The sequence below is a fragment of the Pelomicrobium sp. P1 genome, assembly GCF_052805615.1.
The window spans coordinates 111,847-166,884 of record NZ_JBRBEM010000001.1; the positions used below are offsets into that span (position 1 = coordinate 111,847).

Annotated in this window: 54 protein-coding genes and 1 CRISPR repeat array (2 of these 55 cut by a window edge); of the genes, 27 read left to right on the forward strand and 27 right to left on the reverse strand. The window is 66.6% G+C overall.

The features are described 5' to 3' along the window. The 6 genes from ispH to cobA form a co-directional block, all read right to left on the reverse strand. Window positions 1-778: the 5' portion of a 4-hydroxy-3-methylbut-2-enyl diphosphate reductase gene (ispH, locus tag ACUVYZ_RS00570; protein ID WP_439932510.1), read on the reverse strand. The gene continues 161 nt to the left of window position 1, outside the view; only the first 778 of its 939 coding nucleotides appear in the window; it begins with the start codon at window positions 776-778; its stop codon lies off the left edge, out of view. Window positions 779-853: 75 nt separating this feature from the next. Beyond that, window positions 854-1,294 carry an FKBP-type peptidyl-prolyl cis-trans isomerase gene (locus ACUVYZ_RS00575; protein ID WP_439932777.1) on the reverse strand — a complete coding sequence of 147 codons (441 nt, stop codon included), beginning with the start codon at window positions 1,292-1,294 and terminating at the stop codon, window positions 854-856. 2 nt (window positions 1,295-1,296) lie between these two features. Beyond that, window positions 1,297-1,806, reverse strand: coding sequence for a signal peptidase II (lspA, locus tag ACUVYZ_RS00580; protein ID WP_439932511.1), 510 nt, complete (start codon window positions 1,804-1,806; stop codon window positions 1,297-1,299). Continuing rightward, the gene (ileS, locus tag ACUVYZ_RS00585) at window positions 1,799-4,603 is read right to left on the reverse strand and encodes an isoleucine--tRNA ligase (RefSeq protein ID WP_439932512.1); all 2,805 of its coding nucleotides are present in this window, start codon (window positions 4,601-4,603) and stop codon (window positions 1,799-1,801) included. The genes lspA and ileS overlap by 8 nt, the downstream gene beginning before the upstream one ends. A gap of 42 nt (window positions 4,604-4,645) precedes the next feature. Further along, entirely contained in the window at window positions 4,646-5,596 is a 951-nt protein-coding gene (locus ACUVYZ_RS00590) for a bifunctional riboflavin kinase/FAD synthetase (protein ID WP_439932513.1), read from the reverse strand. A gap of 157 nt (window positions 5,597-5,753) precedes the next feature. Continuing rightward, the gene (cobA, locus tag ACUVYZ_RS00595) at window positions 5,754-6,518 is read right to left on the reverse strand and encodes a uroporphyrinogen-III C-methyltransferase (protein WP_439932514.1); all 765 of its coding nucleotides are present in this window, start codon (window positions 6,516-6,518) and stop codon (window positions 5,754-5,756) included. Between the two features lie 237 nt (window positions 6,519-6,755). Here cobA and cysB point away from each other — a divergent pair, with 237 nt between their 5' ends. Next, complete coding sequence (cysB, locus tag ACUVYZ_RS00600) at window positions 6,756-7,697, forward strand: HTH-type transcriptional regulator CysB (RefSeq protein ID WP_439932515.1); 942 nt, start codon at window positions 6,756-6,758, stop codon at window positions 7,695-7,697. A 162-nt stretch (window positions 7,698-7,859) separates the two neighbouring features. Beyond that, window positions 7,860-9,284 carry a malonyl-CoA decarboxylase gene (locus ACUVYZ_RS00605; RefSeq protein ID WP_439932516.1) on the forward strand — a complete coding sequence of 475 codons (1,425 nt, stop codon included), beginning with the start codon at window positions 7,860-7,862 and terminating at the stop codon, window positions 9,282-9,284. Between the two features lie 32 nt (window positions 9,285-9,316). On the opposite strand, the gene murJ is transcribed toward ACUVYZ_RS00605, so the two are convergent. After that, a complete protein-coding gene (gene murJ, locus ACUVYZ_RS00610; protein ID WP_439932517.1) occupies window positions 9,317-10,855 on the reverse strand; it encodes a murein biosynthesis integral membrane protein MurJ in 1,539 nt (512 codons plus the stop codon). 189 nt (window positions 10,856-11,044) lie between these two features. Between murJ and rpsT the strand changes: the two genes are divergently transcribed. After that, the gene (rpsT, locus tag ACUVYZ_RS00615) at window positions 11,045-11,308 is read left to right on the forward strand and encodes a 30S ribosomal protein S20 (protein WP_439932518.1); all 264 of its coding nucleotides are present in this window, start codon (window positions 11,045-11,047) and stop codon (window positions 11,306-11,308) included. A gap of 72 nt (window positions 11,309-11,380) precedes the next feature. Here the strand turns inward: rpsT and ACUVYZ_RS00620 are convergent, their stop codons facing one another. Together ACUVYZ_RS00620 and ACUVYZ_RS00625 are read right to left on the reverse strand one after the other, a co-directional pair. Further along, window positions 11,381-12,166 (reverse strand): slipin family protein, encoded by a 786-nt coding sequence (locus tag ACUVYZ_RS00620; protein ID WP_439932519.1) that lies wholly within the window; start codon window positions 12,164-12,166, stop codon window positions 11,381-11,383. A gap of 19 nt (window positions 12,167-12,185) precedes the next feature. Beyond that, window positions 12,186-13,628, reverse strand: coding sequence for an NfeD family protein (locus ACUVYZ_RS00625; protein ID WP_439932520.1), 1,443 nt, complete (start codon window positions 13,626-13,628; stop codon window positions 12,186-12,188). Between the two features lie 202 nt (window positions 13,629-13,830). Here ACUVYZ_RS00625 and ACUVYZ_RS00630 point away from each other — a divergent pair, with 202 nt between their 5' ends. From ACUVYZ_RS00630 to ACUVYZ_RS00650, 5 genes are all read left to right on the forward strand, one after another. After that, a complete protein-coding gene (locus tag ACUVYZ_RS00630; RefSeq protein ID WP_439932521.1) occupies window positions 13,831-15,810 on the forward strand; it encodes an aminotransferase class I/II-fold pyridoxal phosphate-dependent enzyme in 1,980 nt (659 codons plus the stop codon). 177 nt (window positions 15,811-15,987) lie between these two features. Beyond that, entirely contained in the window at window positions 15,988-17,184 is a 1,197-nt protein-coding gene (locus tag ACUVYZ_RS00635; protein WP_439932522.1) for an aspartate aminotransferase family protein, read from the forward strand. A gap of 1 nt (window position 17,185) precedes the next feature. Then, window positions 17,186-18,109, forward strand: coding sequence for an ornithine carbamoyltransferase (gene argF, locus ACUVYZ_RS00640; protein WP_439932523.1), 924 nt, complete (start codon window positions 17,186-17,188; stop codon window positions 18,107-18,109). Between the two features lie 41 nt (window positions 18,110-18,150). After that, window positions 18,151-19,374 carry an argininosuccinate synthase gene (locus ACUVYZ_RS00645; RefSeq protein ID WP_439932524.1) on the forward strand — a complete coding sequence of 408 codons (1,224 nt, stop codon included), beginning with the start codon at window positions 18,151-18,153 and terminating at the stop codon, window positions 19,372-19,374. 42 nt (window positions 19,375-19,416) lie between these two features. Then, window positions 19,417-19,902, forward strand: a complete 486-nt coding sequence (locus ACUVYZ_RS00650; protein ID WP_439932525.1) for a YajQ family cyclic di-GMP-binding protein — start codon at window positions 19,417-19,419, stop codon at window positions 19,900-19,902. Here the strand turns inward: ACUVYZ_RS00650 and ACUVYZ_RS00655 are convergent. After that, window positions 19,883-20,767 (reverse strand): ion transporter, encoded by an 885-nt coding sequence (locus ACUVYZ_RS00655; protein WP_439932526.1) that lies wholly within the window; start codon window positions 20,765-20,767, stop codon window positions 19,883-19,885. The two genes, ACUVYZ_RS00650 and ACUVYZ_RS00655, sit on opposite strands and share 20 nt — an antisense overlap. Before the next feature lie 6 nt (window positions 20,768-20,773). Continuing rightward, on the reverse strand, window positions 20,774-21,484 hold the full coding sequence (locus tag ACUVYZ_RS00660) for a type 1 glutamine amidotransferase (protein ID WP_439932527.1): 711 nt from the start codon (window positions 21,482-21,484) through the stop codon (window positions 20,774-20,776). A gap of 51 nt (window positions 21,485-21,535) precedes the next feature. Here ACUVYZ_RS00660 and ACUVYZ_RS00665 point away from each other — a divergent pair, with 51 nt between their 5' ends. Then, on the forward strand, window positions 21,536-22,153 hold the full coding sequence (locus ACUVYZ_RS00665) for a retropepsin-like aspartic protease family protein (protein ID WP_439932528.1): 618 nt from the start codon (window positions 21,536-21,538) through the stop codon (window positions 22,151-22,153). A 26-nt stretch (window positions 22,154-22,179) separates the two neighbouring features. Here the strand turns inward: ACUVYZ_RS00665 and ACUVYZ_RS00670 are convergent, their stop codons facing one another. The 5 genes from ACUVYZ_RS00670 to ACUVYZ_RS00690 form a co-directional block, all read right to left on the reverse strand. Then, window positions 22,180-22,908, reverse strand: a complete 729-nt coding sequence (locus ACUVYZ_RS00670) for a haloacid dehalogenase type II (protein ID WP_439932529.1) — start codon at window positions 22,906-22,908, stop codon at window positions 22,180-22,182. 19 nt (window positions 22,909-22,927) lie between these two features. Then, window positions 22,928-23,746, reverse strand: a complete 819-nt coding sequence (gene folE2, locus ACUVYZ_RS00675) for a GTP cyclohydrolase FolE2 (RefSeq protein ID WP_439932530.1) — start codon at window positions 23,744-23,746, stop codon at window positions 22,928-22,930. A 61-nt stretch (window positions 23,747-23,807) separates the two neighbouring features. Continuing rightward, the gene (gene dxs / locus ACUVYZ_RS00680; protein ID WP_439932531.1) at window positions 23,808-25,655 is read right to left on the reverse strand and encodes a 1-deoxy-D-xylulose-5-phosphate synthase; all 1,848 of its coding nucleotides are present in this window, start codon (window positions 25,653-25,655) and stop codon (window positions 23,808-23,810) included. A gap of 10 nt (window positions 25,656-25,665) precedes the next feature. Then, window positions 25,666-26,568: a polyprenyl synthetase family protein gene (locus tag ACUVYZ_RS00685; RefSeq protein ID WP_439932532.1), complete on the reverse strand. Its 903-nt coding sequence runs from the start codon at window positions 26,566-26,568 to the stop codon at window positions 25,666-25,668. Window positions 26,569-26,614: 46 nt separating this feature from the next. Continuing rightward, complete coding sequence (locus ACUVYZ_RS00690; RefSeq protein WP_439932533.1) at window positions 26,615-26,884, reverse strand: exodeoxyribonuclease VII small subunit; 270 nt, start codon at window positions 26,882-26,884, stop codon at window positions 26,615-26,617. Window positions 26,885-27,048: 164 nt separating this feature from the next. On the opposite strand from ACUVYZ_RS00690, the gene ACUVYZ_RS00695 reads away from it, so the two are divergent. The 6 genes from ACUVYZ_RS00695 to ACUVYZ_RS00720 all read left to right on the forward strand — a co-directional run bounded on the left by ACUVYZ_RS00695 (window position 27,049) and on the right by ACUVYZ_RS00720 (window position 32,910). Further along, entirely contained in the window at window positions 27,049-28,158 is a 1,110-nt protein-coding gene (locus ACUVYZ_RS00695; RefSeq protein WP_439932534.1) for an aromatic ring-hydroxylating oxygenase subunit alpha, read from the forward strand. Window positions 28,159-28,229: 71 nt separating this feature from the next. Further along, a complete protein-coding gene (locus tag ACUVYZ_RS00700; RefSeq protein ID WP_439932535.1) occupies window positions 28,230-28,625 on the forward strand; it encodes an STAS/SEC14 domain-containing protein in 396 nt (131 codons plus the stop codon). Window positions 28,626-28,656: 31 nt separating this feature from the next. Further along, on the forward strand, window positions 28,657-29,502 hold the full coding sequence (locus tag ACUVYZ_RS00705) for a sulfurtransferase (protein WP_439932536.1): 846 nt from the start codon (window positions 28,657-28,659) through the stop codon (window positions 29,500-29,502). 18 nt (window positions 29,503-29,520) lie between these two features. Further along, a complete protein-coding gene (locus tag ACUVYZ_RS00710; protein WP_439932537.1) occupies window positions 29,521-29,913 on the forward strand; it encodes a DUF2784 domain-containing protein in 393 nt (130 codons plus the stop codon). 23 nt (window positions 29,914-29,936) lie between these two features. Beyond that, a complete protein-coding gene (locus ACUVYZ_RS00715; RefSeq protein ID WP_439932538.1) occupies window positions 29,937-31,259 on the forward strand; it encodes an MFS transporter in 1,323 nt (440 codons plus the stop codon). A 130-nt stretch (window positions 31,260-31,389) separates the two neighbouring features. Beyond that, on the forward strand, window positions 31,390-32,910 hold the full coding sequence (locus ACUVYZ_RS00720; protein WP_439932539.1) for a hypothetical protein: 1,521 nt from the start codon (window positions 31,390-31,392) through the stop codon (window positions 32,908-32,910). A gap of 17 nt (window positions 32,911-32,927) precedes the next feature. On the opposite strand, the gene ACUVYZ_RS00725 is transcribed toward ACUVYZ_RS00720, so the two are convergent. Next, complete coding sequence (locus ACUVYZ_RS00725; protein ID WP_439932540.1) at window positions 32,928-33,617, reverse strand: alpha/beta hydrolase; 690 nt, start codon at window positions 33,615-33,617, stop codon at window positions 32,928-32,930. A gap of 88 nt (window positions 33,618-33,705) precedes the next feature. On the opposite strand from ACUVYZ_RS00725, the gene ACUVYZ_RS00730 reads away from it, so the two are divergent. Further along, window positions 33,706-34,821, forward strand: coding sequence for a transglutaminase-like domain-containing protein (locus tag ACUVYZ_RS00730; protein ID WP_439932541.1), 1,116 nt, complete (start codon window positions 33,706-33,708; stop codon window positions 34,819-34,821). A gap of 7 nt (window positions 34,822-34,828) precedes the next feature. Here ACUVYZ_RS00730 and mog read toward each other — a convergent pair whose 3' ends face one another. Then, window positions 34,829-35,422 (reverse strand): molybdopterin adenylyltransferase, encoded by a 594-nt coding sequence (mog, locus tag ACUVYZ_RS00735; RefSeq protein WP_439932542.1) that lies wholly within the window; start codon window positions 35,420-35,422, stop codon window positions 34,829-34,831. A gap of 22 nt (window positions 35,423-35,444) precedes the next feature. Beyond that, entirely contained in the window at window positions 35,445-35,975 is a 531-nt protein-coding gene (gene yjgA / locus ACUVYZ_RS00740; RefSeq protein ID WP_439932543.1) for a ribosome biogenesis factor YjgA, read from the reverse strand. Between the two features lie 62 nt (window positions 35,976-36,037). Between yjgA and pmbA the strand changes: the two genes are divergently transcribed. The 3 genes from pmbA to ACUVYZ_RS00755 all read left to right on the forward strand — a co-directional run bounded on the left by pmbA (window position 36,038) and on the right by ACUVYZ_RS00755 (window position 39,206). Beyond that, window positions 36,038-37,378, forward strand: a complete 1,341-nt coding sequence (pmbA, locus tag ACUVYZ_RS00745; protein WP_439932544.1) for a metalloprotease PmbA — start codon at window positions 36,038-36,040, stop codon at window positions 37,376-37,378. Window positions 37,379-37,383: 5 nt separating this feature from the next. After that, window positions 37,384-38,007: an arylesterase gene (locus ACUVYZ_RS00750; RefSeq protein WP_439932545.1), complete on the forward strand. Its 624-nt coding sequence runs from the start codon at window positions 37,384-37,386 to the stop codon at window positions 38,005-38,007. A gap of 62 nt (window positions 38,008-38,069) precedes the next feature. After that, window positions 38,070-39,206 carry a TRAP transporter substrate-binding protein gene (locus ACUVYZ_RS00755; protein WP_439932546.1) on the forward strand — a complete coding sequence of 379 codons (1,137 nt, stop codon included), beginning with the start codon at window positions 38,070-38,072 and terminating at the stop codon, window positions 39,204-39,206. Here ACUVYZ_RS00755 and ACUVYZ_RS00760 read toward each other — a convergent pair. Together ACUVYZ_RS00760 and ACUVYZ_RS00765 are read right to left on the reverse strand one after the other, a co-directional pair. Further along, a complete protein-coding gene (locus ACUVYZ_RS00760) occupies window positions 39,148-40,473 on the reverse strand; it encodes a TRAP transporter large permease (RefSeq protein ID WP_439932547.1) in 1,326 nt (441 codons plus the stop codon). The two genes, ACUVYZ_RS00755 and ACUVYZ_RS00760, sit on opposite strands and share 59 nt — an antisense overlap. Next, complete coding sequence (locus ACUVYZ_RS00765) at window positions 40,473-41,042, reverse strand: TRAP transporter small permease subunit (protein WP_439932548.1); 570 nt, start codon at window positions 41,040-41,042, stop codon at window positions 40,473-40,475. Before ACUVYZ_RS00765 ends, ACUVYZ_RS00760 begins: the two co-directional genes overlap by 1 nt. Window positions 41,043-41,143: 101 nt before the next feature. Between ACUVYZ_RS00765 and glyA the strand changes: the two genes are divergently transcribed. The 7 genes from glyA (at window position 41,144) to nusB (ending at window position 46,715) form a co-directional block, all read left to right on the forward strand. Continuing rightward, window positions 41,144-42,406, forward strand: a complete 1,263-nt coding sequence (gene glyA, locus ACUVYZ_RS00770) for a serine hydroxymethyltransferase (RefSeq protein WP_439932549.1) — start codon at window positions 41,144-41,146, stop codon at window positions 42,404-42,406. 61 nt (window positions 42,407-42,467) lie between these two features. Beyond that, on the forward strand, window positions 42,468-42,938 hold the full coding sequence (nrdR, locus tag ACUVYZ_RS00775; protein WP_439932550.1) for a transcriptional regulator NrdR: 471 nt from the start codon (window positions 42,468-42,470) through the stop codon (window positions 42,936-42,938). A gap of 4 nt (window positions 42,939-42,942) precedes the next feature. Beyond that, window positions 42,943-44,061, forward strand: a complete 1,119-nt coding sequence (gene ribD / locus ACUVYZ_RS00780; RefSeq protein WP_439932551.1) for a bifunctional diaminohydroxyphosphoribosylaminopyrimidine deaminase/5-amino-6-(5-phosphoribosylamino)uracil reductase RibD — start codon at window positions 42,943-42,945, stop codon at window positions 44,059-44,061. Window positions 44,062-44,097: 36 nt separating this feature from the next. Further along, window positions 44,098-44,688, forward strand: coding sequence for a riboflavin synthase (locus ACUVYZ_RS00785; protein WP_439932552.1), 591 nt, complete (start codon window positions 44,098-44,100; stop codon window positions 44,686-44,688). Continuing rightward, window positions 44,685-45,803, forward strand: coding sequence for a bifunctional 3,4-dihydroxy-2-butanone-4-phosphate synthase/GTP cyclohydrolase II (gene ribBA / locus ACUVYZ_RS00790; protein ID WP_439932553.1), 1,119 nt, complete (start codon window positions 44,685-44,687; stop codon window positions 45,801-45,803). The genes ACUVYZ_RS00785 and ribBA overlap by 4 nt, the downstream gene beginning before the upstream one ends. Before the next feature lie 13 nt (window positions 45,804-45,816). Then, window positions 45,817-46,287 (forward strand): 6,7-dimethyl-8-ribityllumazine synthase, encoded by a 471-nt coding sequence (gene ribH, locus ACUVYZ_RS00795; RefSeq protein ID WP_439932554.1) that lies wholly within the window; start codon window positions 45,817-45,819, stop codon window positions 46,285-46,287. After that, on the forward strand, window positions 46,284-46,715 hold the full coding sequence (nusB, locus tag ACUVYZ_RS00800; protein ID WP_439932555.1) for a transcription antitermination factor NusB: 432 nt from the start codon (window positions 46,284-46,286) through the stop codon (window positions 46,713-46,715). The genes ribH and nusB overlap by 4 nt, the downstream gene beginning before the upstream one ends. Before the next feature lie 154 nt (window positions 46,716-46,869). Here nusB and ACUVYZ_RS00805 read toward each other — a convergent pair whose 3' ends face one another. Next, complete coding sequence (locus ACUVYZ_RS00805) at window positions 46,870-47,748, reverse strand: tape measure protein (RefSeq protein WP_439932556.1); 879 nt, start codon at window positions 47,746-47,748, stop codon at window positions 46,870-46,872. On the opposite strand from ACUVYZ_RS00805, the gene ACUVYZ_RS00810 reads away from it, so the two are divergent. Then, window positions 47,747-47,944 carry a hypothetical protein gene (locus ACUVYZ_RS00810; RefSeq protein ID WP_439932557.1) on the forward strand — a complete coding sequence of 66 codons (198 nt, stop codon included), beginning with the start codon at window positions 47,747-47,749 and terminating at the stop codon, window positions 47,942-47,944. The genes ACUVYZ_RS00805 and ACUVYZ_RS00810 overlap by 2 nt on opposite strands. Before the next feature lie 138 nt (window positions 47,945-48,082). Here ACUVYZ_RS00810 and ACUVYZ_RS00815 read toward each other — a convergent pair whose 3' ends face one another. The 5 genes from ACUVYZ_RS00815 to cas4g/cas1g all read right to left on the reverse strand — a co-directional run. Next, entirely contained in the window at window positions 48,083-48,439 is a 357-nt protein-coding gene (locus ACUVYZ_RS00815; protein WP_439932558.1) for a DUF2513 domain-containing protein, read from the reverse strand. Further along, complete coding sequence (locus ACUVYZ_RS00820) at window positions 48,429-48,578, reverse strand: hypothetical protein (RefSeq protein WP_439932559.1); 150 nt, start codon at window positions 48,576-48,578, stop codon at window positions 48,429-48,431. The genes ACUVYZ_RS00815 and ACUVYZ_RS00820 overlap by 11 nt, the downstream gene beginning before the upstream one ends. 5 nt (window positions 48,579-48,583) lie before the next feature. Then, window positions 48,584-48,820: a hypothetical protein gene (locus ACUVYZ_RS00825; RefSeq protein ID WP_439932560.1), complete on the reverse strand. Its 237-nt coding sequence runs from the start codon at window positions 48,818-48,820 to the stop codon at window positions 48,584-48,586. Window positions 48,821-48,946: 126 nt separating this feature from the next. After that, a CRISPR array of direct repeats spans window positions 48,947-53,746; the repeat unit is 36 nt; unit sequence GCTTCAATGAGGCCGCGGCGATTCGCCGCGGATAAC. A 205-nt stretch (window positions 53,747-53,951) separates the two neighbouring features. Next, a complete protein-coding gene (gene cas2, locus ACUVYZ_RS00830) occupies window positions 53,952-54,245 on the reverse strand; it encodes a CRISPR-associated endonuclease Cas2 (protein ID WP_439932561.1) in 294 nt (97 codons plus the stop codon). A 2-nt stretch (window positions 54,246-54,247) separates the two neighbouring features. After that, on the reverse strand, window positions 54,248-55,038 hold the 3' end of the coding sequence (gene cas4g/cas1g, locus ACUVYZ_RS00835) for a CRISPR-associated endonuclease Cas4g/Cas1g (protein ID WP_439932562.1). 919 nt of this gene lie beyond the right edge of the window; the window shows 791 of its 1,710 coding nt (coding positions 920-1,710); its start codon lies off the right edge, out of view — the gene reads right to left on this strand; it ends in the stop codon at window positions 54,248-54,250.

Genomic DNA, 55,038 nt, shown 5'->3' on the forward strand with positions numbered 1-55,038 from the left:
CGATCCGGGGTTGCCCCTGCACCCAGGCCGGTTGGATTTCCTGGGCGGAGTCCACCAGGTGGGCCCGGGCGCCGGCGCTTTGCGCCACCTCCCGCAGGCGGTTGGAGTTGGAGCTGTTGGGCGAGCCCACCACGATGATCACCGGGCACTGGCTGGCCAGGAGCTTCACCGCGTCCTGGCGGTTCTGGGTGGCGTAGCAGATGTCGTCTTTGCGGGGGCCCACGATGCGTGGGAAGCGCTTTTTCAGCGCCGCCACGATCTTCAGGGTGTCGTCCACCGAGAGAGTGGTCTGGGTGACGAAGGCCAGGTTGTTTTCGTCCGCCACTCGAAGCCGCTCCACGTTCTCGACGGATTCGACCAGATAGATGCCGCCTTCGCACTGCCCCATGGTGCCCTCGACCTCGGGATGGCCGCGGTGGCCGATCATGACGATTTCCCGCCCCTGGGCCCGCATGCGGGCCACTTCCACGTGGACCTTGGTCACCAGCGGGCAGGTGGCGTCCAGCACTCGCAGATCCCGGGCCTGCGCTTCACGACGCACCGCCTGGGACACGCCATGGGCGCTGAAGATGACCACGCTGCCCGGAGGCACTTCTTCCAGGGTTTCCACGAAGATCGCCCCCTTGCGACGCAGGTCGTCCACCACGTAGCGGTTGTGGACCACTTCGTGGCGCACGTAAACCGGCGCGCCATAGAGAGCGAGCGCCCGCTCGACGATTTCGATCGCCCGGTCGACGCCGGCGCAGAAACCGCGGGGATTGGCGAGAAGAACGTCCATAAAAGTGATCCGAAAGGTTGCAAAAGTCGATGCTAGCCTATGCCGGCGCCGGAGGATACCCCGGTCGCGGCGCGGCTATTCCAGGATTTCCACCAGCTCCACCTCGAAAATCACGTCGCAGTCGCTCAAAGGGTGGTTGAAATCCACGGTGACCGTGTCTTTTTCCACCCGACACACGACGCCGGACAAGGTATCCCCGCTCGGGAGGGTGAACTCCAGGAGCCGGCCCGGCTCCGGCGCCACCTCGGCGGGAAAGACTTCCCGGGGAAGGGTCTGCTCCAGCTCGGGCCGGCTCAAGCCGAAGGCTTCCGCCGCCGCGAGAAAGACCGTCCGCCGCTCGCCCGGGGCGAGGCCGAGCACGATCCGCTCCAGGCTCGAGTGAAGCTCGCCCGTGCCCAAGGTGAGGAGGACGGGGGTCTCCCCGAAAGTGGTCGAGATCTCGGTCCCGTCGGCGGCCGCGAGCCGATAGTGCAGGCTTACCCGGTCGCCGCTGCAGGCCACCCGCCGGCCGGACATGCTCACCGGCGCCTCCGGCTTCCGCGGAAGGCGTCCCACAGCAGCGTCATCGCCCCGCATGTGATCGCCGCATCCGCCACGTTGAAGGCGGGCCAGTGGTAGCCGGCCAGGTGGAAGTCGAGGAAATCCACCACGTGACCCAGGGTGATCCGGTCCCACAGGTTTCCCAGCGCCCCGCCCAAGATCAGTCCCAGGGCCAGGCAGAAGAGAAACTCTCCCCGGTGGCGACGGAGCAGGTAAAGGATCGAGGCCGACGCGGCCACGGCGATGCCGATGAAAAATTCCCGCTGCCAGCCGGACGCGTCGGCGAATAGGCTGAAGGCGGCGCCCCGGTTGAAGGTCAGTACCAGGTTGAAGAAGGGGGTCACCGGGACCACGGCGCCAGGGGCGAAGCTCGCCTCGATCCAGCGCTTGGTCAGGAAGTCCACGACCAGGACGATCCCCGCCACCAGCAGCGCCGCCGTGCGGTAGGACCGGCCGCCCCCTTGCCGGTAGATTTGTCGCTCACGCATAAACCCGGGGCTCGCCGGCGCCGAAAAGGTTCGCGATACAGCGCCCGCAAAGGGTGGGGTGGTCGGGGTGGCAGCCCACGTCGGCGCGATAATGCCAGCAACGCTCGCACTTGGGATGGGGGATCGGCACCGCCGAAACGCCTTCGTCCTCGGCCCGGTCGACCCGGACCGCGACCGCGTGGGAGGTGAGGAGCACGAGCCGCAGGTCGTCTCCCAGGGAGGCGAGGACGTCGTACGTCTCGCCCCGGGCGCGGATCTCCACGCTGGCCTGCAGGGAGGAGCCGATCCTGTCCTCGACCCGCAGGTTCTCCAGGTGCTTTTGCACGGCCGAGCGCACCTCCCGGATCCTGGCCCAGCGAGCCATGAGCCGCTCCGGATCCGGGATCTCAGGAAGCTGGTGCCATTGGTGCAGGAACACGCTGTCCTCGGGCGCGCCGGTGAGGACCTCCCAAGCCTCCTCGGCGGTGAACGACAGGATGGGCGCGAATAGCCGCAGCAGACTGTGGGCCATGTGGTGCAGGACGGTCTGCGCCGCGCGGCGCGGCCTGCTGTCGCGCCCCGTCGTGTAAAGCCGGTCCTTGAGGATATCGAGATAGAAGGCTCCCAGCTCCTCGGAGCAAAAGTGATGGAGCTTCTGCACGATCAAGTGGAATTCGTAGCGCTCGTAGTCGTCTATCACTGAGCGCTGAAGGGCGGCGAGCAGCGCCAGGGCGTAGCGGTCGATCTCCAGCCATTCCTCCACGGGCAGGCTATGGCGGCGGGAATCGAAGTCGGACACGTTGGCCAGCAGGAAGCGCAGGGTGTTGCGGATGCGTCGGTACATCTCCACCACCCGCTTCAGGATCTCGTCGGAGATGGAAAGCTCGCCGGAGTAATCGGTGGCTGCCACCCACAGCCGCAGGATGTCGGCGCCCAGGGTTCCCGCCACCTCTTGCGGGGCGATCACGTTGCCCCGCGACTTGCTCATCTTGTGGCCTTCCCCGTCCACCACGAAGCCGTGGGTGAGGAGCGCCCGGTAAGGGGCGCGGCCGTCGATGGCCGCGCCGGTAAGCAGGGACGACTGGAACCAGCCCCGGTGCTGGTCGGAGCCCTCCAAGTAGAGGTCAGCCGGATGGGCGAGTTCGGGATGCCGCTTCAACACCGTGTCGTGGGTCACGCCGGAATCGAACCACACGTCCAGGATGTCGGTGAGCTTCTGATAGCGATCCGCCTCCGGTCCCAGCAGCTCCGTCGCATCCAGGGAAAACCAGGCTTCGATGCCGCGCGCCTCCACCCGCCGGGCGACCTCCTCCAGCAGCTCGAGGGTGCGCGGGTGCAGCTCGCCGGATTCCCGGTCCACGAAGAAAGGGATCGGCACGCCCCAATTGCGCTGCCTGGAGACGCACCAGTCCGGGCGGTTCTGGATCATGGCCTCCAGCCGCGCCCGGCCCCAGCTCGGGAAAAAGCGGGTCGCCGCCACGGCCTCCAGGGCCACCTCCCGCAGCCTCCGATGCTCCCGCGGCGCCCCGTCCGGCCCGCGGTGGGTGTCGGTGTCCATCATGATGAACCACTGGGTGGTGGCGCGGAAGATAATGGGGGTCTTGTGGCGCCAGCAGTGGGGATAGCTGTGCCGGACGGTTTCCCGGTGCAGCAGTGCCCCGTTTTTCTCTAGCACTTCGATGATCACCGGGTTGGCGTCCCATACCGAGAGCCCCCCCACCAGGGGCATGGCGGGGGAAAAGCGGCCGTCGTCGCCCACGGGGTTGTCCACCGGCAAGCCGTAGCGGCTGCCGATGACGAAGTCCTCCAGGCCGTGGGCGGGGGCCGTGTGCACCAGGCCCGTGCCCGCCTCCAGGGTGACATGCTCCGCGCAGATGAGGGGCACCCGCCGATCATAGAACGGGTGCCTGAGGGGGATGCCCTCGAGGCGTGCGCCCTTGAAGCGGGCGAAGACTTCCACCGATTCGTATCCGTAGCGCTTAATGCACGCTTCCGCCAGGTCCTGGGCCAGAATCAGCAGTCCCCCGGGGGTTTGGATCAGCGCGTAAGTGAATTCCGGGTGCACGGCGACGGCCTGGTTCGCCGGCAAGGTCCAGGGCGTGGTGGTCCAGATCACGGCGTAGGCGGGCTCGCTCAAGGAGGGCAAGCCCAGCGCCCGGGCGAGGGTCCCGAGGTCCGCCACCGGGAAGGCCACGTCGATGGCGGGAGACGTGCGGTCCTCGTACTCCACCTCCGCCTCCGCCAGGGCGGATCCGCATTCCAGACACCAGTTGACCGGCCGCTCCCCCCGCTGGAGGTAGCCATTGCGGTGGATCTGGCCGAAAGCGCGGATGATGTCGGCCTCCGTCTTGTAGTCCATGGTGAGGTAGGGATGATCCCAGTCCCCCAGGATCCCCAGGCGGATGAAGTCCGCCTTCTGGCGCTTGACCTGGGCGGCGGCGTATTGCCTGCACAGCTCCCGGAACCGGGCGGGCGGCAGATGCTTCCCGTGCTGCTTTTCCACCTGATGCTCGATGGGCAGCCCGTGGCAGTCCCATCCCGGCACGTAAGGGGCGTCGAATCCCGCCAGCGCCTTGCTCTTGATGATGATGTCCTTGAGGATCTTGTTGACCGCGTGGCCGATATGGATGTCCCCGTTGGCGTAGGGCGGGCCGTCGTGGAGGATGAACTTCGGCCGGCCGCGGGCGGCTTCCCGGAGGCGCTGGTAGAGGCGCTTTTCCTGCCAGCGTTTGAGCATCGCGGGCTCGCGCCGGGCCAGCTCGCCGCGCATGGGGAAGGGAGTCTCGGGAAGGTTCAGCGTCTTTTTGTAGTCGGTCATGGGCGAGGGTGTCTTTTCATTGAACGGGCGGCCGTCGGGCGGTTAGCGCACCGCGGGCTGGGTCTGGTCCATAGCGGCAAAAAGCTGGCGGGCCTGCTCCACGTCGCGGGCGATCTGGCGAGCGAGACTCTCCAGGTCCGGATACTTTTCCTCGTCCCGCAGCTTGGCGAGAAAGTTGACCCGCAGGTGCCTGCCGTAGATCAGGCGGTCGAAATCGAGCAGGTGCACTTCCAGGGTGGGGCGCCCCTGGTCATGGAGGGTGGGTCGCATTCCCAGGCTCGCCACCCCCCGCATCGGCCGCGCCTCGATGCCTTCTACTTCTACCGCGAAGATGCCCATGAGGGGCGGGCGATTGTGCTTCATGAGCACGTTGGCGGTGGGAAAGCCGAGCTTCTTGCCCAGTTTTTGGCCGTCCACCACCCGGCCGCTGATGCTGTAGGGCCGGCCGAGGAGCCGGCGCGCCGTGTCCAGATCCCCGAGGGCCAGCGCCTCGCGCACCGCGGTGCTGGAAACCCGTAAGCCCCCCACGCTCACCGTGGACATGGCTTCCACCCGGAAGCCCAACTCCCGGCCCAGGCGAACCAGCATGGCGAAGTCGCCCGCCCGCCGGGCGCCGAAACGGAAGTCGTCTCCCACCAGTACCCAGCGGGCCCCCAGCGCCTGGTGCAGCACCTGGGTGACGAAAAGCTCCGCGCTCACCTGGGCGAAACGGTAGTCGAAGCGCACGATCTGCACCCGGTCGATGCCGGTGCGGCCCAGCAGCTCCAGCTTCTCCCGCAGGCTGGTGAGCCGGGCGGGCGCCTGGTCGGGAGCGAAGAACTCCCGCGGATGGGGCTCGAAGGTCATCACGCAGGCGGGCATTCCCAGGGCGCGCGCCGCCGCCACCAGGCGCGAGAGCATGGCCTGGTGGCCCAGGTGGACCCCATCGAAATTCCCGATCGTGAGGGCCAGGGGTCCGATCGAGGCGCGCGGTATGCCGCGGCGGATGACCATCGAATGGAATAAAAGCTTGAATGATAGCGTGTTTTCGCCCCGCTGGTCCAGCTTTTTGGGGCGAAGGGGGGCCTGCCTTAACCGGCATCCTAAAAAATGCTTGACGACGCTCGGCCCTCGACAAGGGTAAGGGGTTAGTCAACCATTTACCGCGGGCTCAATGGGACAGCAAGAGGGGAAGGGGAAGCGTTTCCGTCTGGAGAGCTCGTGCAGCGAGGGCTTCGGCCGCCCGGCCTGCCAGGATCAGGACTGGGCCCTGGGTCTCCAGGGGAATGCCCTCCAGGAGCGCTCCGAGGGTAGTCAGGAGATGGCGCTCCCCGTCCAGGGTGGCGTTTTCTACCAGGGCGACGGGCGTGGCGGCGGGTTTTCCTTGGGCAATCAAGGTGGCGGCGACCTGGGCCGCCTGGCTCGCTCCCATGTAGATGGCCAAGGTGTCCGCCGCGGCCGCCCCAGCGGCCCAGTCGGTCGGGGTCTCCCCCCGGCCGACGCGGGGCGTCACGAGGGCGATGCTGCGGCCGGATCCCCGTCGGGTAAGAGAGACGCCCAGAGCGGCGGCGGCCGCGGTGGCCGCGGTGACCCCGGGGACCACCTCGTACGGGATTCCCTGGGACTCAAGGGCTTCGATTTCCTCCTGGAGCCGGCCGAACAGGGTTGGGTCGCCTCCCTTGAGGCGCACGACCACGGCACAGCGGCGCGCCGCCTGGGCCAGGCTGCGATGGATGAAGCGTTGGTCCACCGCCGCGCCGTTGTGGCGCTTGCCCACGTTCACGATCCTCGCCTGCGGCGCCAACGCCAGGATGTCCGGGTGCACCAGGGCGTCGTGGAACACGATGTGCGCCTGGGCCAGAAGGCGCGCTCCACGCACCGTGATCAGGTCGGGGGCCCCTGGTCCGGCCCCTACGAAATAGACTTTGCCGCGCATTCTTTCCCGGTCCCTGGGCCGCCTCGGGAGCGGCGCTTCCTCGCCCCGGGGCGCCCTTTCGTCCTCCGGGCGCCGATTCATCTCGCCGTACACCGGACCACGGATTCTGTTTTTCGCTTCTCGAGAAGGCGAAACAAGAGTCGCCGGCTCTAGGGCCGTGAGCATGGTAGCAGGAGGGTTAATACTGGCAAAGAATATTGTGTTAGACTTTAATAACTTACTGGTATTTGACCTGACATGAAGCTGCAGCAGTTGCGTTATTTCTGCGAGGTGGCCAAGCAGGGCCTGAACGTCTCCGAGGCGGCCAACGCCCTCTATACCTCCCAGCCTGGCATCAGCAAGCAGATCCGGATGCTGGAAGAGGAGCTGGGCGTGCGGCTATTCGTGCGCAAAGGCAAGCGCATCACGGAGATCACCCCGCCCGGGGAGGCGGCCCTCGCCATCGCCCGCCGCATTCTCGACGAAGTGGAGAACCTGAAGCGGGTGGGTGAGGAATACAGCGCCCAGGCGAGCGGCAACCTGGTGATCGCCACCACCCATACCCAGGCCCGCTATGCGCTTCCGCCGGTGATCCAGGAATTCCGCGCCCAGTACCCCCAGGTCAGGTTGAGCCTCAAGCAGGGCAACCCCCAGCAGATCGCCGAAGCCGTCATCGCGGCGGAGGCGGATCTGGCCATCGCCACCGAATCCCTCGCCCTCTACGACAAACTAGTGACGCTGCCCTGCTACCAGTGGAATCATTGCGTGGTGACGCCACCCCGTCACCCTCTGCTCAAGGAATCGACGCTCACCCTGGAGGCGATCGCCCGCTATCCCCTCATCACCTACGACTTCGCCTTCACCGGGCGCTCCCAGATCCAGCGGGCGTTCGAGCAACGGGGCTTGAAGCCCAACGTGGTGCTGACCGCTATCGATGCGGACGTGATCAAGACCTACGTGAGGCTGGGCCTGGGCATTGGCATCGTGGCCCGCATGGCCTACGATCCCCAAGAGGACAAGAGTCTCAAAGCCCTCGACGCGAGCCATCTGTTCGAGTCCAGCGTGACCCGCATCGCCCTGCGGCGGGGGGCGTATCTGCGGGGCTACATCTATGACTTCATCCAACTCTTCGCCCCCCATTTGTCGCGGCAAGTGGTGGAGGCCACTTTGGCCGGACGCGGCAGCGACTACCAGCTTTGAGCGCCGGGCCTCGGGCTTCGAGCTTTGATCCACCCCCGAGGGAACCCTGGGGCGCTTTCCCCGGTCTTCCTGGCGGGCATGGGCGTTGCTTAGGTTCACGAAGCGGGTTCGACCGCCGCCGGCGGGAAGCAGCGGCGCACGCCCGCGATGACGGAGCATCCCGTGGAAGACGTCGAGCGTTCAGGATTTCTGGCCCGAGGCTGGAGAAGCTTGCGGGAACTGTGGCAGGAGGTCGCCTCCTCGGCCCGCGGGAATGAGGAGGCGGACGCGGCCCGCCATCTGAGCCCGCGCCAGCTTGCGCGCCTGCGCCATACCCTCACCGAGTGCGTCCAGGAAGTGGGGGGCCAGGTCTCCGCTCGGGCCCGGGCGGCCGAGATCGGGGAGACCTATCTCGCCCTTCCCGATCCGGGGCGGCGGGAGTTTCTGCGACTCCTGGCCCGGGAGTTCGGTCCCGACCTGGCGGCGGTGGATCGGGCCATCGACGCTTACCGGCGCACGCCTGAAGGCGACCGGGCCTTGGCTGCCGCCCGGCTGGCGGAGGCGTTGCAGCCGCCCCGGCTTCGCATCTTCACCCAGTTCAACGCCCTCCCCCAGGGAGTGAAGTTCCTCGTGGACTTACGGGCCGACGTGCTGCGCTTGGTGCGGGATGCGCCGGAGCTCTCCGTCCTGGGCCGGGAACTGGAGGGGCTGCTGGCGAGCTGGTTCGACGTGGGCTTCCTGGACCTGCGGCGCATCACCTGGGAGTCTCCCGCGATGCTGCTGGAAAAATTGTTCGCCTACGAGGCGGTCCACGAGATCCGCTCTTGGAGCGACTTGCGGCACCGGCTGGACGGGGACCGCCGCTGCTACGCCTTTTTCCATCCCCGCATGCCCGACGAGCCCTTGATCTTCGTCGAGGTGGCGCTGGTGCGGCGCATCGCCGCCAGCATCCACGCCCTGCTGGACGAGCGGGTGCCCGCCGTCGATCCCCGCAAGGCGGACACCGCCGTGTTCTATTCCATCTCCAGCACCCAGCCGGGCCTGCGGGGGGTGAGTTTCGGCCATTTCCTGCTGAAGCGGGTGATCGACGACCTGCGAGAGGAGCTGCCGAACCTCAAGACCTTCGCCACCCTGTCGCCCGTGCCCTTCTTCCGCCGCTGGCTGACGGCGCTCCTGGAGAAACCCGAGCCGGTTCTGACGGCCCCGGAGGCGAAGCGCGTCGCGGAGGCGAGCGGCGAGGCGGACGCGGAGACGGGGCTGCGCAAGCTTTTGTCCGGAAACGAATGGGTGCAACAGGCGCCGGCCCAGGAGGCCCTGCGGGCCCCCCTCGTCCGCCTTTGCGCCCGCTACCTGGTGGAAGTTAAGGAGGGCAACCGCCCGATGGATCCCGTGGCGCGCTTTCACCTGGGCAACGGGGCGCGCCTGGAGCGGATCAACTGGCTGGCCGACGCCTCTCCCAAGGGCCTCAAGCAGTCCCTGGGGATCATGGTGAATTACCTTTACGACTTGAAGGACATCGAGGACAACCACGAGCGCTACGCCCGCAGCGGCGAAGTGGTAGTTTCGAGCACCGTGAGGAGCCTGCTCAAGCAGGCGAGGGGCGCTTGAGTTCGATGGTTTTTCAACCATTGACCGAAGGCTCAATGGGCGGCCCGCCGGGAGAAGTGGGCCAGCCGGAACCCGAGCAGCCATAGGGTGGCGAAATAGGTGGCCGCCCCGGTGGCGATGACGGCCGCCAGCCGGGCGGTGCGCTGCATTGCGGACATTGCGAGCCACGCGGCGTCGGGCCCCGCTCCGAACCACAGCACGACCGCCATGGCCGAGAGCGCCGCGGCGATCTTGGCGAGAAACCACCCCCAGCCCGCCCCGGGCCGGTAGATCCCCTGCCGGCGTAGCTGCCGGTACAGGAGCGCCGCGTTCAAGCAGGCCCCCAGGCTAATCGCCAGCGCCAGGCCCGCGTGCTTTAGGGGAAAGATGAAGGCCAGGTTCATGGCCTGGGTGGCGAACAGGGTCACCACGGCGGCGCGCACCGGCGTGCGGATGTCCTGGCGGGCGTAGAAACCCGGTGCCAGCACCTTGACCAGGATGAGCCCGGTCAGGCCCACGCTGTAGGCGACGAGCGCCCGCCGGGTCATCCAGACGTCTTCCGCGCCGAACTGGCCGTGGTGGAACAGGGTAGCGATCAGGGGCGCGGAAAGCACCGCCAGGGCGACGGCCGCGGGCAGGGTGAGGACCGCGGTGAGGCGCAACCCCCAATCGAGGAGCCTAGAGTATTCCTCGGGATTCCGGTCGGCGTGGTGCTTAGAGAGGCTCGGCAGCAGCACCGTGCCGAGGGCCACGCCCAGGAGCCCGGTGGGAAACTCCATCAAGCGGTCGGCGTAATAGAGCCAGGAGACGCTGCCCGTGACCAGGAACGAAGCGAAGATGGTGTTGATGAGGAGGCTCAACTGGCCGATGGACACGCCGAAAAGGGCCGGCGCCATGAGCTCTAGGATGCGCCGGACGCCGGGATCGTCCGGGCGCCAGCGGAAGCGGGGCAGCAGATCGAGCCGGACCAGGAAGGGGACTTGGAACAGGAGCTGGGCCAGGCCGCCGATGAACACCGCCCAGGCCAGGGCCAGGACGGGCGGATCGAGGAGGGGGGCGAGCCACAGAGCGCCGGCGATGAAAGAGAGGTTGAGCAACACCGGCGTGAAGGCGGGCACCGAAAAGCGGCTGTAGGTGTTGAGGACGCCGGCGGCCAGGGCGGTCAGGGAGATGAAGCCGATGTACGGAAAGGTGATGCGCAGGAGCTGCACGGTCAGCTCGAAACGCTCCGGCGTGGCGGAGAAGCCGGGGGCGCTCACGTAGATGATGAGGGGGGCGGCGGCCACCCCAAGCAGGATCACCACCGCCAGGGCGAGACCGAGCACCGCCGCCACCCGGTCCACCAGCTCCCGCATCGCCTGGTGGCCATGGCGGTTGCGGTACTCCGCCAGCACCGGTACGAAGGCCTGGGAGAACGCCCCCTCAGCGAACAGGCGCCGCAGCAGATTGGGAATGCGGAAGGCGACGAAAAAAGCGTCGGTGGCGAGCCCCGCGCCGAACACCCGGGCGATGATCACGTCGCGCACGAAGCCGAGAATCCGGGAGAGCAGCGTCATGCTGCTCACGGTGGCGACGGCGCGCAGAAGATTCATGGAGGAAGCGGGGACGCTCGGCCGAGGGCGGAAGGCTCGAGCGATGATAATCCAGAGACACCGGGCGGGCGAGGGCGGATGGCGTTCTAGTTCCCGGATTCGCCCAGAAGGGCTTTCCCCGCGCCTTGCCAAAGCGGGCCGATTTCCTTATCATTCGCCCCTTTCCAACAGGACCTTAGGCATTTTTCCATGGCCAATACCGCACAAGCGCGCAAGCGGGCCCGGCAGGCCGTGAGGCGGCGCCTGCGCAACATGTCCCTGCGCTCCGAGTTTCGCACCGCCATCAAGAAAGTCCGCAAGGCCATCCAGGCGGGGGACAAGGCGGCCGCCGAAGCGGAGTTCCGCCAGTGTATGAGCACGGTGGACCGGATCGCGGACAAGGACATCGTTCACAAGAACACCGTAGCCCGGTACAAGAGCCGGCTGGCCCACGCCATCAAGGCCATGACCTGAGTTACCCCGCGGCTCAAGGGTTGAAGCGCGAGCGGCCCGGAATCTTCCGGGCCGCTCGCTTTTGGAGGTGGCCTAGGCGACCGGGCGCTGCTCCCTGGCCCGCCTCATGGTCTCGGTCATGAGGGAGATGATGTCCACCGGCAGCGGGAACACGATGGTGTGGGACTTGTCGCCGGCGATCTGGGTCAGGGTCTGCATGTATCGAAGCTGCATCGCTTCCGACTGACGCGCCAGCATCTGGGCAGCCTGGAGCAGCTTCTCCGCCGCCTGCAGCTCCCCTTCGGCGTGGATGATCTTCGCCCGCCGCTCCCGCTCGGCCTCCGCCTGGCGGGCGATGGCCCGCACCATGGACTCGTTCAGGTCCACGTGCTTGATCTCCACGTTGGACACCTTCACGCCCCAAGCGTCCGTCTGCACGTCCAGGGTCTGCTGGATGTCCACGTTGAGCTTCTCCCGCTCGGCCAGCATCTCGTCCAGCTCGTGCTTGCCGAGCACCGCCCGCAGCGTCGTCTGGGCGAGCTGGCTGGTGGCCACCAGGAAGTTCTCCACCTGGATGATGGCCTTCTGCGGATCCACGACCCGGAAGTAGATGACTGCGTTGACCTTGACAGAGACGTTGTCGCGGGAGATCACGTCCTGGCTCGGCACGTCCATGGTGACCGTGCGCAGGTCTACCCGTACCATTTGCTGGATGCCGGGGATCACCAGGATGAGGCCCGGGCCCTTCACTTTCCAGAACCGTCCCAGCATGAAGACCACGCCCCGCTCGTATTCCCGCAGGATGCGGAACGAGGCGATCACCAGCACGGCGAGGAGAATCAGGAAGCCGCCTAAACCGATTTCCGGAAACAAAGGCATTGTTTCTTTCCTCCCTTCGTCAGTTGGAATCCACCGGCGCCACGTCCAGCACCAGGTCCTTCATGGCCGTGACGCGCACCCGCTGGCCGCGGCGCAAGGGCTGCGCGGCCCGCACCCGCCAGATCTCGCTGTGCACCCGCGCCAGCCCCTCTCCGCCGGGAGCGTCTTCCAGCATCTCGCCCAAGGCACCCACCATTTCCTCGGCGCCGCTTACCACCGGCCGCTTGCGGGCCCGGAAAGCCATGCTCAGCACGATGGCCAGGAACGCGGCGCTGATGGCGGTGAAGATCCCGATCAGCTCCCAGGGGATGCCGTAGCCCGGCACCTCGGTGTCGATCAGCATGATAGAGCCGATCACGAACGCGATGAGCCCCCCGATGCCCAGCACGCCGAAGCTGGGCAGGAACGCCTCCCCGATCATGAAGGCGAGCCCGAGCAGGATCAGCGCCAGGCCCGCGTAGTTGATCGGCAGCAGTTGAAAGGCGAACAGGGCGAGCAGCAGGCAGATGGCGCCCACCACCCCGGGCAGCACGAACCCGGGGTTGGAGAACTCGAAGAACAGGCCGTAGATGCCGATCAGCATCAGGATGTAGGCCACGCTCGGATCGGTGATGACGGCCAGCAGCTTGGTGCGCCAGTCGGGGAGGTACTCCAGCCGCGACGCCTCGGCGAGCTGCAGGACGCGCTTCTGCCCCGCGGCCTCCACCGCCCGGCCGTGCAGCTTCTTGAGCAGGTCGGTGACGTCGTCGGCCACCAGGTCGATCACGTTGATCCTGGCCGCCTCCTCGGCCGACAGGCTCACGGCTTCCCGCACCGCTTTTTCTGCCCACTCCACGTTGCGTCCCCGGAGCTGGGCAAGGCCGCGGATGTAGGCTGCGGCGTCGTGGATCTGCTTGGCCCGCATGGCGTCGGCCGAGGAAGGGGGCTTTTCGCTCTTTTGCCCCTTGTCGTCGGCCTTTTTCCCCTTCTTCTCGTCCTTCGTCTCCTTGTCTTTTTCGCCGGCCGGCTGCTCGGGTTTCTGGGGTTCCGGCACGCCGCCGATCTGCACCGGGGTTGCGGCGCCCAGGTTGGTGCCTGGGGCCATGGCGGCGATGTGGCTGGCGTAGAGGATGTAGGTCCCCGCGCTAGCGGCGCGGGCGCCCCGAGGGCCGACGAAGACGGCCACCGGGACCGGGGAAGCCAGGATGTCCTTGATGATCTGGCGCATGGAGGTGTCGAGGCCCCCCGGGGTGTCCATCTGGAGCACCACCAGCTCGGCCCCTTCCCGCTGGGCAAAGCCGAGCCCGCGGGAGACATAGTCGGCGATGGCCGGGCCGATGGGCCCCTGGAAGGACATGACCACCACCGGAGCCCGCGCCTTCTTCTCGGGGGCGACCTCGGGCTCCTCCTTGGGGACGGCGCCGGCGGTCCACGCCAGCACCCCCAGCAGGAGGGGCAGCAGCAAGGCGAGGCGGGTTCGCATAAGCGGGAAAGTCGATCCGGTGCGGTCTCCTGGACCGGGCGCCAGGGGAGATCCCTGCGCTGCCTGGGCAATCTCTCAATCTTTTGGATTCAAGTATAACGATTTTGGTTGCAGGCCGCCCCTCGCGGGAGGGAGGGGTTGCGTTCGCCCGAGTTTTGGCGCATAAAGGCGCATTTTTGCGGTAAGGGGGTCGTTCCACCCTATGAAAAAGCCGGTCAGCCGCGTCCTGGTGATCAACGACGAGAACCTGGTCCTCAAGGAAATCATCAAGGGCCTCAACGCGGCCGCCCGCACCCTGGAAAATCCCTACGGGCTGACTTTCGTCGGCGTCACCACGGCCCTGGAAGCCCTGCACCAGATCGAGGAGGACGGGGACATCCAGGCGGTGGTGGTGGACGACCGGCTCTACACCCTCAAGGCCGAATCCAACGGCCAGCGCTCGCTGCAGATGTCGGCGCTGGAGCTGGTGCAACGCATCACCCGCTTCCGGCCCGAGCTGGACGTCTACATCTTGATTTCCCAGGAGCAGGAGGACGAGGTGGTGGACGCCCTGTTCAGCGAGGCGGTGGACGGCTACTTCTACCGCGAAGAACGGGACTACAACGGCTGGTACCGGATCCTCTCCGCCCAGATCCAGGAGAAGGCGCGCACGCCCTTCTACGACCAGCTCAAGAACTACGTGCTCATGGCCAAGGACGCTTGGCACACGCCCGGCCATTCCTCGGGCGATTCCCTGCGCGGCAGCCCCTGGGTCAACGATTTCTACGAGTTCATGGGCGAGCACATCTTCGACGCCGACCTCTCGGTGTCGGTGCCCATGCTGGACTCCCTCATGGAGCCCACCGGGGTGATCCGGGACGCCCAGGAGATGGCGGCCAAGGCGTTCGGGGCCCGGCGCACCTTCTTCGCCACCAACGGCACCTCCACCGCCAACAAGGTGATCTTCCAGACCCTGCTGGCGCCGGGGGAGAAGCTGCTCCTGGACCGTAACTGCCACAAATCCGTGCACCACGGCGTGGTGCTGTCCGGGGCCCACCCCATCTACATGGACTCCTCGGTCAACAAGAAGTACGGAGTCTACGGGCCGGTGCCCAAGAAGACCATCCTGAAGGCGATCGAGGAGCATCCGGACGCAGAGGCCATGATCCTCACCTCGTGCACCTACGACGGGCTGCGCTACGACCTAGCCCCCATCGTGGAGGCGGCCCACGCCTGCAACATCAAGGTGATCATCGACGAGGCGTGGTACGGCCATGCCCGCTTCCATCCTTCCCTGCGGCCCACGGCCCTCGAGGCGGGGGCGGACTACGCCACCCAGTCCACCCACAAGGTGCTTTCCGCCTTTTCCCAGGCCAGCATGATCCACGTCAACGACCCGGACTTCAACGAGCACCTGTTCCGGGAGAATTTCAACATGCATACTTCCACGAGCCCCCAGTACGCCATGATCGCCAGCCTGGACGTGGGGCGCAAGCAGGCGGTGATGGAGGGCTACAAGCTCCTCAAGCGCACGCTGGAGCTGGCCGCGGAGCTGCGGGAACAGATCAATTCCACCGGCGTGTTCCGGGTGCTGGAGCTGGACGACCTGCTGCCCGAGGAAGTGAAGAACGACAACGTGAGGCTCGATCCGACCAAGGTCACCGTGGACATCTCCCGCTGCGGGCTCACGGTGGAGGAGCTGCAGCGGGAGCTGTTCGACCGCTACAACATCCAGGTGGAGAAGTCCACCTTCAACACCCTGACGCTGCTCCTCACCATCGGCACGACCCGCAGCAAGTGCTCTCGGCTCTACGACGCCCTGATGCGCATCGCTCGGGAGGGGCGGTCGCCCCAACGGCTGTACCAGACCCCCGACATCCCCCGCTTCACCCAGCTCAAATACCTGCCGCGGGACGCTTTCTACTGCGGCGGGGAAATCGCGCCGCTGCTGGACGAGAAGGACCGGGTGAACGGGGAGCTCGCGGGCCGGGTGTCCTGCGACCAGATCGTGCCCTACCCGCCCGGCATCCCGGTCCTGGTCCCCGGGCAGGTGATCACCCAGGACATCGTCCAGTACCTGGTGGGCTTGTTGCGCTCGCCCAAGAAGGTGGAGCTGCACGGCATCGTCTACGACGGTTACCTGCCCTGCGTGCGGGTGCTCACCGGCAGCGAGGAGAAGGGCTTGCGCCGGATCCGGCGCTGACGTGCGCCAGGGAGTCGGGGCGCCTTTCCCCTCCCGGTCCGCAGAGCCTGGGCCGGAGGCGGCGCTCGGGGCGGACCCTTGCACCGCGACCCCCTTGCCGCCACAATATGGTGGATTGTGCGACTTGGGCACACGGCGGCGGAAGCTTCCGTGTGCATTTGCTTTTTTGGTGCGGCGATGTCGCAATACCTGATGGATACCTACGCTCGACTCCCCGTGGCGTTCACCCGCGGGGAGGGCGTCTGGCTTTGGGACGCGGAAGGGCGGCGCTATCTGGACGCAGTGGCAGGCGTGGCGGTGTGCGGCATCGGCCATGCCCATCCCAGACTGGCCCAGGCCCTGTGCCGGCAAGCCCAGACCCTGATCCACACTTCCAACCTGTATTGCATCCCGCTGCAGGAGGAGCTGGCCGCACGCCTGTGCGCCCTGTCCGGGATGGACAACGCCTTTTTCTGCAATTCGGGGGCCGAGGCCAACGAGGCGGCCATCAAGCTGGCGCGCCTCTACGGCCACCGGCGGGGCATCGAAACCCCCACCATCATCGTCATGGAGCGGGCGTTCCACGGGCGCACCATGGCCACCCTGACCGCCACCGGCAACCGCAAGGTTCAGGCCGGGTTCGAGCCCCTGCTGGGGGGGTTCGCGCGGGTGCCGTACAACGACGTGCGGGCAGTGGAGCAGGTGGGGGAGCACAACCGCAACGTGGTGGCGGTGCTGGTAGAGCCCTTCCAAGGGGAGGGCGGGGTGCAGGTTCCGGAGGCGACTTACCTGGAGCGGCTGCGGGCCGTCTGCGACCGGTTCGGGTGGCTTCTCATGCTGGACGAAGTGCAGTGCGGCATCGGCCGCACCGGCCGCTGGTTCGCCTTCCAGCACACCCGCATGCTCCCCGACGTGATGACCCTGGCGAAGGGCCTGGGCTCCGGCGTTCCCGTGGGCGCCTGCCTCGCCCGGGGCGCCGCGGCGGGTGTGTTCAAGCCCGGCACCCACGGCTCCACCTTCGGCGGCGGGCCCCTCGCTTGCACCGCAGCGCTGACCACCCTGGCGGTCATGGAGGAGGAAGGTCTGCTCGCCAACGCGGCCAGCATGGGGGAGTACATGCTGCAGGCGTTCAGGGAGCGCCTCTCCGGAATTCCCGGCGTGGTGGAGGTGCGGGGGCAGGGCCTTATGATCGGCATTGAGCTCAACCGGCCCTGCCAGGAGCTGGTGCAATGGGCGATGGAGTCCGGCGTGCTCATCAACGTCACGGCGGACAGCGTGATCCGGTTGCTGCCGCCCCTGGTCATCGACCGGGCCCAGGCGCAGCAGGTGGTGGACACGGTGGTAGCCGTGGTGACCGAATTTCTCCGGGACGAGGCGCGCGAAGCCGCGAGCTGAGATGCCGATCAAACACTTCCTGGAGCTCAAAGACTTCACTCGCGCGGAGTTCGAGTACCTGTTCCGCCGCACTCGCTACATCAAGGAGAAGTTCAAGCGCTACGAGCCCCACCAGACCTTGACCGACCGCACGCTGGCGATGATCTTCGAGAAGCAGTCGACCCGCACGCGGCTGTCGTTCGAGGCGGGAATGCACCAGCTCGGCGGTGCGGCCATCTATCTCAACACCCGGGACACCCAGCTCGGACGGGGCGAGCCGGTGGAGGACATGGCCCAGGTGGTGTCGCGGATGGTGGACCTGGTGATGATCCGCACCTTCGAGCAGGCCACCGTGGAGCGCTTCGCCGCCCACTCCCGGGTACCGGTCATCAACGGCCTCACCAATCAATACCACCCGTGCCAGATCATGGCGGACATCTACACCTTCATCGAACACCGGGGCCCCATTCAGGGCAGGACGGTGGCCTGGATCGGCGACGCCAACAACGTCTGCCGTACCTGGCTGCAGGCAGCGGCCATCTTCGATTTCAAGCTCCAGGTATCCAGCCCTCCGGGCTACGAAGTGGAGCCGGAGCGGGCCGGAATCGACGACCTGAGCCGTTACGAGCATTTCCCCGACCCCATGGACGCCGCCCGGGGCGCGGACCTAGTGACCACGGACGTGTGGACCAGCATGGGCTTCGAGGCGGAGGACGAGGCGCGGCGCAAAGCGTTCGAGCGCTGGCGGGTGGACGCCCGCATGATGCGGCTCGCCAGGCCCGATGCGCTTTTCATGCACTGCCTGCCGGCCCACCGGGGCGAGGAAGTGACCGCGGAAGTGATCGACGGCCCCCAAAGCGTGGTGTGGGACGAAGCGGAGAACAGATTGCATACCCAAAAGGCGCTCATGGAATACCTGCTGCTCGGGCGCCTGGAGGATGGGTAAGGGGGGCAGGCAGGCGATTTTTAATCCGTAGCAAAAGCGAAATGAACAAAGTTAGAAAGGTGGTACTCGCCTATTCCGGCGGGTTGGATACGTCCGTCATTCTCAAGTGGCTCCAGGATACCTATGGCTGCGAGGTGGTGACTTTCACCGCCGACATCGGCCAGGGAGAGGAGCTCGCGCCTGCCAGGGCGAAGGCCAAGAAGCTGGGTGTCAAGGAGATCTACATCGAGGATCTCAAGGAGGAGTTCGCCCGGGACTTCGTGTTTCCCATGTTCCGCGCTAACGCCGTCTACGAGGGCGAGTACCTGCTCGGCACCTCCATCGCCCGGCCCTTGATCGCCAAACGCCAGATCGAGATCGCGCGCAGGACCCGGGCAGATGCGGTAGCCCACGGCGCCACCGGCAAAGGCAACGACCAGGTGCGCTTCGAGCTGGGCTACTACGCGCTCGCGCCCGACATCCGAGTGATCGCCCCCTGGCGGGAATGGGACCTCACCTCTCGGGAAAAGCTTATGGCCTACGCCAGGAAGCACGGCATCCCGGTGGAAATGAAAAAAAAGGGGGGGTCCCCCTATAGCATGGACGCTAACCTGCTGCACATCTCCTACGAGGGGCGCATCCTGGAAGATCCGGCGAAGGAGCCGGAGGAATCCATGTGGCGCTGGACCGTGGCGCCGGAGCGGGCGCCCAACAAGCCGGAGTACGTGAAGCTCGAGTTCCGGCATGGCGACTGCGTGGCGGTGAACGGCCGCAAACTTACGCCTGCCCAGGTGCTGATCACGCTCAACCGGCTGGGAGCGAAGCACGGCATCGGGCGTCTCGATCTGGTGGAGAACCGCTACGTCGGCATGAAGTCGCGAGGCTGCTACGAGACGCCGGGCGGCACCATCCTGCTCAAGGCCCATCGCGCCATGGAGTCCATTACCCTGGACCGGGAGGTGGCCCATATCAAGGACGAGCTCATGCCCCGCTACGCCTCCCTCATCTACAACGGCTACTGGTTCAGCCCCGAGCGGCGGCTGCTGCAAGAGCTGATCGACGCCTCCCAGGCGACGGTGAACGGCTGGGTGCGCTTAAAGCTCTACAAAGGCAACGTGATCGTGGTAGGTCGGGGCTCCGACACCGATTCCCTCTTCGATCCCACTATCGCCACCTTTGAAGAGGATCGGGGCGCCTACAACCAGGCCGACGCGGCCGGCTTCATACGGCTGAACGCCCTACGGATGCGCATCGCGGCGAAACTGAAGCTGAAGAGCAGAAGATGATGGGGCCACAGATCTTATCTTTCTTGTTTGGGGAAATTGGCCATGCCCTCGTTCGATATCGTCTCCCAGGTGGACAAGCAGGAGCTGCGCAACGCCGTGGACCAGGCGAACAAGGAAATTTCCACCCGCTTCGATTTCAAGGGCTCCGACGCTCGGGTGGAGCTGGCGGAGTACCAGCTTACCCTCTATGCCGATGACGAGTTCAAGCTGGGCCAGGTGAACGACATCCTGCTCGCCAAGCTCGCCAAACGGGGCGTCGACGTACGCTGCCTGGAGCGGGAGAAGGTGGAGGCCATCGGTGGCAACAAGGTCAAGCAGGTCGTCACCGTCCGGGTCGGGGTGGACAGCGACCTGGCGAAAAGAATCGTCAAGCTCGTCAAGGACAGCAAGCTCAAGGTCCAGGCCAGCGTTCAGGGCGACGCCGTACGGGTCTCCGGCGCGAAGAAGGACCTGCTGCAGGAAGCGATCCAGCTCGTGCGCAAGTCGGTGACCGACTTTCCCCTGCAGTTCACCAATTACCGCGATTAGGCGCTTGCCTCTGGCCGGCGCCCGCGGGCAGACGCGCCTCCAGCAGGGCCCGCAACGCCCGCAGCTCCTCCCGCAGGGATTCGATCTCGGCCCGGGAGGCGCTCACCACCTCCCGCGCCGCGTGCTCCACCGCGGCGGTGGTTTCCTCCCGGATTTCCTTCTCCTGCACCTGAATGGCGTTGACGATGACGCCGATGAACAGGTTCAGCATAGTGAAGGTGGCGGTCAGGATGAAGGGGATGAAAAACGCCCAAGCGTAAGGATATCTCTCCATCACCGGCCGGGCGATTCCCATGGACCAGCTCTCCAGGGTCATCACCTGAAACAAAGTGTACATGGAGAGGCCGATCGAGCCGAACCACTCCGGGAAGGCCTGGCCGAACAGATTGGTGGCGATCACCGCGAACACGTAGAAAAGGATGAGCAGGATCACGGCGATGGAGCCGATGCCGGGGATCGAGGCGAGGAGCGCCGTCACCACCCGCCGCATGGACGGCACGATGGAGAGCAACCGCAGCACCCGCAGGATCCTGAGGGCCCGCAGCACCGAGAAGGGGCCGCTCGATGGGACGAGGGCGATGGCCACCACCGCGAAATCGAACACGCTCCATGGGTCGCGGAAGAATCCCGGGCCCCGGGCGATCACGCGCAAGGCGATCTCCACGACGAAAACGGAAAGGATGGCCGCGTCCAGCGCCACCAGCAGCGGACCGGCGGCGGCCATCAGGGCGGGCGAGGTCTCCATGCCCAGGGTCACGGCATTGACCACGATGAGGGCGGTCACCAGCCGCTGCACCTGGGGTCCTTCGATCCAGTCCCGCAGTTGATTGCGCCAGGAGCGGCGGGCGGTCAGCGTGGCCGACATGGCTGTCTATCCCTGCAGTTTGCGGATCCAGCGCCCGTAGACTGCGTCGGCGACCCGGTGCAGGGCGCTCACCCGGGACTCCAAGTCTTGCAGCATGGCCTCCGGCGGCTGCACGCCAGGGCTCGAGCGGGAGGCCTCGATCTCGCGCTTGCCCGCTTGGCACCAGGCGCGCACCAGCTCCTCGGTCATTTCCACGTGGCACTGCAAAGCGATGCTGTTGCCGAGGGCGAAGCCCTGGTTCTGGCACAAGGGGCTCGAGAGCACGTGGGTCGCGCCTTCAGGGAGGGAAAACGTCTCCCCGTGCCAGTGGAAGGACAGAAAGCGCTCCGGCAGTCCCGCGAACCATTCCTCGGCCGCGGCGTTGGCGGCGCGGGTCACCTCGCCCCATCCGATCTCCTTTTGCGGCGCCCGCGTGACCCGACCGCCCAGGGCCTTGGCCATGAGCTGGCCGCCCAGGCAATGGCCCAGCACCGGCATGCCGCGCTCCACGGCGGTGCGGATCCGCTCGAGCACGGGCGGTATCCAGGGCAGATCGTCGTTCACGCTCATGGGCCCTCCCATGAAGGCGAGGCCGGAGAACCTAGCGAGGTCCGCGGGAACGGGATCGCCGGCGTCGATGCGGACGAGTGTCCAGGCGATACCGTGGCGTTCCAGGTATGTGGCAAAATACCCCGGGCCTTCGGCGGGGTGGTGGCGAAAGATGGCGACAGGTTTCATCCCTGACTCCGGGTCTCGCTCGTGAAGTCGCGGCATTTTAGTCGAATTCTGTTGCTCGTCCTATGGGCGCCCTTTGCTGCCTACGCGACCGATGTCCAGGTGGTGGGCCTGTCCAAGGGACGGGCGGTGATGGTGGTAAACGGCGGCAAGCCGCGCACGGTGCGGGAAGGCGAGACGACGCCCGAGGGAGTGAAGCTCCTCGCTGCCGACAGCGCCCGGGCGGTGATCGAAGTGGACGGGGTGCGCCGCTCGGTGGGATTGGGCCAGGCGGTCACCGGCGGCGGTCCCACCGGCGACCGGGCCAGTGCTACCCTGATCTCCGACGGGCGCGGCCACTTCATCGCCAACGGGCAGATCAACGGCGCCCCGGTGCAGTTCGTGGTGGATACCGGGGCGACCCTGGTAACCATTCCCAGCCGGGAGGCGAAACGCATCGGCCTCCACTATCAAGGGGGCGTGCAGCGCTACGCGTCCACCGCCAACGGGCCGGTGCCGATCTACCTGATCAAGCTGGACGAGGTGCGCGTGGGAGAGGTTCTGCTGCGCAACGTGGACGCGGCGGTCCAGGAAGGCGATAGCCTGCCGGTCATCCTGCTGGGCATGAGCTTTCTCAACCGGGTGGAGATGCGCCAGGAGGGCAGCACCCTGACCCTGAAAAAGCGCTTCTAGCCTGGATACTTCCCCGGGTCTTGCCCTCAGGCTCCCAGCCGCTCCGCCAGCTCCTCCAGGCTGTCCACCACCAGGTCGAACACGGGCTCCGGGGTCAGATCCTTCTTCCCCGGATCCCCGTATTCCAGGGGCCGCCGCACGAAGGCCGTACGCATGCCCACGGCGTGGGCGGCCCGCAGATCGTCCTGGTGGGCCGCCACCATCATGACCTGATGGGGCTTTAAGCTCAGCATGTCGATGGTACCCAGGTAGACCTCTGGGTCGCGCTTGTAGCGCCGGAAGATTTCGGAGGAGAAAATGCAGTCCCAAGGCAACCCGGCGCGCCTGGCCATGTCCACCAGCAGCCGCACGTTGCCGTTGGAGAGCGTGGCGACGATGTAGCGTTTCTTCAGCCGGCGCAGTCCCTTGGCTGCGTCCGGCCAGGGATCGAGCCGGTGCCACGCTAGATTGAGCTGGGCCTTCTCCTCCTCGGTGAAGGAGCCGATGCCGAACTCCTGCAGCGTTTCCTCGAGGGCCATCCGGTGCAGGTCGTCGATCTTGGTCCAGGGCAGCTCCCCGCGTCGCACCCGGTCCATGGAAGGCGCATATTTGGCGCGCCAGGCGTTGGCGAAGGCGCTCCAGTCCACTTTAAGGCGGCGGCCGCGGGCGAGCCGCCGGCCGTCCCGCACCACGCCGCCGTGCCAGTCGACGACGGTGCCGAATACGTCGAAGGTGAGAGCCTGGAGGGAGGCTGGATCGAAGGGGAGAGCGTCCACGCTTCCGGCGGATCCGGGGTCAGAGGAGCCCGCCGGGGACTTTCTTGTCGCGCTCGATCAGCGCGTAGGCGGAGTGGTTGTGGATCGACTCGAAGTTCTCGGACTCCACCACGTAGGCGAGGATGCGCGGATCCCGGTTAAGGACGCCCGCCACGTCGCGCACCATGTCCTCCACGAACTTCGGGTTGTTGTAGGCTTTTTCCGTCACGTACTTCTCGTCGGGGCGCTTGAGCAGGCCGTAGAGCTCGCAGGAGGCCTGGTCTTCCACGATGCGCACTAGCTCCTCGATCCACACGAACCCCTTGGTGTGGGCGGTGACAGTCACGTGGGAGCGCTGGTTGTGGGCGCCATAATCGGAGATCTTTTTCGAGCACGGGCAAAGGCTGGTGACCGGCACTACCACCTTCATGGCGAAGCGGTACTCGTCGCGGTGGATCTCTCCTGTGAAGGTGACGTCGTAGTCCATCAGGCTCTGCACCCCGGAGACGGGCGCGGACTTGTTGATGAAGTAGGGAAAGCTCATCTCGATATGGCCGGCTTCCGCCTCCAGCCGGCGCACCATCCTGCGCAGCATAGACTCGAAGGATTCCACCGAGATTTCTCGCTCCTGGCCGTGCAAAATCTCGACGAAGCGGGACATGTGGGTGCCCTTGAAGTTGTGGGGCAGGTGCACGTACATGTTGAAGGTGGCCACGGTGTGCTGCACCCCGCCGCTCTTATCGGCGACCCGCACCGGGTGGCGGATTCCTTTGATGCCCACCCGGTCGATGGCAAGGTGCCGCGAGTCCGGGCTGCTCTGGACATCGGGCATCAACGGAAATTCGGCTTTGCGGTTCATGGAACGGGCTTTCTCTAAGGAGAACGGCAATATTATACCGGCCGGGTAATTTCTGAGTAAACTACTCGGGTAATTGCTGCCGCACGGTGGCCACGATCCCTTCCCCGTCGAGACCCAAGCCTTTGAGCAGTTGGGCGGGGTTGCCATGGTCGATGAATCGGTCCGGGAGCCCGAGCTGGAGCACGGGAACCCCCACTCCATGGCGCGCCAGGCACTCCAGCACCGCGCTGCCCGCGCCCCCGGCGATGGCGTTTTCCTCCACCGTCACCAGCAGCTCGTGGGAGGCGGCCAGTTCCAGGACCAGGGCTTCGTCCAGGGGCTTCACGAAGCGCATGTTGGCCGCTGTCGCGTCCAGCGCCTGGGCTGCCTCCAGGCTGGGCGCCAGCATGGCGCCGAAGGCAAGCAGGGCCACCCGCCGGCCCCGGCGCCGGACCTCGCCCTTGCCGATGGGAAGGCTGCGCATCTCCTTTTCCACCGGCACGCCCGGGCCGCTGCCCCGCGGGTAGCGCACCGCCGTGGGCGTGTCCATCTGAAACGCGGTGTAGAGCATGCGCCGGCACTCGTTTTCGTCGGCCGGCGCCATCACGGTCATGTTGGGGATGCAGCGCAGGTAGGTGAGGTCGAAGGCCCCGTTGTGGGTGGCCCCATCCCCGCCCACGAGCCCGCCCCGGTCGATGGCGAAGACCACTGGCAGGTTCTGGATCGCCACGTCGTGGATCAACTGGTCGTAGGCCCGCTGCAGGAAAGTGGAATAGATGGCCACCACGGGCTTGAGCCCCTCGCAGGCGAGCCCCGCGGCAAAAGTGACGGCGTGCTGCTCGGCGATGCCCACGTCGAAGTAGCGGTCGGGGAAGAGCTCCGAGAACCGCACCAGCCCAGAACCCTCCCGCATCGCCGGAGTGATGGCCACCAGGCGGGAGTCGGCCGCCGCCATGTCGCACAGCCAGTCGCCGAAAACCTGAGTGTAGGTGGGGGATCCCCCGCCTTTGGCCGACTGGATGCCCTGGGCCGGGTCGAATTTGCTCACCCCGTGGTACAGAATAGGATTGTCCTCTGCCAGCTTGTAGCCGGCTCCCTTGCGGGTCACGATGTGCAGGAACTGGGGACCCTCCAGGCGCTTGATGTTGTCCAGGGTCTCGATCAGGGTGTCCAGGTCGTGGCCGTCGATGGGGCCGATGTAGTTGAAGCCCAGCTCCTCGAACAGGGTACCGGGCATCACCATGCCCTTCATGTGCTCCTCGGCCTTTTTGGCCAGCTCCAGCACGGGGGGCAGCTTCTCCAGCATCCTGCGCCCCGCCTCCCTGGCCTGGTGGTAGAAGCGGCTGGAGAGCAGGCGCACTAGGTACCGGTTCATGGCGCCCACGTTCTCCGAGATGGACATTTCGTTGTCGTTGAGGATCACCAGGAGGTTGGCGTCCATGGCCCCGGCGTTGTTGAGCGCCTCGTAGGCCATGCCCGCCGTCATGGCGCCGTCGCCGATCACCGCCACCACGTGGCGCTTCACCCCGGCCCGCTGGGCCGCCACCGCCATGCCCAGGGCGGCGCTGATGGAGGTGCTGGAGTGGGCGGTGCCGAAGGTGTCGTAGACGCTCTCGCTGCGGCGCGGAAAGCCCGAGGGCCCGCCTTCCATGCGCAGGCGGTCCATGAGGGTGCGCCGCCCGGTCAGGATCTTGTGGCCGTAGGTCTGGTGGCCCACGTCCCATACCAGGCGGTCGTGGGGCGTATCGAACACGTAATGCAGGGCGATGGTGAGCTCCACTGTGCCCAGGTTGGAGGAGAGGTGGCCGCCGGTGCGACTCACGAGTTGGATCAGATATTCCCGCAGCTCCTGCGCCAGGACATGGAGATCCTGGCGCGACAGGGCGCGCAGGTCCTTGGGGTCGTTGACGCTCTTCAGCAACTCGAACATGGGAGAAAGGTCAGAACTCGCGGCCCACGATGTACTCGGCGATCTCCCGCAGCCGCCGGGCCCGCTCGCCGAAGGGGGCGAGGCTTTCCACCGCCTCCCGCTTCAGCTCCAGGGCCATGGCCCGGGCGGCCTCCACCCCCACCGTGGACACGTAGGTGGGCTTGCCCTGGCGGGCGTCCTTGCCGGCGGTCTTGCCCAGGGTGGCGGTGGTGGACTGGGCGTCGAGCACGTCGTCGACCACCTGGAAAGCGAGGCCGATGCGCTTGGCGAAGTGGTCCAGCCGGTCCATGTCCTTGGAAGAAAGCGCCCGGCCGCAGTTCGCTCCCAGGATCACGGAAGCCCGGATCAGCGCCCCGGTCTTGTGGATGTGCATGAATTCCAGCTCGGGGAGCGTCAGGGTTTTACCGGTGGCTTCCAGGTCGATGGCTTGGCCGCCCGCCATGCCCCGGGAGCCGGCCGCCCGGGCCAGGTGCTCCAGCATCTTGAGCTGGGTCTGGGGGGAATCGGCCACTCGGTATTCGGCCAGGAGCTGGAACGCCAAGCTCTGGAGGCTATCGCCCGCGAGGAGGGCGGTGGCTTCGTCGTACTCCACGTGGCAGGTGGGCTTTCCCCGGCGCAGGACATCGTCGTCCATACAGGGCAGGTCATCGTGCACCAACGAATAGACGTGGATCAGCTCCAAGGCAGCCGCAGCGGTGCTCAGACGCTCCAGGTCGGCCCCGCTCACCTCGCCTGCGGCGTAGCACAGGAGCGGTCGCACCCGCTTGCCGCCTCCCAGAACCGCGTAGCGCATGGCCTGGTGCAGCCGCTGGGGCGCCACCTCCGCCGGCGGCAGCAACCGGTTCAAGGCCTCTTCCACCAGGGCCTGGCGGCTGCGCGCCCAGGACTGGAAATCGCTGTTCGTTCCGGGCATGGCCAAAACTCGAGTTCGTTCGGACCCGCGGGCGAGGCGCGGGCGGTTAGCGGGAGTCGTCCACTTGGAAGTCTTGCAGCGTGCCGGCTTCCAGCATACGCACTTGCTGCTGGGCGTCCTTGAGCCGAGCCTGGCAATACTGCAGCAGCTCGGTCCCGCGCTTGTACGCCGCCAAGGACTCTTCCAGGGATATCTGGCCCTCTTCCATGCGGGCCACGATCGCTTCCAGCTCGGCGAGGGCCGCTTCGAAGCTGGCTGGCGCCGTCCCTTGGACTGGGGGCTCGGTCGCGGCCGGGCGGTCGGGGGGCTGAGCCATCGGGAGGTTCACACGAAGTTGCAAACATAGCCTACACGGGATCGTCCGGTCAACGAAGCCGCGGACGGCGCTTCGGGATGGCCGCTCCCGGCAGGCGCGCCAGGGGCGGGCATTTTGGTTACCATGGCGCTTTTCGAGTCTTCTCCACGGAGGATTCGTCCCCCATGAGCGACATCTCCAACTTGGACGAACTCGCCAAGAGCACCCGACCCCTACCCATGGCCTGGTACTTCGATCCGGGGATGTTCGAACTGGAGCGCCGCCTCCTGTTCGACCAGGGCCCCGGGTACGTGGGCCACGAGCTGATGGTGCCTAATCCCGGCGATTACCTCACCTTGGAGTGGATGGGCCACGCCAAAATGCTGGTGCGAAACGAACGGGGCGTGGAGCTCATGTCCAACGTCTGTCGCCACCGCCAGGGCCTGTTGCTGGAGGGCCGGGGCCACGCCCGCCACATCGTCTGCCCCCTGCACCGCTGGACCTACGCCCTGGACGGAACGCTGCTGGGGGCGCCGGAATTCGCCCCCACGCCTTGCGCATCGCTGCCCAAGACCCCCTTGAAGCGCTGGAACGGGATGCTTTTCGCCGGGTCCCGGGACCCGGCCGAAGATCTCGAGGGCTTCAGCGCGGCAGCCGATTACGACTTCAGCGGCTATGTCTACGACCGCACCGTGATCGACGAGTGCCCCTTCAACTGGAAGACGTTTCTCGAAATCTACCTGGAGCTCTACCACGTGGAACCGTTCCATCCGGGCCTGCGGGACTTCGTCGACGCGGGCAACTTCCGCTGGGAGTTCGGGCCGCGCTGGTCGATCCAGTACATGGGCGTGAAGAACCAGTTGCAGAAGACCGGCTCGCCCAAATACGCCCGCTATCGCGACGCGCTGCTGCGCTACACCGGGGGCGAGATGCCCAAGTACGGGACGCTATGGGCCATCTACTACCCCAACGTCATGATGGAATGGTATCCCCACTGCCTGGTGGTGAGCACCCTGGTTCCGCGCTCGCCCGATCACACCACCAACGTGGTGGAATTCTACTATCCCGAGGACGTGGCCTATTTCGAGACCGAGCTCAAGGAGGCCCACCAAGCGGCCTACCTGGAGTCGGCAGCCGAGGACGCCCAGATCTGCACCCTCCTGCACCGGGGGCGCAAGGCCCTGTACGAGCAGGGCCAGGACGACGCAGGGCCGTACCAGTCGCCGCTGGAGGACGGCATGATTCATCTGCACGAGTTCCTGCGGCGGGAGCTGGAACCGGCCCTAAAGAAGTAGGCGGTAGGCGGCGGAGGTTTGCCGGTGCGACAGGTCTTCCATAAACTTGGCCCCATGCGAGGGGATGCCCCATGATCACCATCGAGCAGTCCGACAGCTTGGTCAACGTGGCGGTGCTGGGCGAGTTCACCTTGGCCGACTTCAAGGAGCTCGAGGAGCACCTGCTCTACGAGATCAAGTTCCACGGGCAGGCGAACCTCCTGCTCGACCTGCGGGACATGGTGCGTTATACCTTGGACGTGGCGTGGGAGGAGGTGAAGTTCTCCCGGGACCACGCCCGCGACTTTGGCCGCATCGCCATCGTGACCTCGAACCAGTGGATCGCCTGGAGCGCCTGGCTGCAGCGGCTGTTCGTGGACGCCGACATCCGGGTATTCGACGATTACGACGCGGCCTACGCCTGGGTGACGGAAGGCGGTGCGGCGGAAGGGGAGGCACCGGGGACCGGCGGCGGGGCGGTGCGGTAGAAGGCGACCCGGCCCGCCCAGGAGAAAGCCGATGCCCTACACCACCCTGGTTTCCACCGAGACCCTGGCCCGCCACCTGAACGATCCCGCCTGGATCGCGTTCGACTGCCGCCATGATCTCCTCGATCCGGCGGCGGGGGAGCGGGCCTACGCCGCCGGCCATATCCCGGGGGCCATCCACCTGCACCTGGAGCGAGACCTCTCGGGCGCGAAAACTGGCCGCAACGGCCGGCATCCCTTGCCGGACCCGGAGGCGTTCGCGCAACGCCTGGGCCGTCTGGGGGTGGGCGAGGGGAGGCAGGTGGTGGCCTACGACGGCGGCCCCGGGCCGTTCGCCGCCCGGCTATGGTGGATGCTGCGCTGGATGGGCCACGAGGCTGTGGCGGTGCTGGACGGGGGCTACGCCCGATGGGTGGCCGAGGGAAAGCCCATGAGCACCGAATCGAGGGCCCGGCCGCCGGCGCGCTTCGTGCAGCGCCCGGGCGCGGCGCCGGTGGACGCGGCCTACGTTGAAGCCCACCTGGGGGATCCCGCCGTGCGTCTGCTGGATGCCCGCAGCCCGGAGCGCTTCCGCGGGGAAAACGAAACCCTGGATCCCGTGGCCGGCCATATTCCCGGCGCCGTCAACCGGTACTTCATGGAGAACCTCGGCCCCGATGGACGCTTCAAGCCGGCGGCGGAGCTCAAGCAGGCGTTTTCTTCCCTGCTCCGAGGCGCCGACCCGGGCGCCGTGGTCCACCAGTGCGGCTCCGGGGTGACCGCTTGCCACAACCTGCTCGCCATGGAAGTGGCCGGGCTCGCCGGCTCGAGGCTCTATCCCGGCTCCTGGAGCGAGTGGTGCGCGGATCCCGCCCGGCCGGTGGCCCGCGGCGGCTGATTTTCCCGCGGGGCGGCCATGGACTGGCTCGCCGACCTCATCCTCGTCGTCCATGTCTTGTTCGTGCTGTTCGTGGTGGGCGGGTTGGCCTTCGTCTGGGTCGGCGCCTGGCGGGGCTGGGCCCTCGCTCGCCACTTCTGGTTCCGGGTCACCCACCTGGGTGCGATCCTGTTCGTGGCCAGCGAGGCGCTCCTGGGCGTCCTGTGCCCCCTCACCGTCTGGGAGGACGCCCTGCGGGGACGGGAGACGGAGAAGGGTTTCATCGCCCGGATCCTGCACGCGGTGCTCTACTGGGACGCACCCCCCTGGGTGTTCACCCTACTCTACGTGGGCTTCGCCCTGGTGGTGCTGGCGACCTTCGTCTTGATTCCCCCGGCCCGGAAGCGGAAGGGCGGCACCCCTGTGCCATAATGGCGGGGCGCCGTCGGTCCGCCATGAACCGCACCCCCGAACCCGACGCCTCTCCGCCCGGCCTGACCCTCGCCCCCGGCGTGCGGCCCATCGAGGTCTGGGCCTGGGCCATGTACGACTTCGCCAACTCCGGCTACACCACGGTGGTCATCACCGCGGTGTTCAACGCCTACTTCGTGGCCGTGGTGGCGGAAAACGCCCCCTGGGGGAGCTTCGCCTGGACCGTGAGCCTCGGAATTTCCTATGCGCTCATCATCGCCACGGCGCCCCTGATCGGCGCCCTGGCCGATGCCCGGGCGATGAAAAAGCCCCTCCTGCTCCTCACTACCGCGGGGTGTGTGGCTTTCACGGCGGCCCTGGCCCTGGTGGGCCGAGGCGATCTCGCCCTCGGCGCCGCCCTCGTCATCCTGAGCAACTTCTTCTTCGGCAGCGGCGAGAACCTCATCGCCGCCTTTCTTCCCGAGCTGGCCCGGGGCCGGGCCCTCGGCAAAGTGTCCGGCTGGGGCTGGGCCCTGGGCTACCTGGGGGGACTGACGAGCCTCGGGGCGTGCCTGGGCTACGTGTCCTGGGCGGAGGCTCGGGGGCAGACGCCGGAACAGTTCGTGCCCGTCACCATGGGGATCACCGCTGGCTTGTTCGCCCTGGCGAGCATTCCCACCTTCGCCTTCTTGCGGGAGCGGGCGAGACCCCAGGCGGCGGGCCCCTTGAGCCTCGCCCGGGACAGCCTCGCCCGGCTTCGCCAGACCCTCGCCCGGGCGAGGGATTTCCGCGACTTGGGCTGGTTTCTCCTGTGCGTGGTGTTTTATCAGGCGGGCATCCAGACCGTGGTGGCCCTGGCCGCGGTGTACGCCCAGCAGGCCATGGGGTTCGGCACCCAGGAGACCCTGGTCCTGATCCTGGTGGTGAACGTCACCGCCGCTGCGGGCGCCTTCGCCTTCGGCTACGTCCAGGACCGGATCGGCCACAAGGCGGCCGTAACCCTGATCCTGCTGGGCTGGCTGGCGACCGCGGTGCTCGCCTGGTGGGCCGAGACCCGGAGCTTCTTCTGGGCCGTGGCGAACCTGGCCGGCTTCTGCCTCGGGAGCGCCCAGTCGGCGGGACGGGCCCTAGTAGGTTACCTCAGCCCGGCCACGCGCCGGGCGGAATTCTTCGGTTTATGGGGCCTGGCGGTCAAACTGTCGGCGATCCTGGGCCCCATTACCTACGGAATCATCACTTGGGTCACGGAGGGCGACCACCGGCTCGCCATGCTCTCCATGGGGATTTTTTTCCTGGCGGGCATGGCCGTTCTGGCGCAGGTGGACGTGGAGCGTGGGCGGCGGGCCGCCTTGAGGGAAGCGGTGTAGCGGGCGTCCTCTAAACACCTGACGGACGCTCGGCCCTTTCCCCTTTCCCCTCTCCCGGTGGAAGAGGGGAAAGGGACTGCGGTAAATGGTTTGTCAACCATTTACCGGAAGCTCAATAAGGGAGACGAAGATGCTGAGACGCTTCGGCGGCAAGCCCGATCACCCGATGGCACAGCTCAAGGAAACGCGGCGCATCCTGGCGGAGCTGGCGTCCCGGGATGCCTTCGGAGCCCTAGAGGAAATCACCCACTGGATCCGCTCGGTGGCTGAAACCGAGGGCTTCGGGGCTGGCGAGCGCCTCCAGCGCTATTGCCTCCTGGACGAGGCGGCCCAGAGCCGGGAGCGGCGAATGACCTGGGATTTCCTCGCCGTGGCGGGCACGGGGCCTTTCCAGGAGCACCGCCTGGGAAGCCTCCTCGCCGCGTTCTGGTCCACCCTGGCGCAGGCCTACTGTTCGGCTTTCACCCAGGTCGCTTCCTCGGCCCGAGTGACGCAAAACGCGACGCTGCTGCCCCTTGCCCTCGCCCGGGGTTTTCGCGCCCATGGACAACAGCTCAAATGGGCCCTTATGCGCTATCAAGCCCCCGAGCCCGGGGTGTGGCAAGGGCTTGCGGCGATCTATCTCTTCGGCGAAGGCCGGGGACTGCTGCACACGCCCGTGGAACTCTATCCGGGTGTTCTCCAACCCACCCCGCCCGTGCGGGAACTGCTCAAAGCGCTGATGCTTTGGCTGGCGGCCCCCGATGCCCTCTCCCCCGGTAAGCTGGAGATCGCCGAGCGGCTGGCGGGCTACCTGGCTGAGCACTTCCGCCTGGCCAGGCACGAAGGTGCTACCGTGGTCCACTACTTCGATCTGGAACGTCCCGGGCCGCCGGGGCGGGTGAGCCCTACGGCCCGGGAAAAGCCCCATCGGGTGTTCATCAGCCCGGGGGAGGCCTGGTCCCAACTCCCCCGCCTAGCGGAAAGCGTGGCCCGCAGCGGCGTTCCGCCCGAGGTGGACGGCGGCTTGTCCCTCGACCCGTCCACGGTGATCGACGTTTTGCGGCATTTGGAGCGCCACTGGTCGCCCCAACCGCCCCTGCGCCGCGAGGCTCGCCACCGGACCGCTGTGCCCCTGCGGGTGGTGACCGGGTTCGATCGGATCCTGCAGGCGTTGCACGGGCTCGAAGCGGTCCTTGCCGACAAACTCCAGCGCTGGACCGCAGACAATATCAGCAGCGGCGGCTTCAGCGCCAAAATAGCTCGCAGGGACGGGGAGCGGCTCCAAGTGGGAACCCTGCTCGCCCTCCAGCCGGAGGGAGCCAAGCGCTGGGGGGTGGGGGTGGTGCGCCGGCTGAGCAGGGGGGGGCCTTCCCAGGTGGGGGTGGAGACCCTCGCCCATGGGGTGCTGCTGGTGAGCCTGTCGGTGGAAGGGGGCTCTTTCCCGGCGACCCGGGCGGGCCGGGAAGCCCAGCAGGGCATCCTGCTAGGGGAGGATGCGGTCCGGGACGAGGTCCGGCTGGTGCTCAAGGGGGGGCTGTACGCGCCTGGGCGACGGTTGCTGATGGGCCTGGACGGGGAGGCCCGCCTGCTCGTCCCCGTCGCCCTGGAAGAGCAGGGGGATGAGTTCGACCTAGGCCGCTTCCGGGTGGTGAATAGCGAGGCAGGCTGAGATGCCGGGCTTGAGGGTCAGTCCGCTCCCATCCAGCGGCGCAGCCAGGAGCCGATATCGGCGATCTCTTCCATGCACACGGAATGCTGCATGGGATAGACGCGCCACTCCACCGGGTAGCCCATCGCCACGAGCCGGTCCCGGGAACCCATGGCCAGGGAGAGGGGGATCAGGGGGTCGTAGCTCCCGTGGGCCATGAAAATGGGGACGCGGGCGTTGGCCGGGCTCGCTTCCGCGGAAAGGCTTTCGGCCAACGGCAGATAGGTGGACAGGGCCACGACCCCACCGAGGCGCTCGGGATGGCGCAATCCCGTGTGCAGGGCCATGGCGCCTCCCTGGGAAAATCCTCCCAGCACGATGTGCTCCGGGTCGATCCCCCGGCCCACCTCCCGGGCGATCAGCGCCTCGATGGCCCGCTGGGAGGCGCGCACGCCTTGCGCGTCTTCCCGTTGGGTGAAGCCCGGGGTCAGCACGTCGTACCAGGCCCGCATGACGTAGCCCCCGTTGATGGTCACGGGCTGCAGGGGGGCGTGGGGAAAGATGAAGCGCACCCCGGGCTTAGGGGGCAGTCCCAGCTCTCCCACGATGGGCAAGAAGTCGTGGCCGTCGGCCCCTAGCCCGTGCATCCAGACGACAGCGAAGCGGGGCAGCGGGGCGGTTTCGATCTCGATGGACTCCAGCAGGGGTCCTTCGGCGGCGGAGGTCATGGCGGGAATCCCTTGACGGGGAATGAAACTTGCTAAACTTGGATCGGGGGTCTCGGTCTTGGGAGGAGTTCGCGACAGGGAGGTGCACGTGAATCGCAGAAATTTTATCAGACTCCTCGGCGCCGGTTCCGCGGCGGTGCTGGCTTCGCCCCGGGCCCTGGCGGCCCTGGACGACCTGGGGGCCTGGAACAGCTACCGGCTGAGTTACCACATCGAGCTGCCCGAATCCCCAGCGCCCGCCCGCCTGTGGATTCCGATCCCCTTGCTGGGAGATTCGATCTACCAGCGCAATCAGGGCACGATCTGGTCGGGAAACGCGCAAAAGGTCGATTTCGACCCCTTGAAAGCAACCGCCGTGCCCATGGTCTACGCGGAATGGACCCGCCCGGGTCCCCGCACTCTCGAGGTGAGCACCATCGTGAAGACCCTGGACCGGAAGGTGGATCTGGGCAAGGCCGCGGGCGCCGGGCCGCTTCCTGCGGAGACCCGGGCCTTCCTCGCGGGCACAAGCCTCATCCCGGTGGATGAGGGCACCCGCAAGCTCGCGAAAGAGGCGACCCAGGGGGCGGGTTCCCCCCTGGAGCGGGCCCGGGCCCTCTACGACTGGGTCATCGCCAATGCGGCCTACGATCCCCGGGCGCCCGGGTGCGGTACGGGGAACGTGGCGGCCATGCTCAAGTCCGGGAAACTCGCCGGCCGCTCCGCCGACCTGAGCGCCCTGCTAGCGGCCCTGGCCCGCGCGAGCGGCATTCCCGCCCGGCTCGCCTTCGGCATCGCCCTGGACCGTTCCCGGCTCTCTCCCGCCCTGGGGGCCTACGGGGATGTGAGCCAGGGGCAGGAAGTGCGGGCCGAGCTTTACCTGGCGGGGGCGGGCTGGGTGCCGGTGGACCCGGCCAACGTGGTGCGGGCGGCTTTCGAAAGCGGCCTGCCCGCGACCGATCCCCGTATCGCGGACCTCAAAAACCGCTTCTTCGGGGGGTGGGAGATGAACTGGGTGGTGCTCAACCACTGGGAGCGGTTGTCCCTCAAACCCCAGCCGGCGGCCCTGGGACTTCCTTACTTCGCCTATCCCCACGCCGAGATCGCGGCCAAGCCCCGGGACAGCCTGGATCACCGCAACTTCGTCTACACCGTGCGCTCCGCCCAACTGGTGGGCACGGGCGCCCGGTTCGACGGCATTCCGGGGGTGATGAAGGTGCGCTGAGCGCCTTCTACCCGCTGGGCGGGCGCCGGGCCGACTTGGGCCGGAACGCCTTGACCACTTCCTCGTGGGTCTCGATGTAGGGCCCGCCGATCAAGTCGATGCAGTAGGGCACGGCGGCGAAGATTCCCGGAACGATGACCTCGCCTGCGGAACCCTTCAGTCCTTCCAGGGTTTCCTGGATGGACTTGGGCTGACCGGGCAGGTTGATGATCAGGCAACCCTTGCGGATCACCGCCACCTGGCGGGAAAGGATCGCGGTCGGCACGAACTTCAGGCTGATCTGGCGCATCTGCTCGCCGAAGCCGGGCATGACCCGGTCGGCCACCGCCAGGGTCGCCTCCGGGGTCACGTCCCGGGGCGCGGGCCCCGTGCCCCCGGTGGTGAGGACCAGGTGGCAGCCCTGCTCGTCCACCAGCTCCCGCAGAGTCCCTTCGATGACCGGCTGCTCGTCGGGGATGAGGCGGGTCACGGTGCGCCACGGGGGACTCTTGATGGCGGCGCGAAACCACGCCTCCAGGGCCGGGATGCCCTGGTCCTGGTACACCCCCTGGGAAGCCCGGTCGCTTACCGACACGAGCCCGATCACCAGTTCTTGTGTCATGGCTTTTCGCTCGAAAAGAGGTTCAATCGCCTTTGTCGCTGGCGAGGGGAACCCCGCTCGCCTCGGGCTCGGGAATCAGCCGCTTGAGCTCCTGGAACAGGGAGCGGAACGCCCGCGGCGGCTTGCCCGCTTCCCGCTCCAGCCGGACGTTGCGCGCCAGGGTCCGCAGCCGGCCCGTGTCGGCGGCGGGATACATCCGCTTGATTTCCGTCAGGGCCTGGTCCTCGTTTTCGATGAGCCGGAGCCGCCAGCGCTCCACCATGTGCAGCCAGGCGGTGTGGCGAACGGAGCGTCCCTGCCATACCGCCAGCCGCTCCCGGATCGCAGCTTCGTCCACGCTGCGCATGAGCCGCCCGATGTACTGGATCTGGCGCCGCAGGGCCTCGAAGGAGCGGATGCGTCTGGCTTCCTGCACCGCCTCCAGCAGGGTTTCGGGAAGGCCGAGCTGGGCGAGCTGGGCTTCGCTCAGGCGGGTGAGGGTTTCCCCCAGCGCCTGCAGCTCATGCATGCGCTGCTTCATCCTGGTCTTGCTGATGGTCAAATCCTGGTCCATGAGCGCCCCGGGCCTCCGCTCCGACCTGATATGATATCGAATTTTCCAAGCGCCCTTCTCCCATGAACGAAAGCGGCTTTTCCCACAGCGAGGAGCAGTTGCGGGGGATCGCCCGGGACGCCCTGGAGGCGGCGCGCCGCCAGGGCGCCGGCGCTTGCGAGGTGGAGGTCTCGGTGGGCTACGGCCAGACCGTGACCGTGCGCATGGGGGACGTGGAGACCATCGAGTACAGCCGAGACAAGGGGCTCGGTGTCACCGTCTTCCTGGACAAGCGCCGGGGCCATGCCAGCACTTCCGACCTGGATCCCGAGGCGGTGCGCCAGGCGGTGGAGGCGGCGGTGGCCATCGCCCGCCATACCGCCGCCGACGACTGCGCGGGTCTCGCCGACGAGGATCTCCTCGCCCGGGACATCCCCGACCTGGACTTGTACCATCCCTGGCCCTTGCCCGTGGAGTCGGCCATCGAGCTGGCCAAGACTTGCGAAGACGCCGCCTTCGCCGTGGACAAGGAGATCCGCAACTCGGAAGGGGCCACCGTTTCCATCCAGGCCTCCCGGTTTATCTACGCCAACAGCCTGGGCTTCATGGCAGGCTACCCGGGAACCCGCCACTCGGTGAGTTGCGCGGTGATCGCCGGCCAGGACGAAGGCATGCAGCGGGACTACTGGTACAGCAGCGCCCGCAGCCCGGAGGACCTGGAGCCAGCGGCGGCGGTGGGCCGGCGGGCAGGGGAGCGGGCCGTGGCCCGGCTGGGGGCGCGCCGGCTCCCCACCCGGGAGGCGCCGGTCTTGTTCGAGGCGCCGGTGGCGGCAAGCCTCCTTTCCCACTTCGTGGCGGCGGCGAGCGGAGGCAATCTCTATCGCCGGGCATCCTTCCTCCTGGATCGCCTGGGCGAGCCGGTGTTCGCCCCCTTCGTCCAGATCCGCGAGCGGCCGCACCTGAAGCGGGGGCTTGCGAGCGCCCCCTTCGACGAAGAGGGCGTGGCGACCCGGGACCGGGACGTGGTGAAGGACGGCGTGCTCCAGGGCTACTTCCTCGGCAGCTACTCGGCCCGCAAGCTGGGACTGCGCTCCACCGGCAACGCGGGGGGCAACCACAACCTTCTCCTCGCGGGCGGGCCCCTCGACTTCGCCGGGATGCTGAAGACCCTAGGCACGGGGCTCCTGGTGACGGAGCTCCTGGGCCACGGGGTCAACCTGGTCACCGGCGACTATTCCCGGGGGGCCGCGGGCTTCTGGGTCGAGGGGGGAGAAATCGCCTACCCGGTCCAGGAGATCACCATCGCCGGCAACCTGGCGGACATGTTCCGCGCCATCGTTGCGGTGGGCAACGACGTGGTGGTGCGCGGCTCCAAGCAGTGCGGCACCGTCCTCATCGAGCGCATGACGGTGGCCGGGGAGTGAGCTTCGTGCCGAGTGGTCGCGGGGTCGGCGCATCTTTCGCCCTGGCGCTGTTGCTCATCGTCCTTGCGGCCTGCGGCGAGCCGCGCGCCCGCCTTGCGCCCCTGGCTCCCTCGGACGTGGTCCTGGCCTTCGGCGACAGCCTCACCTTCGGCACCGGTGTCCCCGAAGACCGGAGCTACCCGGCTGTGCTGAGCCGCCTGATCGGGCGGGAAGTGGTGCGCTCTGGCATGCCGGGGGAGACCACCGCCCGCGCCCTGGCGCGGCTTCCCGCGGTGCTGGAGGGGGTGAAGCCCCGGCTGGTGCTCCTGTGCCTGGGAGGCAACGACATGCTGCGCCAGGTGAGGGAAGAGGAGACGGCGGAGAACCTGCGGGCCATGGTGCGCTTGATCCGCGACCAGGGCGCCGACGTGGTGCTGGTGGCGGTGCCGCGCCCGGCGCTGCTGGCCGACCCGCCCCCCTTCTATCGGGACATCGCCCGGGAATTCCGCATCCCCCTGGAGGAGGACGTGGTGAAAGACGTGCTCTACTCCCCGAGGCTCAAGTCGGACGCCATCCACCCCAACGAAGAAGGCTATCGCCGCATGGCGGAGGCCCTCGCCGCCTTGCTCGAGGAAGCGGGGGCCCTGTAAGCCGGCGGCCTCCGGCCAGCTGGGACAGATCGAGGGGCGAGAGCGCCCGCAAGGAGGAAACGATGAAACGACGCTCGTTCATGAAACGCGCAAGTCTCACCCTCGCGGCGGGGGCGCTGGCCGCACCGGCGATCGTCCGGGCCCAGCCCGCGGTGCGCTGGCGGCTCGCTTCCAGCTTTCCCAAGAGCCTGGACACCTTGTTTGGCACCACCGAAGCGTTCTGCAAGCGAGTGGCGGCACTCACCGGAGGCAAGTTCCAGATCCGGCCCTTCGCCGGGGGCGAGATCGTGCCGGGCTTGCAGGTGCTGGACGCCGTCCAGCAGGGCACCGTCGAATGCGGCCACTCGGCGAGCTACTACTACGTGGGCAAGAACAAGGCCTTCGCCTTCGACACGTGTCTGCCCTTCGGGCTGAGCGCCCGGCAACAGAACGCCTGGATGTACCGGGGTGGCGGGCTCGCGGCGTTGCGGGAGCTGTTCCGCGATTACGGCATCATCAACTTCCCGGGCGGCAGCACCGGGGCCCAGATGGCGGGCTGGTTCCGCAGGGAAGTGAAGTCCCTGGCGGACTTGAAGGGCTTAAAGATGCGCATCCCGGGCATCGGCGGCGAGATCATGGCACGGCTGGGGGTGGTGCCCCAGACCCTGGCGGGGGCCGACGTCTATCCAGCCCTGGAGCGGGGCACCATCGACGCCACCGAGTGGGTCGGACCCTACGACGACGAGAAGCTCGGCTTCTACAAGGTGGCCAAGTTCTACTACTACCCCGGGTGGTGGGAGCCGGGACCCCAGGTCTCCTTCTACGTGAACCTCAAGGAATGGGACAAGCTGCCCAAGGACTATCAACAGGCCGTCGAGACAGCGGCCGCGGAAGCCCACCTGCACATGCTAGCCGAGTACGACGCGAAAAATCCTCCGGCTCTCCGGCGACTGCTCAAGCAGGGGGTGCAGTTGCGCGCTTTCCCCGAGGACGTGATGAAGGCGGCACTCAACAGCGCCTTCGAGCTCTACGAGGAAGAGGCGGCCAGGAACCCCGTCTTCGCCAGGATCTACGCCCAGTGGAAGGCGTTTCGCGAGGAGCAGTACCAGTGGTTCAACGTGGCGGAACTTTCCTACGCCAGCTTCGCGTTCCCGCAGAAGCCTAGCGGCCCGCCGGGCCCAGCACGAGCCCCGGGAACGCGATCACCAGGCCCACCATGACGAGCTGGATGAGGACGAAGGGGATCGAGCCCCAATAGATGTCGGTGGTCTTCACCTCTTTCGGCGCCACGCTGCGCAGGTAGAACAGGGCGAAGCCGAAGGGCGGGTGCATGAAGGAGGTCTGCATGTTGACCGAGAGCAGCACGCCGAACCAGACCAGGTCGATTCCCAGCTTCTCGGCCACCGGCGCGAGGAGCGGCACCAGGATGAAGGCGATCTCGAAAAAGTCGAGGAAAAACGCTAACAGGAAGACGATCACGTTGACCACCACCAGGAAGCCCACCACGCCGCCGGGGAGATCCCCCAGGAGGCCCTCGACCCAGAGGTCCCCGTCCACGCCCCGGAAGACCAGGCTGAACACGGTGGAGCCGATCAAGATGAAGATCACGAAGCTAGTGAGCCGGGCGGTGAAATCCATCGCCTGGGTGAGCGTGGGGAGGGAGAGCTTGCCCCGGGCCACGGCGAGCGCCAGGGCGCCCACCGCTCCCATGGCGCCCCCCTCGGTGGGGGTGGCCACGCCGAGGAAGATGGTGCCGAGCACCAGGAAAATGAGGGTGAGGGGCGGCACCAGGGACACCAGGACTCGCCGGGCGAGGACCGGCCCGGGGGCCGTGCGGGTCTCCGGCGGCAGGGCCGGCGCGGCCCGGGGTTTGAGGAGGGTGACCAGCAGCACGTAGGTGAGGTACAGGCCCGCCAGGGCGAGCCCCGGCAGCAGCGCCCCCTCGTACATGTCCCCCACGGACACGCCGAGCTGGTCGGCCATGACGATGAGCACGATGGAGGGAGGGATGATCTGGGCCAGGGTGCCGGAGGCGGCGATCACGCCCGAGGCGAGGGCAGGGGAATAGCCGTAGCGCAACATCACCGGCAGGGAGATGAGCCCCATGGCGATCACGGAAGCGGCCACCACGCCGGTGGTGGCGGCGAGCAGCGCCCCCACGATGACGACGGCATAGGCAAGGCCGCCCTTCAGCCGGCCGAAGAGCTGTCCCATGGTGTCCAACAGGTCCTCGGCCATGCCGGTGCGCTCCAGGATCAGGCCCATGAAGGTGAAGAAGGGGATCGCCAGCAGGGTCTGGTTGGACATGATGCCGAAGATGCGCTCGGGCAGCGCCTGGAGCAGGTCCGGCTTGAAGAAACCGAGTTGGATGCCGATCAGCCCGAACAGCAGCCCGTTGGCCGCCAGGGCGAAGGCCACTGGATAGCCGGTGAGCAGCAGCACCACGAGCCCGCCGAACATGAGCGGGGCCATGAGCTCGAAGGGCATCAGGCGGACTCCCCAGGCGGCCGCCCGGACCCGCCGGCGCTGGGAGGGGCCGCGCGTGGGTCCGGGATTTTCCCCCGCAGGTAGGCGGCGCACTTGATGACTTCGGCCACGCTTTGCAGCGCGAGCAAGGCGAATCCCAGCGGGATCGCCAGCTTGATGGGCCAGCGCGGCAGCCCTCCCGCGTCGGGGGACATTTCCCGGATCTGGAACGAGAGGGCGAAGGAGTGCCAGGAGAACCACAGGATGGCCAGCGCCATGGGCAGCAGCATGAGAAGCCCGCCGACGAGGTCAATCCAGGCCCGGGTCCGGGGGGAGAACCGGGCGAACAGGACGTCGATGCGCACGTGGCCGTCGTGCTTCAGCGTATAGCCGGCGGCGAGCAGGAAGATCAGGGCGTACAGGTACCACTGGAGCTCCAGCGCGGCGTTGGAGCTCGTGTGAAATGCGTAGCGGACGAAGGCGGTGGCGGCGCTCAGCAGGGCGGTGGCAAGCACCAGCCAGCGGACCGCTCGGCCGACCCGCTCGTTCAGCGCGTCGATCAGCCGCGCGAGGCTCAGCCAGTGTCCCATCAGGCGGTTCCTTCTTTCGCGGATCGGAAACAGGGAGGCCGCGGATTTCGACCGCAGGCCGAATGGTAAAATATGCAATTTTGCAATGGCTGGATAGGGCCATGTGGGCTTCCCAACAGAGTCTGGAAGAATTCGACCCCGAGCTCGCCCGGGCCATCGCGGCGGAAGAAGGGCGGCAGGAAAGCCATATCGAGCTGATCGCCTCGGAGAACTACGCGAGCCCCCGGGTGCTGGCGGTCCAGGGGTCGGTGCTCACCAACAAGTATGCCGAAGGCTATCCCGGCAAGCGCTACTACGGTGGCTGCGAGTTCGCGGACGTGATCGAGACGCTCGCCATCGAGCGGGCCAAGACCCTGTTCCACGCCGGCTACGCGAACGTGCAGCCCCACTCGGGTTCCCAGGCCAACGCCGCTGTGTATCTCGCCATGCTCAAGCCAGGGGACGCCATCCTCGGCATGTCCCTTGCCCACGGCGGGCACCTGAGTCACGGGGCGGAGGTCAATTTCAGCGGCCGCACCTTCCGGGCGGTGACCTACGGCGTGCATCCCGAGACGGAAGAGATCGACTACGACGAAGTGGAGCGCCTGGCCGAGGCGCACCGCCCACGGATAATCATCGCCGGGGCATCGGCGTACTCCAGGATCATCGACTGGAAGCGCTTCCGCCAGATCGCCGATCGGGTGGACGCCTACTTCCTGGCCGACATCGCCCACTACGCGGGGCTCATCGCCGCGGGCTTCTATCCGAGTCCCGTGGGCATTGCCCACTTCGTGACCAGCACCACCCACAAGACCTTGCGGGGCCCTCGGGGCGGTCTCATCCTGGCCCAGGCGGAGTTCGCCAAGGTCCTGAACGCGGCCATCTTCCCCGGCATTCAGGGCGGGCCGCTGATGCACGTGGTCGCCGCCAAGGCGGTGGCGTTCAAGGAGGCGGCTACGAAGGAGTTCAAGCTGTACCAGGAGCAGGTGATCGACAACGCCCGGGTGATGGCCAAAGTGCTCCAGGAGCGGGGCTTCCGCATCGTGTCCGGGCGCACCGACTGCCACCTCTTCCTGGTAGACCTGCGCCCCAAAGGGGTGACCGGCAAGCAGGCCGAGGAAGCGCTGGAGCGGGTCGGCATCACGGTCAACAAAAACGCCATCCCCAACGACCCGGAGCGGCCCTTCGTCACCAGCGGCATCCGCATCGGCACGCCGGCGGTCACCACCCGGGGCTTCGAGGAGATCGAATGCGAAGCCCTCGCCAACCTGATCGCCGACGTGCTGGAGGCGCCCGAGGATGAAGGGGTCATCGCCCGGGTGGGGAAAGAGGTTCTGCGCCTGTGCGAACGCTTTCCCGTCTACGGGCGGAAGCGCGAAACATGAAGGCCCGGCCCGTGAACCCTTGCGGGCGCCGCCCGCTTCGTTTCTGACCTTCGTTCCTGACATGAGATGCCCTTTCTGCGGCGGCCCCGACACCCAGGTCGTGGATTCGCGCATGATCGAGGACGGCTACAGCATCCGCCGCCGCCGCCGCTGCCTCGGCTGCGACAAGCGCTTCACCACCTACGAAACCGTGGAGCTGCGTATGCCCACCGTGGTGAAATCGGACGGCAACCGGGCGGAGTTCAGCATGGAGAAGCTGCGCACGGGCTTCATGCGGGCGCTGCACAAGCGTCCGGTGCCGGCGGAGAAGGTGGAAGCCGCGATCAAGAACGTGGTGCAGCGGGTCCTGTCCCTGGGCATGCGGGAGATCCGCTCCCGGCAGATCGGGGAAATGGTGATGGAGGAGCTCTACAAGCTGGACAAGGTGGCCTACATCCGGTTCGCCTCGGTCTATCGCAGCTTCAAGGACGTGGACGATTTCCAGCACGTGATCGCCGAGGTGCGGCGCCCGCGGGCCAAGCGCGGGGCTTGACGTCATGGCCCGCGCCGAGGACTACGGCTTCATGGCCGAGGCCCTGCGCCTGGCCGAGCGGGGGCTTTACACCACGACCCCGAACCCACGGGTCGGCTGCCTGATCGTGAAGGACGGGGAGATCGTCGGCCGAGGGTTCCATGCGCGCGCCGGCGAGCCCCACGCCGAGGCGCTGGCGCTGCGGGAAGCGGGAGAGCGCGCCCGGGGCGCGACCGCGTACGTCAGCCTGGAACCCTGCAGCCACCACGGGCGCACCCCCCCTTGCGCCGACGCCCTGGTGGCGGCGGCGGTGGGACGCGTGGTGGTCGCCATGGAAGATCCTAACCCCCGGGTGGCCGGGCGGGGCCTGGAGCGCCTGCGGCAGGCAGGGATCGCGGTGGAATGCGGCGTGCTGGAAGAGGAGGCGCGCTCGCTCAACATCGGGTTCGTCTCCCGCATGACCCGGGGCCGGCCCTGGGTGCGGATGAAGATCGCGGCGAGCCTGGACGGCAGGACGGCCCTTCCCGACGGCCGGAGCCAGTGGATCACGGGGGAGGCAGCCCGGCGCGACGCCCACCACTGGCGCGCCCGCTCCTGCGCCATCTTGACCGGCATCGGCACCGTACGGGAAGACGATCCCAGGCTCACGGTGCGCCACGTCGAGACGCCCCGCCAGCCCTTGCGGGTGGTGGTGGACAGCCGGCTGGAGACGCCGCAACAGGCCCGCGTGCTGGCGGGCGGCCCGGTCCTGATTGCCTGCGCCCGCGAGGACCGCGAAGCCATGGACCGCTTGCGGGCGAAAGGGGCCGAAATCCTCGTGCTGCCGAACGCTTCGGGGAAAGTGGATCTCCCGGGGCTTTTCCGTGAATTGGGCCGGCGGGGCGTCAACGAGGTGCTGGTGGAGGCGGGGACCAAGCTCAACGGCTCCCTCCTGCGGGAAGCCTTGGTGGACGAGCTCCTGATCTATCTCGCCCCGTGCCTGCTCGGGGATGCCGCCCGGGGCGTGGCGAGCCTTCCGACGCTCGAAGATCTCGCCGCGCGGCTGCGGCTCAAGCTGCGGGACCTGCGGATGGTGGGCGAGGACCTGCGGGTGCTGGCCGAGGTGGCTCCGGGGGAAGTTGGTCTGGCTTCGGCCAGGGAATAAAATGGCGAGTCTTCTTCCTTTGCGTCGGGCTCTCCCATGTTTACCGGCATCGTCGAAGCGGTAGGGCGCATCAAGCACTTGAGCCCGCTGGAAGCGGGCCTGCGGCTTTCCATTGCGCCAGGCGACCTGGATCTTGCCGACATGAAAACCGGCGACAGCGTGGCGGTGAACGGCGTCTGTCTCACCGTGGTGGCTTTGGCCCCCGGGACCCTGACCGTGGATGTGTCGCGGGAAACCCTTTCCTGTACCTGCGGCCTGGATGCGCCGGGCGAGGTCAACCTGGAGAAAGCCCTCAGGCTGGACGACCGCCTGGGCGGTCACCTGGTGACCGGACACGTGGACGGGGTGGGGACCGTCACCCGGTTCGAGCGCGTCGGCGAGTGCCACACTCTGTCGGTGCGCGCGCCGACGGGCCTCGGCCGCTACATCGCACGCAAGGGCTCCATCGCGGTGCACGGCGTGAGCCTCACGGTAAACGAGGTGGCAGGCGACGAGTTCACGGTGAACCTGATCCCCTTCACCCTGGAAGCCACGACGCTCAAGGACCTGGCCCCGGGCGCGCGGGTCAACCTGGAAGTGGACCTGATCGCGCGCTACGTCGAGCGATTGCACTCGTATCAGCCATGACCGAAACGGCCATCAGTCCGATCGAAGACATCATTGCCGACATCCGCGCGGGCCGGATGGTGATCCTGGTGGACGAGGAGGAGCGGGAGAACGAAGGCGACCTCGTGCTCGCCGCCCAGTTCGTGACTCCCGAGGCGATCAACTTCATGGCCAAGCACGGCCGCGGCCTCATCTGCCTGACCCTGACGGAGGAGCGCTGCAAGCAATTGAACCTGCCCCTCATGGTGGCGGCCAACCGCTCCCAGCTCGGCACCAACTTCACCGTTTCTATCGAGGCGGCGACGGGGGTGACGACCGGCATCTCCGCCGCGGACCGGGCCCGTACCGTGCAGGTGGCGGTAGCCCCCGGTGCCCGTCCCGAAGACCTGGTTCAGCCGGGCCACATCTTTCCCCTCATGGCCCAGCGGGGCGGGGTGCTCGTACGCGCTGGCCACACCGAGGCCGGCTGCGACCTGGCTCAGCTCGCAGGGCTGACGCCCGCGGCAGTGATCTGCGAGATCCTCAAGGACGACGGCTCCATGGCGCGGCTGCCCGACCTGATCGAGTTCGCCCGCACCCACGGCCTCAAGATCGGCACCATCGCCGATCTGATCCATTATCGGGCAAGCACGGAAACTTTGGTGGAGCGGCTGCTGGAGCGGCCGCTTACTACCGTGCACGGCCCCTTCCGGCTGGTGGTCTATCGCGACAAAACCTCCGCGGCGACCCATCTCGCACTGGTGAAGGGAAGCATCGAAGGCGACAAGGAGACGCTGGTGCGGGTCCACGAGCCGGTCTCCCTCATCGACCTGCTGGACGTGGGCGGCACGACCCATTCCTGGGGACTCCACCAGGCCATGGCTGCGGTGGCGGCGGCACGCTCCGGCGTCATCGTCCTCCTGCACCGTCCCGAATCTTCCCAGGAGCTATTGGAGCGCACTCGCACGGTCGGAGAGAACGTGCCGCCGCGGGTCAAGTATGACCTGCGCAACTACGGCATCGGCGCCCAGATCCTGCGGGACCTGGGCGTCGGCCGCATGCGGCTTCTCGCGGCGCCGCGCAAGATGCCCAGCATGGTTGGGTTCGGGCTCGAAGTGACCGGCTACTTGCAACCCGAGCGCGGGGATCGGAACTGACCAGGAAAAGGCCATGGCGCGCGACGACAATACCCTAAAACTCGCTCCGGAGCTGGGAGGAGAGGCGCTTCGTGTCGGCATCGTGATGAGCCGATTCAACATCGAAGTCTCAGAAGGGTTGCTCGATGCCTGCACTGCGGAATTGCGCGAGCGCGGCGTTGCGCCGAAGGATGTGCTCATCGTCACGGTGCCAGGCGCGCTGGAGATCCCGGTCGCGCTGCAGAAGCTCGCCCTCACGGGCAAGTACGACGCGCTGATCGCCCTCGGCGCGGTCATTCGCGGCGAGACCTACCATTTCGAGGTGGTGGCCAACGAGTCCGCGTCCGGCATCATGTCGGTGCAGCTCGATACCGGAGTCCCCATCGCCAACGGCGTGCTCACCACCGACAACGAAGACCAGGCGATGCGCCGCACGGCACAGAAAGGGAAGGAAGCCGCGCAGGTGGCGATCGAAATGGCGAATCTACTGCGGCGCATTGTATGAGGACTTCACGCCGACGTGCCCGCGAGTATGCCCTTCAGGCTCTGTACCAGTGGCAGCTCACGGGCTATGACATGGAGTCCATCGCGTCCCAGATGCGGACACAGAAGGATTTCGCTCACGCTGACGCCGCGCTGTTCGAAGCGTTGGTTCACGGCGTCGCGCGCGAAGCGAAAGAGCTGGAGTCGATCTTCCAGCCCCACCTCGACCGGCCGGCGTCCGCCCTCTCGCCCATCGAGCACTGCATCCTGTTGCTCGGCGCTTTCGAGCTCGCCCATCATCCCGAGACCCCTTATCGGGTGGTGATCAACGAAGCCGTAGAGCTTGCCAAAACCTTCGGTGGCACGGAGGGCCACAAGTACGTGAATGGCGTACTCGACCGGGTAGCGGCCCAACTGCGCGCACTCGAAGTGGCAGCGCGTGGCTCCTGAAGGCTCTTCCGCGGATGACGCATTGCGGCCCAAAACGAAGCCTGCGCGTTGACGCGCGGTGGCAACGATGGGCCGATTTGCTCGTGCGCGAGAAAGGCTAAGATCGTACGCGCTGAGGCTTATAGGCGAGTCGACCTCTACGTACGCAGGGAGGTCAGCGACAGATACCTCGTGGTAGCGACCGAGCCAGGCCCCCGCGCGTGTTATCTCGCGCGCCCCTTGCTGTAAGAGCTAGGGACCCCAGCTCTGCCGCGATACCATCGACCATGCGGAGCATGCTGGGCACCGTCTCCGCAGAGCCTGCGCTCGACTGTATTGAACTAAGCGAGACCGGTAAGAAGCGTCCGTTGGGAATCGTGCCGCGCTGGAGCAGTTCAGAAAACGCCTCCGTGGTGATCCCCAGCGAGCGCGCCGCGATTTGCATCGCGCCATAGAGCCGTTCGCCCAGTTGCTGGCGCAGCTCCTCGCTCGAGACCGTGCCTTTGCTGATCATCTGCTGCACAGCGAGCAGCGCGCCCTGCAGCTGATCCTGCGAAAGCCCAAGCACGGTGGAGGCTTCGGCAAGCGCCGTGAACACTTCGCGCGCCTGCTGACCCTCCAGCGCCGTGCCACGCGCGGCGGCGGCGAAGGCGAGCCAGGAGCGCGCCAGCGTCTCCAGCGGCACGCCCAGGCGCTCGGATTCGGCTCGCAGTCGATTCATTTCGCTGGAGGCGGCCTCTGCCGAGCCGAAGACGACGCGCATGGCCGCCTCCAGCGACTCGAATTCGGCGGCCGTGCGGGCGATGCCGCCCACGAGCCCTGCGCCCTGGAAGATCAGGAACGCGCTCTGCGCCAGGCGCTGCATGCTGGCCAGCTGTCGGGAGATCGAATCCATCCCTTCGCCCAGCCTTTCCCTGACAGTACGGCCGGAATCGGCGAGCTTGTCCACCTCGCGGCGCAGGCCGACGATGGAGGCAGCCGCGCGGGCGACCTTGGCCTGCACGCCGTCATCCTGTAGACTGAGCTTGAGCGAGATCGACAGGTTGTTGGCCATGGATCGTAAAAACCTACTTCAGGTGTTCGGCAGCTTGTTCTGGCTGATGGTTATCTTCGCGTTCGTTGGCGGGCAGACGTGGGCCGTGTGGGCGATGACGGCAGCCGCCATTGGCTGGCTTGCGGTCTGGCTTACGCTGCCAGGCGCCGCGAGAGGCGCTCTGCTGGGCATCATCGCCGCCATCATTGGTCGCTGACCTTGGCCACCCACCGCTTCCAGTCCTTTTCTTCCGCCTGCACCGCGCGTCTGGGCCGGCACGATGCTAGGGATCAGTCTCGTGGCCTGGCTCGTCTTCGGGCTCCTCGACATCATCGCGCGTCTCGGCTGACCGCCATCACCCCCCCGCCACGATTCTCCGCGCGCAAGCAAGCACCGCATCGAGCGACAAATCCACAACCCGCTCGGCTAGACGCGTCTTGATCCGATTCCATGCCGTATCGTCTCTGACAGCGGCGAGGAACTCCTGTCCCGCCCAGGTGAGCGCCACGCCGTAACAAACGAACCCTGGGCGCGGCGCATCGGCGTTGCACTGGCCGGCAATCAACCCGGACTGGATAAGCAGCCACAGGTGGTAATTCACCGCGTCCGCCGGCCACTCTGGAAACCGGTCGGCAAAGTACCGGCCGGAAAGATCCGGTGCGGCCTCGATGCGCAAGAGGATCATGCGGATCAGTTCCCAGTCACGTTTCACGGGTCAACTCCCTCACCCATGCCTTCCAGCCCTTCTCCTCCGCCTGAGCGGTTCGGGCCGCGATGGCCTGCGCAAGCTGCGCCTCACGGTCGAGCCGGGCCGCGGCCTCGGAAAAGTCCCGCGCGAGCGTCCAGGGCATGTCCATCACGTCCCGGTAGCCGAAGCCGGCCCGGACGAGCCGGGCGACCCATGCGTGCCACCAGAGCCGATCGCGGCGGCGATGCGGCTGGTGGCCGTCTCGAGGGCGGGCATCACCCGCCGCACGAAAAAATCCGCATGCACCTGCACGAAGCGCGCGACCGGATCCACCAGCACCTCAGGCGTCAGCTCTTCGATCCACGCCCGTTCGGCTCCTGCGCCGAGGGCGGTGGTCTCGATCACACGGTCGGTCTAGCGCATGAGCAAGTCTAGGAAGCCGCCCGTAAACGACTCCCGCGCGATAGGCTCGATAGGGAAAAAGGTTAATTGCTAGGTGTGCGGGCAAGTCGAAAAAATCGACGCAAACCAGCTGCAATGAGGCCGCGGCGATTCGCCGCGGATAACTACTCAAGCACCCAGATCATACCGCGAGCCCCGGGCTTCAATGAGGCCGCGGCGATTCGCCGCGGATAACGCTGATCGAGCAGCGGACGAAAACGTTTGAGCGCAGGCTTCAATGAGGCCGCGGCGATTCGCCGCGGATAACTACTCAAGCACCCAGATCATACCGCGAGCCCCGGGCTTCAATGAGGCCGCGGCGATTCGCCGCGGATAACGCGTCTGGTGGCGTGTTTCTCCCCTCCCCTGTTCTGGTGCTTCAATGAGGCCGCGGCGATTCGCCGCGGATAACGAGGTCATCGCCGCAGGAAAAGCCGTGGCGGTGAGCGGCTTCAATGAGGCCGCGGCGATTCGCCGCGGATAACTGCGAGGAGACAGCGGATCGCATTCTGTCGGAAGTCGCTTCAATGAGGCCGCGGCGATTCGCCGCGGATAACGCGATGGATCGAGGTCCACGTCAGGGCCATGAGCACGCTTCAATGAGGCCGCGGCGATTCGCCGCGGATAACACAGTCGCGCCTTGGCCTCGAAGGTGAATACCGCGCGCTTCAATGAGGCCGCGGCGATTCGCCGCGGATAACCGCTTCGGTAGCTTGGCCAGACCCGCCAGAAGAATTGCTTCAATGAGGCCGCGGCGATTCGCCGCGGATAACCCGAGCGCCTCGTTCACCACCTGCGCCTCGTCGGCCCCGCTTCAATGAGGCCGCGGCGATTCGCCGCGGATAACGCCCGCTTTGTCCGAAGTGACAAGCGGCGCCTCCCGCTTCAATGAGGCCGCGGCGATTCGCCGCGGATAACGCAGGAGCAGGGCGCACAGAAAACGGCAGCGCTCGCGCTTCAATGAGGCCGCGGCGATTCGCCGCGGATAACCGCCTCGTGCCGTCTTCGAAGAACCAGCCGAAAATCGCTTCAATGAGGCCGCGGCGATTCGCCGCGGATAACGCAGCGCTCGCTGTCGATGCGGCGACGACCGTCTCGCTTCAATGAGGCCGCGGCGATTCGCCGCGGATAACCCTGGTGGATGTGCCGAGCGCCGCGGGGCCGGTGGTGCTTCAATGAGGCCGCGGCGATTCGCCGCGGATAACGAAGTGGCGCGGGACGTGCGCCGGGAACTGGCGCCGCGCTTCAATGAGGCCGCGGCGATTCGCCGCGGATAACAACTTGCTCAATGCAGAGAACTGTTTCTTGGAATAGCTTCAATGAGGCCGCGGCGATTCGCCGCGGATAACAACTTGCTCAATGCAGAGAACTGTTTCTTGGAATAGCTTCAATGAGGCCGCGGCGATTCGCCGCGGATAACGAATCCGGGCGACGGTCCGAAGCCTGGTTCGGGACCCGCTTCAATGAGGCCGCGGCGATTCGCCGCGGATAACCGTGAAGCCTAGCGTCTTGCTCGTTACTCCATCGAAGCTTCAATGAGGCCGCGGCGATTCGCCGCGGATAACACGATGGCGGGCGGCGCTGGTTGCCCCAACGCCATGGGCTTCAATGAGGCCGCGGCGATTCGCCGCGGATAACGGCGGCCGCCCCCGTAGCCCTCCCCCGGATGGGACTCGCTTCAATGAGGCCGCGGCGATTCGCCGCGGATAACGGCCGCCGCCCGGATCACCGCCCGCTGCAGGTCGGCCGCTTCAATGAGGCCGCGGCGATTCGCCGCGGATAACCGGTCTCGATTGCGGACAGCGTGCGCGGGATCAACGAGCTTCAATGAGGCCGCGGCGATTCGCCGCGGATAACGACCTGCGGCTCGCCAAGGAAAAGGCGGACCTGCTGCTTCAATGAGGCCGCGGCGATTCGCCGCGGATAACGGTGATCCGCAACCTGCGCGACCCACAGGAGGATTTGCTTCAATGAGGCCGCGGCGATTCGCCGCGGATAACGGCCATGGCCCCAGGGGCCGGTACACCATGCCGGCCCGCTTCAATGAGGCCGCGGCGATTCGCCGCGGATAACTGCAATCGTTTCTTTCCTGGTTGGAACGGATCGCGCCGGCTTCAATGAGGCCGCGGCGATTCGCCGCGGATAACAACGTCGCCCGGACCGCGTCAACCGCGTCGCTAAAGCTTCAATGAGGCCGCGGCGATTCGCCGCGGATAACGCGTCGGTGTGTTGATGGCGTTCGCTCGTAGGCGATGGCTTCAATGAGGCCGCGGCGATTCGCCGCGGATAACCTCGACGCCGGTCGCCAAGCTCTACCTGGACGAGATCGAGCTTCAATGAGGCCGCGGCGATTCGCCGCGGATAACATACAGTCCCGCTCACTCTGATTCCCAGCGGCCCGGCTTCAATGAGGCCGCGGCGATTCGCCGCGGATAACCCTGGCTGTCGCGCCAGCAGTTTCTGGCCATCACAATGCTTCAATGAGGCCGCGGCGATTCGCCGCGGATAACCCCCGCTCCCGGGACGCGGGCAACACGGCGGACCTGCTTCAATGAGGCCGCGGCGATTCGCCGCGGATAACGAAGAGGTCGCGGCGGATGCCGATGTCCACCCCGACGCTTCAATGAGGCCGCGGCGATTCGCCGCGGATAACGCGCCCGGGAGCGCGACGGATCCGCAAGCTCGATGCGCTTCAATGAGGCCGCGGCGATTCGCCGCGGATAACTCCGCCAGAGCGAGTAAAAGAGCCCCGGCACCAGAAGCTTCAATGAGGCCGCGGCGATTCGCCGCGGATAACCTGCGGACCGGGTCGATGCGGCCATGGAGGGCCAGCTTCAATGAGGCCGCGGCGATTCGCCGCGGATAACGCCACCCTCGACCGACCAAATCACCTCGGCGACGGCGCTTCAATGAGGCCGCGGCGATTCGCCGCGGATAACCTCAGACTGGCGATCGAGCCGGCATTCAAGATGAAAGCTTCAATGAGGCCGCGGCGATTCGCCGCGGATAACGAGACGGCCCCGGCCCGCGTCGGCAGACACTATTAGCTTCAATGAGGCCGCGGCGATTCGCCGCGGATAACCGGGAGTCCCTCGAGTTCTTTCGCGCGAAGGGCCTGCTTCAATGAGGCCGCGGCGATTCGCCGCGGATAACTTTGTCTCGTGGCGGTCCCAGTCATCCTCCCCCTCCTTGCTTCAATGAGGCCGCGGCGATTCGCCGCGGATAACCTGCGGCAGCAGCGGGAACTTTTTGAAGCGCGACAGGCTTCAATGAGGCCGCGGCGATTCGCCGCGGATAACAACGAATTCCCTAATTTGTTCGTCAGTCATTCCACGCGCTTCAATGAGGCCGCGGCGATTCGCCGCGGATAACTCCGCTCGACGCGGAGACGCTGGGCTTCCTCGTGGCGCTTCAATGAGGCCGCGGCGATTCGCCGCGGATAACTTCTTCGCGCGGTGGTAGTCTTGAATCGAATTTCGGAGCTTCAATGAGGCCGCGGCGATTCGCCGCGGATAACTTATCGCGTGGCGGTCCCAGTCCCCCCCCCCCCTCCCTGCTTCAATGAGGCCGCGGCGATTCGCCGCGGATAACTTTCTCGCGGCGTTTCTCGGCGGCTTGATCTCTGCTGGCTTCAATGAGGCCGCGGCGATTCGCCGCGGATAACGGCGTACAAAGTCTTACCCGCCCCAGGCTGCCCGGGCTTCAATGAGGCCGCGGCGATTCGCCGCGGATAACGTACGATGAATCGGAGGACGTGGTTCCGTCACCGAGCTTCAATGAGGCCGCGGCGATTCGCCGCGGATAACGTGAGTCTCGAGCTCGGCGACGTAGCGCGGCACCTGGGCTTCAATGAGGCCGCGGCGATTCGCCGCGGATAACGGCATTAAGGTCTTCAAGTGGGTGCGTCGGGCGATGGCTTCAATGAGGCCGCGGCGATTCGCCGCGGATAACCTTAACCCACTCGAAATTCAAAAGAGCCGGAATAATGCTTCAATGAGGCCGCGGCGATTCGCCGCGGATAACCGCGCAAAAGCTCTTTCATTTTCCGTCTAGTCGTAGCTTCAATGAGGCCGCGGCGATTCGCCGCGGATAACGGGCAGCCCCAGCATTTCTGCATTCGCAAGGGTGCCGAGCTTCAATGAGGCCGCGGCGATTCGCCGCGGATAACTGCCCTTGCCGCCGAACCACCGAACAGGAGCGCGCAGCTTCAATGAGGCCGCGGCGATTCGCCGCGGATAACCCAGTTGGACTGGCCCGGCCGCCACCCATGCCTCGACGCTTCAATGAGGCCGCGGCGATTCGCCGCGGATAACTTGGTCCACATGAGATTGGTGTCGGTGGTCCACATGCTTCAATGAGGCCGCGGCGATTCGCCGCGGATAACATCTACTGCGCGCTGGTGGATGAATTGCATGCGCAGCTTCAATGAGGCCGCGGCGATTCGCCGCGGATAACGGGACATATCGTGCGCGGAGATTGCCTAGTGGACATGCTTCAATGAGGCCGCGGCGATTCGCCGCGGATAACGCAGCGCATTATGCAGGAAATTGCTCAGGACCTTGAGGCTTCAATGAGGCCGCGGCGATTCGCCGCGGATAACGTTTTGGCCGCCGGACTGGCGGTGTCCGCCCATGGAGCTTCAATGAGGCCGCGGCGATTCGCCGCGGATAACGGAGGTCTCGTGGTAGCCGATCCGCTTCTTCTCCTTGCTTCAATGAGGCCGCGGCGATTCGCCGCGGATAACGCAGTGGCTGCTGTTCGTGCATCCGGAGTACGGGGTGCTTCAATGAGGCCGCGGCGATTCGCCGCGGATAACCGGCGCAGGGTCTCGGCGAAGTCCACCTCGTCCACCACGCTTCAATGAGGCCGCGGCGATTCGCCGCGGATAACAGTCCCTTCGGGAGGCCGCATCCCGTCGGGCATCGCGAGGCAGAATGCGAGCGCTCCCCGGGATTTTTCTGAAAAATGCCCAGCAAGCTTCTTTTTATTCCCATCATTCATAAATTTCTTCGACTTTTCAAAGAGCTACCGTTTGCGAGCGGTCCAGCCGATAAGGTGCGCCACCGAAGCGCTCGCGCACGAAAAGCAAAAAAAATCACACGATCACCGGCTCACGCTCAATGGGTGTGAAGGTCTTTCCGAGGCTCACGACCCGGGGCACGACCCTCTCGGCCAGGCCGAGATCGAGCAGGACAATGTGATCATCGCCATGGTGAATGATTCCGTCCAGCAATGCAATCAATTCCGCGTGCCGCTCGCGGCTCAGCCGGCATTGGAACACGGAAAGCTGGAGCCATTCCCCGTAGCCCTGCATGATCCTGAACACCCTGCGCCAGCGCTTCGGATGACGGATGTCGTAGGCGACGATGTAAAGGCGCTCGTCGTTCATAGTCAGCGGGTCGTGAAGTTGGGGTACTCGGGGATCTCGCCCAGCAGATGGCGCGCCAGGAGGCGGGCCTGGAGCTCCAAAAGGCGCCGGTAACTCACTTTGTAGCCGAAGAGCGGATGGGTAATCTCGTGGCTCAGCCGGCGTTCGAAGGCGGCGATGAAACGCTTGCGCCCGTCGGGGGTCAAGGCGACGCTTGCTGCCGCGCTGATGAAATCCGTAGGACGTACCTCGCCGTTATTGATCGCCTGGATAACGCTGGAATCGGCGATCAGGGGTCTAAACGGCTCCATCATGTCCAGGGCGAGGGCGGGGCGGCCGTACCGTGGTTGGTGGTAAAAGCCGCGGTAAGGGTCGAAGCCGACCGCCGCGAGCACCACCGTCCAGGTGCGCATCAGGAGCGAATAGGCGTAAGAAAGCAGCGCGTTCACGGGATCGGTGGGAGGCCGTCGGTTGCGCGTGCGGAAATCGAAGGCCATGGACGTGCCATCCCGGTCGCGGCTCAGTAGCGCAGCAAACTGGCTGAAGTAACGCGCCGCCGCCTGGCCTTCGGCGCCCAAAAGCTCCGGCAGATTCTTCGCCCGCTGCGCCCGGCGGATGTCTTCCTGGAATTGGGCCGTCAAATCCTCGGGGCGTTCCTCGCCCTTCCAGTTTCGCCGCAAAAGGGTCCGCGCGTTCTGGATCTTGGCGACCACGAAGCCTTTCGAAAGCTGCAGGCAGGTGAAAGGATCGAAGCTCGCCCGATACTGGGCGGTGCGGATCTCCACGTTCTTGTGTCCCGTGCCGATGGTGTGGC

Bases quoted from the DNA above. Each gene is read 5' to 3' on its own strand.
- ACUVYZ_RS00575 (WP_439932777.1), bottom strand. From the start codon at position 1,294: ATGTCCGGCCGGCGGGTGGCCTGCAGCGGCGACCGGGTAAGCCTGCAC.
- lspA (WP_439932511.1), bottom strand. From the start codon at position 1,806: ATGCGTGAGCGACAAATCTACCGGCAAGGGGGCGGCCGGTCCTACCGC.
- ileS (WP_439932512.1), bottom strand. From the start codon at position 4,603: ATGACCGACTACAAAAAGACGCTGAACCTTCCCGAGACTCCCTTCCCC.
- ACUVYZ_RS00590 (WP_439932513.1), bottom strand. From the start codon at position 5,596: ATGGTCATCCGCCGCGGCATACCGCGCGCCTCGATCGGACCCCTGGCC.
- cobA (WP_439932514.1), bottom strand. From the start codon at position 6,518: ATGCGCGGCAAAGTCTATTTCGTAGGGGCCGGACCAGGGGCCCCCGAC.
- cysB (WP_439932515.1), top strand. From the start codon at position 6,756: ATGAAGCTGCAGCAGTTGCGTTATTTCTGCGAGGTGGCCAAGCAGGGC.
- murJ (WP_439932517.1), bottom strand. From the start codon at position 10,855: ATGAATCTTCTGCGCGCCGTCGCCACCGTGAGCAGCATGACGCTGCTC.
- rpsT (WP_439932518.1), top strand. From the start codon at position 11,045: ATGGCCAATACCGCACAAGCGCGCAAGCGGGCCCGGCAGGCCGTGAGG.
- ACUVYZ_RS00620 (WP_439932519.1), bottom strand. From the start codon at position 12,166: ATGCCTTTGTTTCCGGAAATCGGTTTAGGCGGCTTCCTGATTCTCCTC.
- ACUVYZ_RS00625 (WP_439932520.1), bottom strand. From the start codon at position 13,628: ATGCGAACCCGCCTCGCCTTGCTGCTGCCCCTCCTGCTGGGGGTGCTG.
- ACUVYZ_RS00630 (WP_439932521.1), top strand. From the start codon at position 13,831: ATGAAAAAGCCGGTCAGCCGCGTCCTGGTGATCAACGACGAGAACCTG.
- ACUVYZ_RS00635 (WP_439932522.1), top strand. From the start codon at position 15,988: ATGTCGCAATACCTGATGGATACCTACGCTCGACTCCCCGTGGCGTTC.
- argF (WP_439932523.1), top strand. From the start codon at position 17,186: ATGCCGATCAAACACTTCCTGGAGCTCAAAGACTTCACTCGCGCGGAG.
- ACUVYZ_RS00645 (WP_439932524.1), top strand. From the start codon at position 18,151: ATGAACAAAGTTAGAAAGGTGGTACTCGCCTATTCCGGCGGGTTGGAT.
- ACUVYZ_RS00650 (WP_439932525.1), top strand. From the start codon at position 19,417: ATGCCCTCGTTCGATATCGTCTCCCAGGTGGACAAGCAGGAGCTGCGC.
- ACUVYZ_RS00655 (WP_439932526.1), bottom strand. From the start codon at position 20,767: ATGTCGGCCACGCTGACCGCCCGCCGCTCCTGGCGCAATCAACTGCGG.
- ACUVYZ_RS00660 (WP_439932527.1), bottom strand. From the start codon at position 21,484: ATGAAACCTGTCGCCATCTTTCGCCACCACCCCGCCGAAGGCCCGGGG.
- folE2 (WP_439932530.1), bottom strand. From the start codon at position 23,746: ATGAACCGCAAAGCCGAATTTCCGTTGATGCCCGATGTCCAGAGCAGC.
- dxs (WP_439932531.1), bottom strand. From the start codon at position 25,655: ATGTTCGAGTTGCTGAAGAGCGTCAACGACCCCAAGGACCTGCGCGCC.
- ACUVYZ_RS00685 (WP_439932532.1), bottom strand. From the start codon at position 26,568: ATGCCCGGAACGAACAGCGATTTCCAGTCCTGGGCGCGCAGCCGCCAG.
- ACUVYZ_RS00690 (WP_439932533.1), bottom strand. From the start codon at position 26,884: ATGGCTCAGCCCCCCGACCGCCCGGCCGCGACCGAGCCCCCAGTCCAA.
- ACUVYZ_RS00695 (WP_439932534.1), top strand. From the start codon at position 27,049: ATGAGCGACATCTCCAACTTGGACGAACTCGCCAAGAGCACCCGACCC.
- ACUVYZ_RS00700 (WP_439932535.1), top strand. From the start codon at position 28,230: ATGATCACCATCGAGCAGTCCGACAGCTTGGTCAACGTGGCGGTGCTG.
- ACUVYZ_RS00705 (WP_439932536.1), top strand. From the start codon at position 28,657: ATGCCCTACACCACCCTGGTTTCCACCGAGACCCTGGCCCGCCACCTG.
- ACUVYZ_RS00710 (WP_439932537.1), top strand. From the start codon at position 29,521: ATGGACTGGCTCGCCGACCTCATCCTCGTCGTCCATGTCTTGTTCGTG.
- ACUVYZ_RS00715 (WP_439932538.1), top strand. From the start codon at position 29,937: ATGAACCGCACCCCCGAACCCGACGCCTCTCCGCCCGGCCTGACCCTC.
- ACUVYZ_RS00720 (WP_439932539.1), top strand. From the start codon at position 31,390: ATGCTGAGACGCTTCGGCGGCAAGCCCGATCACCCGATGGCACAGCTC.
- ACUVYZ_RS00725 (WP_439932540.1), bottom strand. From the start codon at position 33,617: ATGACCTCCGCCGCCGAAGGACCCCTGCTGGAGTCCATCGAGATCGAA.
- mog (WP_439932542.1), bottom strand. From the start codon at position 35,422: ATGACACAAGAACTGGTGATCGGGCTCGTGTCGGTAAGCGACCGGGCT.
- yjgA (WP_439932543.1), bottom strand. From the start codon at position 35,975: ATGGACCAGGATTTGACCATCAGCAAGACCAGGATGAAGCAGCGCATG.
- pmbA (WP_439932544.1), top strand. From the start codon at position 36,038: ATGAACGAAAGCGGCTTTTCCCACAGCGAGGAGCAGTTGCGGGGGATC.
- ACUVYZ_RS00755 (WP_439932546.1), top strand. From the start codon at position 38,070: ATGAAACGACGCTCGTTCATGAAACGCGCAAGTCTCACCCTCGCGGCG.
- ACUVYZ_RS00760 (WP_439932547.1), bottom strand. From the start codon at position 40,473: ATGCCCTTCGAGCTCATGGCCCCGCTCATGTTCGGCGGGCTCGTGGTG.
- ACUVYZ_RS00765 (WP_439932548.1), bottom strand. From the start codon at position 41,042: ATGGGACACTGGCTGAGCCTCGCGCGGCTGATCGACGCGCTGAACGAG.
- glyA (WP_439932549.1), top strand. From the start codon at position 41,144: ATGTGGGCTTCCCAACAGAGTCTGGAAGAATTCGACCCCGAGCTCGCC.
- nrdR (WP_439932550.1), top strand. From the start codon at position 42,468: ATGAGATGCCCTTTCTGCGGCGGCCCCGACACCCAGGTCGTGGATTCG.
- ribD (WP_439932551.1), top strand. From the start codon at position 42,943: ATGGCCCGCGCCGAGGACTACGGCTTCATGGCCGAGGCCCTGCGCCTG.
- ACUVYZ_RS00785 (WP_439932552.1), top strand. From the start codon at position 44,098: ATGTTTACCGGCATCGTCGAAGCGGTAGGGCGCATCAAGCACTTGAGC.
- ribBA (WP_439932553.1), top strand. From the start codon at position 44,685: ATGACCGAAACGGCCATCAGTCCGATCGAAGACATCATTGCCGACATC.
- ribH (WP_439932554.1), top strand. From the start codon at position 45,817: ATGGCGCGCGACGACAATACCCTAAAACTCGCTCCGGAGCTGGGAGGA.
- nusB (WP_439932555.1), top strand. From the start codon at position 46,284: ATGAGGACTTCACGCCGACGTGCCCGCGAGTATGCCCTTCAGGCTCTG.
- ACUVYZ_RS00810 (WP_439932557.1), top strand. From the start codon at position 47,747: ATGGATCGTAAAAACCTACTTCAGGTGTTCGGCAGCTTGTTCTGGCTG.
- ACUVYZ_RS00805 (WP_439932556.1), bottom strand. From the start codon at position 47,748: ATGGCCAACAACCTGTCGATCTCGCTCAAGCTCAGTCTACAGGATGAC.
- ACUVYZ_RS00820 (WP_439932559.1), bottom strand. From the start codon at position 48,578: ATGCCCTGGACGCTCGCGCGGGACTTTTCCGAGGCCGCGGCCCGGCTC.
- cas2 (WP_439932561.1), bottom strand. From the start codon at position 54,245: ATGAACGACGAGCGCCTTTACATCGTCGCCTACGACATCCGTCATCCG.